General features: G+C 68.2%; 56 protein-coding genes and 1 tRNA gene (2 of these 57 cut by a window edge). 23 read left to right on the top strand and 34 right to left on the bottom strand.

What is annotated here, in order from left to right:
• The 4 genes from JSQ98_RS12645 to JSQ98_RS12630 form a co-directional block, all read right to left on the bottom strand.
• A protein-coding gene (locus JSQ98_RS12645) for a SipW-dependent-type signal peptide-containing protein (RefSeq protein WP_211649998.1) crosses the window boundary here: on the bottom strand, positions 1–642 show its 5' portion. The gene continues 33 nt to the left of window position 1, outside the view; the window shows 642 of its 675 coding nt (coding positions 1–642); its start codon is at positions 640–642; its stop codon lies off the left edge, out of view.
• Positions 643–649: 7 nt separating this feature from the next.
• Complete coding sequence (locus tag JSQ98_RS12640; RefSeq protein WP_211649996.1) at positions 650–1,231, bottom strand: SipW-dependent-type signal peptide-containing protein; 582 nt, start codon at positions 1,229–1,231, stop codon at positions 650–652.
• A gap of 159 nt (positions 1,232–1,390) precedes the next feature.
• Positions 1,391–2,110: a class I SAM-dependent methyltransferase gene (locus JSQ98_RS12635; protein WP_346728794.1), complete on the bottom strand. Its 720-nt coding sequence runs from the start codon at positions 2,108–2,110 to the stop codon at positions 1,391–1,393.
• A gap of 1 nt (position 2,111) precedes the next feature.
• Positions 2,112–3,107, bottom strand: coding sequence for an NAD(P)/FAD-dependent oxidoreductase (locus tag JSQ98_RS12630; RefSeq protein WP_211649994.1), 996 nt, complete (start codon positions 3,105–3,107; stop codon positions 2,112–2,114).
• Positions 3,108–3,171: 64 nt separating this feature from the next.
• Here JSQ98_RS12630 and JSQ98_RS12625 point away from each other — a divergent pair, with 64 nt between their 5' ends.
• Positions 3,172–3,720: a helix-turn-helix domain-containing protein gene (locus tag JSQ98_RS12625; RefSeq protein WP_090146478.1), complete on the top strand. Its 549-nt coding sequence runs from the start codon at positions 3,172–3,174 to the stop codon at positions 3,718–3,720.
• Between the two features lie 57 nt (positions 3,721–3,777).
• Here the strand turns inward: JSQ98_RS12625 and pdxT are convergent, their stop codons facing one another.
• The 7 genes from pdxT to JSQ98_RS12590 all read right to left on the bottom strand — a co-directional run bounded on the left by pdxT (position 3,778) and on the right by JSQ98_RS12590 (position 12,002).
• On the bottom strand, positions 3,778–4,485 hold the full coding sequence (gene pdxT, locus JSQ98_RS12620; RefSeq protein ID WP_346728793.1) for a pyridoxal 5'-phosphate synthase glutaminase subunit PdxT: 708 nt from the start codon (positions 4,483–4,485) through the stop codon (positions 3,778–3,780).
• Positions 4,482–5,399, bottom strand: coding sequence for a pyridoxal 5'-phosphate synthase lyase subunit PdxS (pdxS, locus tag JSQ98_RS12615; protein WP_211649992.1), 918 nt, complete (start codon positions 5,397–5,399; stop codon positions 4,482–4,484). The genes pdxT and pdxS overlap by 4 nt, the downstream gene beginning before the upstream one ends.
• A 122-nt stretch (positions 5,400–5,521) precedes the next feature.
• Positions 5,522–6,838, bottom strand: a complete 1,317-nt coding sequence (locus tag JSQ98_RS15440) for an alkylhydroperoxidase domain protein (RefSeq protein WP_211649991.1) — start codon at positions 6,836–6,838, stop codon at positions 5,522–5,524.
• Between the two features lie 22 nt (positions 6,839–6,860).
• A complete protein-coding gene (locus JSQ98_RS12605; RefSeq protein ID WP_211649990.1) occupies positions 6,861–8,543 on the bottom strand; it encodes a dipeptide ABC transporter ATP-binding protein in 1,683 nt (560 codons plus the stop codon).
• Positions 8,540–9,403 carry an ABC transporter permease gene (locus JSQ98_RS12600; protein WP_211649989.1) on the bottom strand — a complete coding sequence of 288 codons (864 nt, stop codon included), beginning with the start codon at positions 9,401–9,403 and terminating at the stop codon, positions 8,540–8,542. Before JSQ98_RS12600 ends, JSQ98_RS12605 begins: the two co-directional genes overlap by 4 nt.
• Complete coding sequence (locus tag JSQ98_RS12595; protein WP_090146468.1) at positions 9,400–10,362, bottom strand: ABC transporter permease subunit; 963 nt, start codon at positions 10,360–10,362, stop codon at positions 9,400–9,402. Before JSQ98_RS12595 ends, JSQ98_RS12600 begins: the two co-directional genes overlap by 4 nt.
• Positions 10,359–12,002, bottom strand: a complete 1,644-nt coding sequence (locus JSQ98_RS12590) for a TIGR04028 family ABC transporter substrate-binding protein (protein WP_090146466.1) — start codon at positions 12,000–12,002, stop codon at positions 10,359–10,361. The genes JSQ98_RS12595 and JSQ98_RS12590 overlap by 4 nt, the downstream gene beginning before the upstream one ends.
• 187 nt (positions 12,003–12,189) lie before the next feature.
• On the opposite strand from JSQ98_RS12590, the gene JSQ98_RS12585 reads away from it, so the two are divergent.
• Genes JSQ98_RS12585 through JSQ98_RS12575 form a run of 3 tightly spaced genes read left to right on the top strand, consistent with a single transcriptional unit; the run spans position 12,190 to position 16,206 of the window.
• Positions 12,190–14,373 carry an FAD/NAD(P)-binding protein gene (locus JSQ98_RS12585; RefSeq protein ID WP_211649988.1) on the top strand — a complete coding sequence of 728 codons (2,184 nt, stop codon included), beginning with the start codon at positions 12,190–12,192 and terminating at the stop codon, positions 14,371–14,373.
• Positions 14,366–15,073, top strand: a complete 708-nt coding sequence (locus JSQ98_RS12580) for an SDR family oxidoreductase (RefSeq protein WP_346728792.1) — start codon at positions 14,366–14,368, stop codon at positions 15,071–15,073. The genes JSQ98_RS12585 and JSQ98_RS12580 overlap by 8 nt, the downstream gene beginning before the upstream one ends.
• The gene (locus tag JSQ98_RS12575) at positions 15,070–16,206 is read left to right on the top strand and encodes an FAD-dependent oxidoreductase (RefSeq protein ID WP_346728791.1); all 1,137 of its coding nucleotides are present in this window, start codon (positions 15,070–15,072) and stop codon (positions 16,204–16,206) included. Before JSQ98_RS12580 ends, JSQ98_RS12575 begins: the two co-directional genes overlap by 4 nt.
• Before the next feature lie 39 nt (positions 16,207–16,245).
• Here JSQ98_RS12575 and JSQ98_RS12570 read toward each other — a convergent pair whose 3' ends face one another.
• The 10 genes from JSQ98_RS12570 to JSQ98_RS12525 all read right to left on the bottom strand — a co-directional run bounded on the left by JSQ98_RS12570 (position 16,246) and on the right by JSQ98_RS12525 (position 28,432).
• Positions 16,246–17,676, bottom strand: a complete 1,431-nt coding sequence (locus tag JSQ98_RS12570) for a purine-cytosine permease family protein (protein ID WP_211649987.1) — start codon at positions 17,674–17,676, stop codon at positions 16,246–16,248.
• 142 nt (positions 17,677–17,818) lie between these two features.
• Positions 17,819–19,255 carry an aspartate aminotransferase family protein gene (locus JSQ98_RS12565; RefSeq protein ID WP_211649985.1) on the bottom strand — a complete coding sequence of 479 codons (1,437 nt, stop codon included), beginning with the start codon at positions 19,253–19,255 and terminating at the stop codon, positions 17,819–17,821.
• A 107-nt stretch (positions 19,256–19,362) separates the two neighbouring features.
• Complete coding sequence (locus tag JSQ98_RS12560; RefSeq protein ID WP_211649984.1) at positions 19,363–20,754, bottom strand: amidase family protein; 1,392 nt, start codon at positions 20,752–20,754, stop codon at positions 19,363–19,365.
• 59 nt (positions 20,755–20,813) lie between these two features.
• Complete coding sequence (locus JSQ98_RS12555; protein WP_211649983.1) at positions 20,814–22,232, bottom strand: purine-cytosine permease family protein; 1,419 nt, start codon at positions 22,230–22,232, stop codon at positions 20,814–20,816.
• A 33-nt stretch (positions 22,233–22,265) separates the two neighbouring features.
• The gene (locus JSQ98_RS12550; protein WP_200330285.1) at positions 22,266–23,036 is read right to left on the bottom strand and encodes an SDR family NAD(P)-dependent oxidoreductase; all 771 of its coding nucleotides are present in this window, start codon (positions 23,034–23,036) and stop codon (positions 22,266–22,268) included.
• 135 nt (positions 23,037–23,171) lie between these two features.
• On the bottom strand, positions 23,172–24,662 hold the full coding sequence (locus tag JSQ98_RS12545) for an aldehyde dehydrogenase family protein (protein ID WP_211649982.1): 1,491 nt from the start codon (positions 24,660–24,662) through the stop codon (positions 23,172–23,174).
• Positions 24,659–26,101: an MFS transporter gene (locus tag JSQ98_RS12540; protein ID WP_249290831.1), complete on the bottom strand. Its 1,443-nt coding sequence runs from the start codon at positions 26,099–26,101 to the stop codon at positions 24,659–24,661. Before JSQ98_RS12540 ends, JSQ98_RS12545 begins: the two co-directional genes overlap by 4 nt.
• Positions 26,102–26,183: 82 nt before the next feature.
• Positions 26,184–27,335 (bottom strand): M20 family metallopeptidase, encoded by a 1,152-nt coding sequence (locus JSQ98_RS12535; protein WP_211649981.1) that lies wholly within the window; start codon positions 27,333–27,335, stop codon positions 26,184–26,186.
• Positions 27,328–28,005 carry a DUF1028 domain-containing protein gene (locus tag JSQ98_RS12530; protein ID WP_211649980.1) on the bottom strand — a complete coding sequence of 226 codons (678 nt, stop codon included), beginning with the start codon at positions 28,003–28,005 and terminating at the stop codon, positions 27,328–27,330. The genes JSQ98_RS12535 and JSQ98_RS12530 overlap by 8 nt, the downstream gene beginning before the upstream one ends.
• 4 nt (positions 28,006–28,009) lie before the next feature.
• The gene (locus tag JSQ98_RS12525; protein ID WP_090146444.1) at positions 28,010–28,432 is read right to left on the bottom strand and encodes a Rid family hydrolase; all 423 of its coding nucleotides are present in this window, start codon (positions 28,430–28,432) and stop codon (positions 28,010–28,012) included.
• A 160-nt stretch (positions 28,433–28,592) separates the two neighbouring features.
• Between JSQ98_RS12525 and JSQ98_RS12520 the strand changes: the two genes are divergently transcribed.
• Complete coding sequence (locus JSQ98_RS12520; RefSeq protein ID WP_200330298.1) at positions 28,593–29,504, top strand: LysR family transcriptional regulator; 912 nt, start codon at positions 28,593–28,595, stop codon at positions 29,502–29,504.
• A gap of 218 nt (positions 29,505–29,722) precedes the next feature.
• Positions 29,723–31,048 carry a flavin-containing monooxygenase gene (locus tag JSQ98_RS12515; protein ID WP_211649978.1) on the top strand — a complete coding sequence of 442 codons (1,326 nt, stop codon included), beginning with the start codon at positions 29,723–29,725 and terminating at the stop codon, positions 31,046–31,048.
• Between the two features lie 94 nt (positions 31,049–31,142).
• Here JSQ98_RS12515 and JSQ98_RS12510 read toward each other — a convergent pair whose 3' ends face one another.
• The 4 genes from JSQ98_RS12510 to JSQ98_RS12495 form a co-directional block, all read right to left on the bottom strand.
• Positions 31,143–31,445 carry a Dabb family protein gene (locus JSQ98_RS12510; RefSeq protein ID WP_090146438.1) on the bottom strand — a complete coding sequence of 101 codons (303 nt, stop codon included), beginning with the start codon at positions 31,443–31,445 and terminating at the stop codon, positions 31,143–31,145.
• 42 nt (positions 31,446–31,487) lie between these two features.
• Positions 31,488–31,781 (bottom strand): glutaredoxin family protein, encoded by a 294-nt coding sequence (locus JSQ98_RS12505; RefSeq protein WP_211649976.1) that lies wholly within the window; start codon positions 31,779–31,781, stop codon positions 31,488–31,490.
• Positions 31,782–31,894: 113 nt separating this feature from the next.
• A complete protein-coding gene (locus tag JSQ98_RS12500; protein ID WP_005504750.1) occupies positions 31,895–31,993 on the bottom strand; it encodes a 30S ribosomal protein bS22 in 99 nt (32 codons plus the stop codon).
• Between the two features lie 115 nt (positions 31,994–32,108).
• Positions 32,109–32,573, bottom strand: a complete 465-nt coding sequence (locus tag JSQ98_RS12495; protein ID WP_090146433.1) for an ArsR/SmtB family transcription factor — start codon at positions 32,571–32,573, stop codon at positions 32,109–32,111.
• Positions 32,574–32,797: 224 nt separating this feature from the next.
• On the opposite strand from JSQ98_RS12495, the gene JSQ98_RS12490 reads away from it, so the two are divergent.
• The 6 genes from JSQ98_RS12490 (at position 32,798) to JSQ98_RS12465 (ending at position 37,572) form a co-directional block, all read left to right on the top strand.
• Positions 32,798–34,171 carry a TrkH family potassium uptake protein gene (locus JSQ98_RS12490; protein ID WP_090147381.1) on the top strand — a complete coding sequence of 458 codons (1,374 nt, stop codon included), beginning with the start codon at positions 32,798–32,800 and terminating at the stop codon, positions 34,169–34,171.
• Positions 34,164–34,829 carry a potassium channel family protein gene (locus JSQ98_RS12485; RefSeq protein ID WP_176698264.1) on the top strand — a complete coding sequence of 222 codons (666 nt, stop codon included), beginning with the start codon at positions 34,164–34,166 and terminating at the stop codon, positions 34,827–34,829. The genes JSQ98_RS12490 and JSQ98_RS12485 overlap by 8 nt, the downstream gene beginning before the upstream one ends.
• Before the next feature lie 226 nt (positions 34,830–35,055).
• Complete coding sequence (locus JSQ98_RS12480) at positions 35,056–35,310, top strand: SAV_915 family protein (RefSeq protein ID WP_211649974.1); 255 nt, start codon at positions 35,056–35,058, stop codon at positions 35,308–35,310.
• Positions 35,307–35,600, top strand: a complete 294-nt coding sequence (locus JSQ98_RS12475; RefSeq protein WP_211649973.1) for a hypothetical protein — start codon at positions 35,307–35,309, stop codon at positions 35,598–35,600. The genes JSQ98_RS12480 and JSQ98_RS12475 overlap by 4 nt, the downstream gene beginning before the upstream one ends.
• A gap of 62 nt (positions 35,601–35,662) precedes the next feature.
• The gene (locus JSQ98_RS12470; protein ID WP_211649972.1) at positions 35,663–36,760 is read left to right on the top strand and encodes a hypothetical protein; all 1,098 of its coding nucleotides are present in this window, start codon (positions 35,663–35,665) and stop codon (positions 36,758–36,760) included.
• Positions 36,757–37,572 (top strand): hypothetical protein, encoded by an 816-nt coding sequence (locus JSQ98_RS12465; protein WP_211649971.1) that lies wholly within the window; start codon positions 36,757–36,759, stop codon positions 37,570–37,572. Before JSQ98_RS12470 ends, JSQ98_RS12465 begins: the two co-directional genes overlap by 4 nt.
• Positions 37,573–37,604: 32 nt before the next feature.
• Here the strand turns inward: JSQ98_RS12465 and proC are convergent, their stop codons facing one another.
• Complete coding sequence (proC, locus tag JSQ98_RS12460) at positions 37,605–38,468, bottom strand: pyrroline-5-carboxylate reductase (RefSeq protein WP_211649970.1); 864 nt, start codon at positions 38,466–38,468, stop codon at positions 37,605–37,607.
• A 136-nt stretch (positions 38,469–38,604) separates the two neighbouring features.
• On the opposite strand from proC, the gene JSQ98_RS12455 reads away from it, so the two are divergent.
• The 5 genes from JSQ98_RS12455 to JSQ98_RS12435 all read left to right on the top strand — a co-directional run bounded on the left by JSQ98_RS12455 (position 38,605) and on the right by JSQ98_RS12435 (position 43,754).
• Entirely contained in the window at positions 38,605–39,567 is a 963-nt protein-coding gene (locus JSQ98_RS12455; RefSeq protein WP_200330306.1) for a cation diffusion facilitator family transporter, read from the top strand.
• Positions 39,568–39,746: 179 nt separating this feature from the next.
• Entirely contained in the window at positions 39,747–40,883 is a 1,137-nt protein-coding gene (locus tag JSQ98_RS12450) for an ABC transporter substrate-binding protein (RefSeq protein ID WP_211649969.1), read from the top strand.
• Between the two features lie 95 nt (positions 40,884–40,978).
• Entirely contained in the window at positions 40,979–41,824 is an 846-nt protein-coding gene (locus JSQ98_RS12445) for an ABC transporter permease (RefSeq protein ID WP_211649968.1), read from the top strand.
• Positions 41,821–42,663: an ABC transporter permease gene (locus tag JSQ98_RS12440; RefSeq protein WP_249290830.1), complete on the top strand. Its 843-nt coding sequence runs from the start codon at positions 41,821–41,823 to the stop codon at positions 42,661–42,663. Before JSQ98_RS12445 ends, JSQ98_RS12440 begins: the two co-directional genes overlap by 4 nt.
• Positions 42,660–43,754 (top strand): ABC transporter ATP-binding protein, encoded by a 1,095-nt coding sequence (locus JSQ98_RS12435; RefSeq protein WP_211649967.1) that lies wholly within the window; start codon positions 42,660–42,662, stop codon positions 43,752–43,754. Before JSQ98_RS12440 ends, JSQ98_RS12435 begins: the two co-directional genes overlap by 4 nt.
• A gap of 255 nt (positions 43,755–44,009) precedes the next feature.
• Here JSQ98_RS12435 and JSQ98_RS12430 read toward each other — a convergent pair whose 3' ends face one another.
• A complete protein-coding gene (locus tag JSQ98_RS12430) occupies positions 44,010–44,444 on the bottom strand; it encodes a nucleoside deaminase (protein WP_211650541.1) in 435 nt (144 codons plus the stop codon).
• Positions 44,445–44,500: 56 nt separating this feature from the next.
• On the opposite strand from JSQ98_RS12430, the gene upp reads away from it, so the two are divergent.
• From upp to JSQ98_RS12415, 3 genes are all read left to right on the top strand, one after another.
• Positions 44,501–45,139 carry a uracil phosphoribosyltransferase gene (gene upp / locus JSQ98_RS12425; RefSeq protein ID WP_090146417.1) on the top strand — a complete coding sequence of 213 codons (639 nt, stop codon included), beginning with the start codon at positions 44,501–44,503 and terminating at the stop codon, positions 45,137–45,139.
• A 370-nt stretch (positions 45,140–45,509) separates the two neighbouring features.
• A complete protein-coding gene (locus JSQ98_RS12420; protein ID WP_090146412.1) occupies positions 45,510–46,205 on the top strand; it encodes a winged helix-turn-helix domain-containing protein in 696 nt (231 codons plus the stop codon).
• A gap of 150 nt (positions 46,206–46,355) precedes the next feature.
• Positions 46,356–47,054: a DUF4870 domain-containing protein gene (locus JSQ98_RS12415; RefSeq protein WP_211649965.1), complete on the top strand. Its 699-nt coding sequence runs from the start codon at positions 46,356–46,358 to the stop codon at positions 47,052–47,054.
• A gap of 116 nt (positions 47,055–47,170) precedes the next feature.
• On the opposite strand, the gene JSQ98_RS12410 is transcribed toward JSQ98_RS12415, so the two are convergent.
• The gene (locus tag JSQ98_RS12410; protein WP_211649963.1) at positions 47,171–47,521 is read right to left on the bottom strand and encodes a TIGR02611 family protein; all 351 of its coding nucleotides are present in this window, start codon (positions 47,519–47,521) and stop codon (positions 47,171–47,173) included.
• Between the two features lie 69 nt (positions 47,522–47,590).
• Here JSQ98_RS12410 and JSQ98_RS12405 point away from each other — a divergent pair, with 69 nt between their 5' ends.
• Positions 47,591–48,835 carry an aminotransferase class I/II-fold pyridoxal phosphate-dependent enzyme gene (locus JSQ98_RS12405; protein ID WP_211649961.1) on the top strand — a complete coding sequence of 415 codons (1,245 nt, stop codon included), beginning with the start codon at positions 47,591–47,593 and terminating at the stop codon, positions 48,833–48,835.
• On the opposite strand, the gene JSQ98_RS12400 is transcribed toward JSQ98_RS12405, so the two are convergent.
• From JSQ98_RS12400 to JSQ98_RS12385, 4 genes are all read right to left on the bottom strand, one after another.
• Positions 48,747–49,745, bottom strand: a complete 999-nt coding sequence (locus JSQ98_RS12400) for a glycosyltransferase family 2 protein (RefSeq protein WP_249290829.1) — start codon at positions 49,743–49,745, stop codon at positions 48,747–48,749. The two genes, JSQ98_RS12405 and JSQ98_RS12400, sit on opposite strands and share 89 nt — an antisense overlap.
• A 7-nt stretch (positions 49,746–49,752) precedes the next feature.
• A complete protein-coding gene (locus JSQ98_RS12395) occupies positions 49,753–49,953 on the bottom strand; it encodes a CDGSH iron-sulfur domain-containing protein (protein ID WP_090146401.1) in 201 nt (66 codons plus the stop codon).
• Positions 49,950–50,993 carry an iron-containing redox enzyme family protein gene (locus JSQ98_RS12390; protein WP_211649959.1) on the bottom strand — a complete coding sequence of 348 codons (1,044 nt, stop codon included), beginning with the start codon at positions 50,991–50,993 and terminating at the stop codon, positions 49,950–49,952. The genes JSQ98_RS12395 and JSQ98_RS12390 overlap by 4 nt, the downstream gene beginning before the upstream one ends.
• A gap of 120 nt (positions 50,994–51,113) precedes the next feature.
• Positions 51,114–52,196 carry a YihY/virulence factor BrkB family protein gene (locus JSQ98_RS12385; RefSeq protein WP_211649958.1) on the bottom strand — a complete coding sequence of 361 codons (1,083 nt, stop codon included), beginning with the start codon at positions 52,194–52,196 and terminating at the stop codon, positions 51,114–51,116.
• 192 nt (positions 52,197–52,388) lie between these two features.
• Between JSQ98_RS12385 and JSQ98_RS12380 the strand changes: the two genes are divergently transcribed.
• Positions 52,389–54,095: a long-chain-fatty-acid--CoA ligase gene (locus JSQ98_RS12380; protein WP_211649957.1), complete on the top strand. Its 1,707-nt coding sequence runs from the start codon at positions 52,389–52,391 to the stop codon at positions 54,093–54,095.
• A gap of 69 nt (positions 54,096–54,164) precedes the next feature.
• Here the strand turns inward: JSQ98_RS12380 and JSQ98_RS12375 are convergent.
• Positions 54,165–54,252, bottom strand: a tRNA-Ser gene (locus JSQ98_RS12375).
• A 280-nt stretch (positions 54,253–54,532) separates the two neighbouring features.
• Between JSQ98_RS12375 and JSQ98_RS12370 the strand changes: the two genes are divergently transcribed.
• Entirely contained in the window at positions 54,533–55,129 is a 597-nt protein-coding gene (locus tag JSQ98_RS12370; protein WP_336662708.1) for a CHAP domain-containing protein, read from the top strand.
• Between the two features lie 55 nt (positions 55,130–55,184).
• Here the strand turns inward: JSQ98_RS12370 and JSQ98_RS12365 are convergent, their stop codons facing one another.
• Positions 55,185–55,447, bottom strand: partial view of a glycosyltransferase gene (locus JSQ98_RS12365; protein WP_211649956.1) — the 3' portion only. The gene runs 958 nt beyond the window's last position; 263 of the gene's 1,221 nt are visible here — the last part of the coding sequence; its start codon lies off the right edge, out of view; it ends in the stop codon at positions 55,185–55,187.

The raw sequence follows: 55,447 nt of genomic DNA, 5'->3' as shown, positions 1-55,447 counted from the left end.
CGCCGTCGTGTTCATCCCCTGCGCCGCGTTCGACGTTCCGGCGGGCAGCGTGACGGCGAAGCAGTATGCGACGGGAGTTGCGCCGCCCGCGGCCAGCGCGGTCGAGCCGCTCCCCGCCACGGTCAGCGCGCTCCCGTTCGGCACGACCACGTTCGTCGAACCGCCGAAGGACGTCGAGTCGCAGGTCTGCGCCGCCGGGATCACGCGGACCCCGTACGTGAGGAATCCAGCGAGGCTCGTCGCCGTGCTGGTCGTCGTGGTCGGCGCGCTGAGCGTCGCGTTCCCGGTGACGTTCGTCGCGTCGGTCGTGCGCACCAGGAACTTCGCGTACGTGGTGGTCCCCGGCGACATCGCGGTGGGGGTCACGGCGAAACTCAGCGCCGCGGGCGCGGTGCTCGGGTTCTCGGTGTACGTCGCCCCGTTGTTCACCGACCCCACGATGCCGAACGTGCTCGCCGTGAAGGTCGCCCGAGCCGTTTCGGTGTCGGTCCAGGCGGCGAGCGTCAACGAGCCGCCCACGCCGAGCACGAGCGCACCGGCGAGCAGCGCTCGCGCCTTCGTGAACCAGTTTCCCGTCGCCTTGCCGTGCCCGCCGCGCCCGCCGTGTCCACCGTGGCCGCTCGGTCGGCTCCTCCCCGTCATGGTCGTCCTAGAGCGCGTCGCCCGAGACCGCCGCGAAGTTCCAGGTGATCTCGCCGTTCACGCCCTGCGGAAGATCATCGCCCGCGGTCACCCGGAAGCACACGTTCTGCACGTCGTCCAGGCTGCCGAGCGCGAACGTCGCCGCGTTCTCATCCGTCCCGGCCGCGTAGGCGGCTTCGGAGCACCCGAGCGTGTCTGTGAAGACGTAGTCGGCGGTGACCCCCACGAGCGCGGGATCGACCGCCTGGCCGATCGTCACCTCGGCGTCGTACGTGGAGTCTCGCTCGAGTTGCACCGCGAACGGCGCGTAGACCACGTCGTCGGGCGCCAGGTTCTCGGCGCCCACCGTGAATGCGAGGTCCGCAGCCTCGGCCTCCGACGAATGATCGCTGAACGCCGTGCCGTCGGTCGAGCCCTCGATGCCGAAGTTGCCGCTGCCGAAGATGCCCGTGGCCCACTCGTTGTCGGTCCAGGCCGCGAGCGTGATCGCGGCGCCGACGCCGAGCACGAGCCCGCCTGCGAGGATTGCTCGCGCCTTCGTCCATCCGCGTCTCGTTTCGGCTGCGGTTTCTCCGCGCTCTGCAGTCATGGTGTAACCCCCCTTGTCGGCGCTCCATCAGGCTTCCTATGACGGAACTATGGTGACAGGGTACGTGAAAACTGACCGGTAGGACAGGTATCGATGTGGGGGGAAAAGACGGATAATGCGGGATCCGGCGGGGAGCGTCATCGCCGCTCCCCGCATCGCTCAGCGCCTCCGCGCCACCACCACGGAGTCGCTGAGCAGGTGCGCCGTTCCGTCGGGGCCGCGCCCGGAGCGTTCGCGCACTTCTGCGACCTCGACGGTCCACGCGTCCGGGCGTAGCCCGAGGTCCGCGAGCTCCGTCGCGGGCGTCGGAAAGTCCTCGTCGTGATGCGATGACCACTGGGGCGCGGCGGCGTGGGCGATGAGCACGAGCCGCCCTCCGGGGGCCACGCGGCCAGCGGCCGTCCGCAGAATGCGGTCGCGGGGCAGCGCGACTGGTGATTGGAAGAAGCTCGCTGTGACGAGATCGAACGGTGATGCGCTGCCGTCGACGCCGACCGGATCGTCGCACCACTCGCCGAGGTCTGCGGCGATGAAATGCGCCCGCGCGAGACCCCGCTCCGCAGCCGCGGCCCGAGCCCGGGCGACGGCGGTCGACGAGAGATCGATGCCAGTCGCATCCCATCCGCGCTCCGCGAGCCAGAGCACATCACCGCCTTCTCCGCTTCCGAGGTCGAGGGCGCGCCCCGGCGCCCAGTCATGTGCGAGATCTGCGAGCGTGCGATTCACCGCACCCGACCAGATCCGGTCGGCCGAGCCGTACCGCTGCTCCCAGAAGGCCACGGGATCCGACGGCACCGCGCTCGCATCGGTGTGCCCGTGCGCTTCGTCCCCCGAGCGCTGCTCGCCAGGGGCGTGCGGACCGTGCTGATGCGCGCCCACCTCAGTTCACCCCAGCTGCGGCGAGCGCGTAATCCTCATCGACGAGCGCGGCATTCGCCGCTGCACCCGCCATGTTGCCCGCACCCATTACAAGGGGCACCGAGGCCGCGGGGCTCACGACGTTCCCCGCAGCCCAGATGCGCGGGTGGCTCGTGCGCTGCATCGGATCGACCGAGATCGAGAGGCCCATCGGGGTCTCGCTGCGGTCGAGCGCGACGCCGGAGAGGAACTGATCCTGCGGCACCATGGCGAACCCCGTGAAGACCGCATCGATCTCGAACTCCCGCCCGTCGGCGGTGCGCACCCCGCTGACATCCGCACCTGATCCGACGACCTCGACAACCCGGGCCGAGACCAAGCGCACGCCCCGGGCCCGCATTCCGCGTTCGGTACCGGCATCGAGCACGCTGTCGCCGCGCGCGTCGACGAGTCCGGCCGTGAACACGGTGACGTCATCGCTCCATTGCCGCAGCAGCTTCGCCTGGTGCATGCCGAGCGGCGAGGTGGTGATCACCGCGATTCGCCTGCCCCGAACCTCCCAGCCGTGGCAGTACGGGCAGTGCAGGACGCTCGTGCCCCACCGCTCCGCGAGTCCGGGGATCTCGGGCAGCACGTCGGTCACACCCGTCGCGACGATCAGAGCCCTCGTCTGCAGCACCTCTCCCGATTCGAGTTCGACGGACATCGAACTGCCCGGGCTGCCGGCCTCCAGGGAAGCGGACGACGTCCCTCCCTTCGTATCCCGCACCCCGCGCACGTCCGCCTCTCGGAACTCGACCCCGTAGGTCTCGGCCTCGGCGCGTCCGCGTGCGACGAGTTCGAGTGGCGGAGTGCCGTCGAGGCCCAGCACGTTGTGCATGTGAGAGGCGAAGCGGTTGCGCGGTGCGCCCCCGTCGAGCACGAGGGTGCGCCGAAGCGAACGTCCGAGCGCCTGCGCCGCACTCAGTCCTGCCGCTCCGCCGCCGATCACAATGGCATCCCATTCAGTATTCGTCATGGTCCCAGCCTCGGGGGAATGTGCAATAATTGCAATCTGATTTGCGACAATGGCAAGGAGCATCATGGATGAGCTGCAGCGCCTCGGGCCGAGACTGCGCGCCGCGCGGCAGGATCGCGGGTGGACTCTGGAGGACCTCGCGGCTCGGGCCGGGATGTCCACGAGCACGCTCTCGCGGCTGGAATCCGGCAAACGGCAAGCGAGCCTCGAACTCCTGCTCCCCGTCACCCGACAGCTCGGCATCCGCGTCGATGACCTCCTCGACGCTCCGGATCGAGACCCTCGCGTGCACCGCACCACGATTCGTCGCGACGGGATGACGATCGCTCCGCTCACGCGGGAGGCCTCGGAGGTGCGCGCGTTCAAGATCACCTACCACCCCGGAGCTCCCGAGTGCGAGTTGCAGGTGCACGAGGGACACGAGTGGCTCTACGTGCTGTCGGGCAGATTGCGCCTCTCACTCGCCGAGCGCGAGCACGTGCTCGGTCGAGGCGAGGCGGCCGAGTTCGACACGACGGTGCCGCACCTCATGCAGGCCGAGGGGACGACGCCGTGCGAGGTGATCAGCATCTTCAACACGGTCGGCGAACGGCTGCACCTGCACAGCACGTAGGCCGGCGCGACCCTCCGCTTCCGCCCCCCCCTTCCCCGCGCCCGCACGCCATGCCGATCAGCGGACCTGCGCGAGGAGCGCCCTGTGGAAGGCCGCGTCGCCCGTGAGCTCCGGATGGAAGGCGATGCCCGTCACCGTACCGAGCCTGCGCCGAGCTTCGCGAGCGCCGATTCTGCCATCCGTGTCGTGCTCGGGCCCCGCGTCCGAGTCACCCCCGGGCGCCGCCGTCGTGGCGCCGAGCACGCGCCCGTCGACTCGGCAAATCGCGCGAGCGCCGAGTCCGACTGAAAGCACCTCCGGAGCGCGGATGAGCGCCGCACGCACGCGGCCGTCCTGCCGCCCGATCACCTCAGCCGCGTCGACCGCGATGTCGACCTCGTGCGACACCAGCTGCGGGCCGAGCGCATTGCGTCGCACGGCGACGTCGAGCACGTCGAGAGATCTCTGAGAGGGTGCCGCATCCCGCACCTCTCGGGCGAGCAGCACGAGCCCGGCGCACGTTCCGAGCGTGGGGAGCCCCTCCGTGATGATCGATCGCAGGCCCTCAGCCATATCGAAGAGGCGGAGCAGCCGATCCTGTGCGCTGGATTCTCCGCCGGGCAGCACGAGCGCATCGATGCGCGGTCCGTCAGTACCCGCGAAGTCGCTCTCGCGTCGCAGCAGCACGACGCGCGCGCCGAGCTGCTCGAGCACGTCGCCGTGCTCCGACACGCCCCCCTGCAGCGCGAGCACCCCGACGACGGGTGCCGAGCGGGGCTCCGTCACCACCCTCGCTCAGCCAAGCGGTGCGGGGCGGGCAGGTCGGCGACGTTGATGCCCACCATGGCCTCACCCAGTCCGCGGGAGGCCTCTGCGATCGCCCCGGGGTCATCGAAACGCGCCGTCGCTCGCACGATGGCGGCGGCACGCTTCGCGGGGTCGCCCGACTTGAAGATGCCGGATCCCACGAAGACCCCGTCGGCGCCGAGCTGCATCATCATCGCCGCATCCGCGGGCGTGGCGACCCCGCCCGCGGTGAAGAGCACCACCGGCAGGCGGCCACTGGCCGCGACCTCTCGGACGAGATCGTACGGCGCAGCCAGGTCTTTCGCCGCGACGTACAGCTCATCCGGGCCGAGCGCGGAGAGGCGGGCGATCTCCCCGCGAATGGTGCGGATGTGCTTGGTCGCCTCCGAGACGTCGCCGGTGCCGGCCTCGCCCTTCGAGCGGATCATCGCCGCACCCTCTGAGATACGGCGAAGCGCTTCGCCCAGGTTCGTCGCCCCGCACACGAACGGAACCGTGAACCGCTGCTTGTCGATGTGGTTCACGTAGTCGGCCGGAGACAGCACCTCCGATTCATCGATGTAATCCACCTCGAGCGCTTCGAGCACCTGCGCTTCGACGAAGTGCCCGATGCGGGTCTTCGCCATCACGGGAATCGAAACGGTCGCTCTGATGCCGTCGATGAGATCCGGGTCGCTCATGCGCGCCACCCCGCCCTGTGCGCGGATGTCCGCCGGAACGCGCTCGAGCGCCATCACGGCGACGGCACCGGCGTCTTCCGCGATCCTCGCCTGTTCGGGGGTGACGACATCCATGATCACCCCGCCCTTGAGCATGTCGGCGAGGCCTCGCTTGACGAGGGGCGAGCCGGTGGTCGGAGCTGCGGTGGACGCTGATGCCTGGGATTCGGTCATACGCACCAGCTTGCCCGGCCGCATTGGTCCGCCTCAAGGTCCACAAGTGCCAATTTGCAGGAGACCAATCCCTCGGCACCGCCGCGGCTCCTCGATAGATCGGGGAGCCGCGGCAGTGTGCCTCAGGCCGTCGTGGGTTCACCGATCGAGAGCATCAGGCGGTTCGCCCAGTTGAAGAAGGCGCCGGCCTGAATCGCGTCGAGCAGTTCGAGCTCGGCGAGCCCCACGTCGCGCAGGGCGGAGATCTGGGGCTGCCCGAAGCGCGGCGGCGTCGCCGTCAGAGCGACGGTCGCGTCGACGATGGCGTCGATCCTCGTCGAGATCCGCGCCCCCACCCCTTCGTCGAGCAACCGCTGCACCTCGGCGCGATCGGCGCCCTGCTCCGTCGCGAACCGCGAATGCACCGAGGCGCAGAACACGCACCCGTTGAAGCGCGAAGCGGCGGCCGCTGCGAGTTCCCGCTCGGCGCGAGGCAGCCCGGCGTCGGTGTTGAAGAAGATGTCGAGGTCGGTGAGCGTGCGCTCCCGCAGCGCTTCGGGATCACGCGCGAGCAATCGGAAGTACGGCATGTGCACGCGGTCGCGCTGCACGAGCGCGTCGTAGTGCGCCTCGGTGAACTCGGCGACCGGCAGGGGCTCGAGCCACGGCTTCCACCCCAGCACGTCTTGCGTGAAGCGTGCTGGCTCGTCGACACGAGGCGCGGCTGGCAGTGCCTCTGCAGCCGCAACCGGCGCCTGCTCGGTCGACGCCCCTGCACGTTCGCGCGCCACCGCGGCGACGTCGGCGGCGAGCGCCGGGAGGTCTTCGGCGCGCGTCGCCGCGGCGCCGCCGACGCTCTCGCGCAGTTCGCGCAAGCCGTGGGCGACGCGCAGTTGGAACGCGAGGAACGAGATGAGCTGGGAGAGCGTGACGATACCGGTGCTGCTCCAGCCGGCGTCGAGCAGCCGACCGAGGCGCTCGCGATCGGCGTCGCGGGGGTGGAGCACCAGCATGTGCGCGTGCTCGAGCGCCGCTGAGAGCCGATCGCCCAGCGCATAGGCGGCTTCGACCGAGGCGACGCTGTACTCGGGCCCGGCTTCGCTCTCGGGGGCGTTCTCCGCGCGGAACGCCCCGTACGGGCCCTGCCCAGCAGCGCGCCCGGCTTCTGCGACGATCAGGGGCTCGAGCCCGGCGCCACCCCCCGTCTCGCGCAGCAGCGCACCGTAGAACGCGACGGCCTCCGGCTCCTCGTGCAGCCGCGCGACGAACAGCGCGACTGCGGCCCGCTCGGCCAGCGACACCTCAGAGGCGTCGAGCGGCACGAAGAGCGCCTCGAAGCTGCCCTGCGCGTGCTGCTTCGATTCCGGGCGGCGATCGCGCGCCCGATCGAGGGCGTCGCCCGGGGAGATGCCGGTCAGTGCGGCGATGACGTCGGTGTGGACGAATGCGGGAAGGGTCATTGCGGTGGTGCTCCTTCTAGTGTCAGATCTCCCAGTGCCCCGACGACAGCGATGCGCCGGGGATCGCCTCGATGAGGCGCTGGGTATAGGGGTCTTGCGCGTTGCTGAACACGTCTTCGGTGCGGCCGTGCTCCACCTGGCGGCCGCGCTGCAGCACGGTCACCGTGTCGGAGATCTGGCGAACGACGGCGAGATCGTGCGAGATGAAGACATAGGTGAGGCTCAACTCGTGCTGCAGGCGCGCGAGCAGTCGAAGAATCTGCGCTTGCACCGTGACGTCGAGCGCCGACACGGCTTCGTCGAGCACCACCAGCTCGGGCTCGACGATCAGTGCGCGGGCGATGGCGACCCGCTGCCGCTGCCCGCCCGACAGCTCGCGGGGGCGACGCTGAGCGAACTCGGCAGGCAGCGAGACGATCTCGAGCGCGTGGGCGACCCGCTCGACGCGATCCGCGCGACTCCCAGTGCCGATGCGGAAGTTCTTGAGCGGCTCGGCGAGCGTCTGCCCAACGGAGAGACGAGGATCGAGCGAGCCGTACGGGTTCTGGTAGACCATCTGCGTGGTCCGCCGGAACTCGCGCAGGCCGGAGCGCCGGAGCTCGGTGACCTCTGCACCGTCGACGCGCACGCTGCCCGCCGTCGGAACGGAGAAGCCGGCGATCGCGCGACCGGTGGTGGTCTTGCCCGAACCCGACTCGCCGACGAGGGCGTGGGTGGTGCCCCGCGCGACTGTGAACGACACCCCGTCGACCGCGACGAAGGCGTCTGAGCCGCGCCCGAACACCTGATGCAGGTCGCGCACTTCGACGAGCGGGGCTGCCGGCGCAGGTGATGCGGGAGCCGCAGCTGCACCGCCCGGAACGGATGCGACAGCGATCGTCTCCCGTTCGACGAGCTTGCCGAACGAGGGCGCATCGGCCATGAGCTGCTTCGTGTAATCAGACGACGGCTTCGCCAGTACCTGCGCTGCCGGGCCGGCCTCTTGTACCTCGCCTCCGCGCATCACGACCACGCTGTCGGCGCGATCCGCCGCCACCGCGAGGTCGTGCGTGATGAACAGCACGCCCGTTCCCATCTCCTCGCGCAAGCGGTCGATCAGATCGAGCACGGTGCGCTGCACGGTGACGTCGAGCGCGGAGGTGGGCTCGTCGGCGATGATCAGCTCGGGATCATTGGCGAGCGCCGCCGCGATGAGGACGCGCTGACGCATGCCGCCGGAGAACTCGTGCGGGTACTGCTTGGCCCGCTTGATCGGCTGATCGATGCCGACCTGCTCGAGCAGTGCGTGGACGCGATCGTGCACCTCGTCGCGACTCGGTCGGCCGTGGATGCGCAGCGATTCGCTGATGCTCTTTCCGACCGGTTGCACCGGGTTGAGGGAGTTGCCCGGATCCTGCGGAATGAGCCCGATGCATCGGCCGCGCAGGTCGCGCCAGCGCCGCTCGGGAAGGCCGACGAGTTCGGTCGACCCGAGGCGTCGCTCGTTCAGCGTGACGCTGCCGGCGGTCACCCGCCCGTTGGCGGGGAGCAGGCCGATGACCGATTGGGCGACCGTGGTCTTGCCGGATCCCGACTCGCCCACCACGGCGGTGACCTCGCCGGCGCGCACATCGAAACCGATGCCGCGCACGGCGTCGATGTGTCCCTGCCGGGTGCGGTACTGCACGGCGAGATCGCGGATGCTGAGCAGCGGTTCGACGCTCATGCGTTGCCTCCATCGCTGATAGCCCGGCTCAGTCGGTTGCTCGCGAGCACCACGAACACCACGACGATTCCGGGAAGCACGGTCAGCCACCACGAGGTGGCCAGGTAGTTGCGCCCCTCCGCGATGAGCAGACCCCACTCCGGCGTCGGCGGCGGCGCTCCGTATCCCAGGAATCCGAGCGTCGAGATCTGCAGGATCGCCGAACCGAGCTGCAGCGCGGCGAGCGCGATCACGGCGGTGAGCGAGTTCGGCAGAATGTGCCGCCAGAGCACCCCGAAGAACGTACCGCCGGAGCCGTAGGCGGCTTCGACGAACTCGCTCGCGCGTACGCTCACGACCTGGGATCTCGACAGTCGGGCGAACACTGCGATCGACGTGGCTCCCACTGCGATCGCAGCGTTCGCGGTGCCGAAGCCGAGCAGGATCACGATGCTGAGCGAGAGCAGCAGGGTCGGGATCGCGAGCAGCACGTCGACCACGCGCATGAGGGTCTCATCCACCCAGCCGCCGACGGCGCCCGCGGTGATGCCGATGAGCGAGCCTGCGACGAGCCCGACGAGTACGGCGATCAACGCGGCGCTGATCGACTGCGAAGCGCCGTAGATCACGCGCGCGTAGAGGTCGCGCCCCGTCGCGTCGGTGCCGAACCAGTGCTCTGAGCTCGGCGCCTGCAGTGCCGGCCCGACGCTCGCGGTCGGGTTGACGGAGGTGAACAGCCCGGGGGCCACGGCCCACGCGAGTGCGATGAGCAGCACGAGCGCCGGCACGAGGATGCCCGGGCGCCGAAGGGTGCGCCACGACCAGGCCCGCGCCCCGCTCGGCGGCACCGCGCGTGCGGCTGAGACGTCGATCGCGGTCATGCGGTCGCTCCTATCGACTTGCGCGCGGTGCGCTGCCTGAGCCGCGCATCGAGCACGGGGTAGAGCAGATCGACCACGAGGTTGATCGTGACGAAGACGACGGTCGCGATGACGACGACCGCGAGCAGCACGGGGGTGTCTCGGTTGGCGACCGCCTGCGCCGTGAGCGCGCCGATGCCGACGCGTCCGAAGACGGCCTCGGTGACGATCGCTCCGCCCACGAGTTCCCCGAAGAGCAGACCGGCCATCGTCATCGCGGGCAGCAGGGCGTTCGGGGCGACGTTGCGCCACAGCAGCCAACTGGTGCTGGCTCCCCTGGCGCGCACCACCGCGACGAACGGCTGCTCGCTCACCTCGTCGATGCTGCGCAGCAGCACCTGCGCGAGGGGCGCCGCGATCGGGATGGCGAGCGTGATGGCGGGCAGAATGAGCGCCTGCAGCTCGGTCGCTCCGATCGTCGGCACGAGACCGAGCTGGAACGAGAAGACTTGGATGAGCACGATGCCGATCCAGAAGACCGGCAGCGACACGAAGAGCGGCGGCAGGTTGCGGAACGCGCGGCGCAACCAGCTGCCGGCTCCGTAGCTCGCAGTGAACGCGATGACGACCGCCAGGAAGACGGCGAGGATCAGCGCGACCACCGCGAGCGTGAGCGTCGACGGCAGCGCCTCGGCGAGGAGAGTGGAGACCGCCGCCCCGCTCTGCACGGAATACCCGAGGTCCCCCTGCAGGAACGCCCCGACCGAGTCGAAGAACCGCACGAGGAATGGGCGATCCACCCCGTAGCTCGCCCGAATGTCGGCGAGCTGCTCGGCTGAGAGCCCGAGGTCGGGGTTGCCGAAGCGTGCCATCACCGCGTCGCCCGGCAGCGCCGCGAGCAGCACGTAGGCGGCGGTGTACGCGAGCGCGAGGACCAGGATCGCCTGGCCGACGCGTCGCAGCAGCGCCGCCCGACTCACTTGCCGAGCTGCACGTCGTAGAAGGAGGGCCTGCCGATCGACTCGGTGGCGAAGCCCTGCACGGAGGCCTGGAGCCCGAAGACCTGGGGCTCCTCGAAGAGCGGCAGCACGTAGGCCTGCTCGGCGATGCGCTGCTGCGCCTTCGCGGATGCGGCGGCGCGCTCCTCAGCCGTCGGTACGGAGGCGATCTCGGCGAGCGCGGCGTCCAATTCGGGGTCGTGGATGGTCCCGGACTCCGTATCGAGGTTCAGGTTCGCGTTGCGGTTCGTCGAGTAGATCTGCGACTTCAGCACGTCGTAATCCGCGCGGCCGACCATGGAGTGGTAGACCTGGATCGTGTCGGCGTCGAGTCGCGCCTCGTCTTGCGCGGCCTGATCGCCCGGGAAGAGCTCGACCTCGATCCCGAGCTCTGCGAGCTGCTCCTGAATGAGGGTGACGACCTCCTTCGAGCGAGGCTGCGGCAGCGCTTCGTTGAAGGTGATCGAGAGGCGCTCGCCGTCCTTCTCACGAATGCCGTCCGACCCCGGCGCCCAGCCGGCCTCATCGAGCAGCTGCTCCGCCTTCGCCGGGTCGTACTCGTAGAACTCGGAAGTATCCGTGTACCCGAGAGCGGTCTCCGCGAGGATGCCGGTGGCGAGCGGGTAGTTCTCGGTGAAGAGGGTGCTCACGATCGCCTCGCGGTCGATGCCCGCGATGATCGCCTGTCGCACCTTGATGTCGGTGAGCGGGGCGTGGGCGAAGCGGAAGCTGAGGCTGTTGTTCACTCCATTCGTGGCGGCGTGCACGAGCGCCAGGTTGTCGCCGGCGAACTGCGCCTCGTCGGGTGCTGGAATCGATCGAGCGATCTGCGCCTGACCCGAGGTGACCGTGCCGACGCGCACACTCGACTCGCCGGCGACGATGATGTTCACGGCATCGAGGTGGGCGCGACCTTCGTGCTCGCGCGACTCCGGCGCCCAGTCGTAGTCCTCGCGCACCGCCAGGTCGGTCTGCTTGCCGATCTGCTCGTCCGAGATCACGAACGGTCCGCTGCCGATGATCTCGGTGGCATTGCCCGGCCCGAACTCCTCGTTCGTGCGGTCGAGGCTCGCGTTCGCGAGCAGGCCGGAGTTGATCGTCGACGTCGCCTGCGCGAAGCCAGGAGACGGGGCGGTGAAGAAGAACTTCACCGTGTACTCGTCGATCGCCTCACCGTGGTCGTAGTTGTTGATGGCCTCGGAGATCGACAGCGCGCGGTCGGTGTCGCCCTTGCCGTAGAGATCGAAGTTCTTGACGACGTTCTCCGCGTCGAGCGGTGTGCCGTCGGAGTAGGTCACTCCCTCGCGGAGCTTGAACGTGTACTCCGTCGCATCCGCGTTCACCTCGGGCAGTTCGCTCGCGATCCACGGCTCGAGCTCGAGCGTCTCGGGGTTCTGGTAGAGCAGGCGATCCGTCACCTGGTTGACCACGCCGCCGTTCGGGTAGAAGCCCGCGGCCGGCGGGTAGAGCGTGTTCCAGGTCTGCGGTTCGAGGTAGGTGAGCGTGCCGCCCTCCTGCGCCGCGCCGTCGCCGGAGCCGCCGCCAGCGTTCGCCGAGCACCCGGTGAGCGCCATCGCGGCTACTGCCATCGTGGCGATCCAGGCGATGCGGTGCTTCTTCATGGTGCTCCTTCTGCGAACTCGTGAATCTGTGGTGCTGTCTCTGCGTCATGATGCAGGCAACCCGGCTAATGTTATAGCTCTCATAAGCTAGCGGAAATCCTCGGTGTCACAGAACTTCATGAACTCCTCGCGTCATAAACGGTCATCCGATCAGACATCCGGGCCCCCGGCCGCGTATAACGGAACCATGACCCCTCTGCCGACGATCGCCATCATCGGAGTCGGGCCGCGCGGCACGTCGCTCGTCGAGCGCATCGGAGCCCACCTGCACGCAGCCGCCTCCGAGCCCGACACCGCGGGCACTGGCGGCGCCGCACCCGCGCGCGACCTCGAACTGCACCTCATCGAGGAGACGGCATTCGGCGCCGGGCGCATCTGGCGCACCGACCAGACCCGCGAGCTCTGCATGAACACCCTCGCCGACGCCGTGACGCTCTTCACCGAGCCCGGCGGCTCCATCACGGGTCCGGTCCGCGTCGGCCCCACACTCTACGAATGGGGGCTGCTGGCGCTCGCAACGCAGCCGACGAACGAGTCGGCGACGCGCACGACGGTTTCGGATGCGCTCGCCGCGGCGATCGACCGCATTCCGGCGGCGCACGCTGCGGTGGTCGACGCCCACCCGATCCGACCCGGATTCGCCGATGCGTACCGCCGCGAGCTCGAGGCGTTCCGCCCGGAGTCGCACCCGAGCCGAGCACTCTACGGCGAGTACCTGGAGTGGTGCCTCGAGCGAGCGATCGCAGAGCTGCCCGATGGCGTGCGCGTGATTCGCCACCGCGAGCGCGCCGTGAGCGTGGCCCAGGGCGATGCAGGGCGGCAGCGCATCGGCCTGCGCGACGGCGGTGCGGTCGAAGCGGACGCCGTCGTGCTCGCGACCGGGTGGCTGCCGACCACCGAGACAGCGGAAGAACGCGAGTTCACAGCAGTACTCGCCGAGCGACCCGAACTGTCGTGGGTGCGGCCGGCGAGTCCCGTCGAGCAGGACCTGAGCGGAGTGAGTTCGGGAGAGCACGTGATCGTGCGCGGAATGGGCATGGGGTTCTTCGACACCATGGCGCTGCTCACGCTCGGGCGCGGCGGCGAGTTCGTCGCCGACGCGCGGGCGCGCGGCGGGCTGCGCTACGAGCCCTCGGGGCGCGAGCCCGTGCTGCATGTGACCTCGGGGCGCGGAGTCCCGTTCCGCGCGAAGACGCTCTACGGTTCGCTCCCCCCGCGACCAGAGCAGCGCTTTCTCGCCGGCGTCGACTGGGCGACGGCACCTCGACCCATCGACTTCGACCGCGAGTTCTGGCCGCGCATCGTCGCCGATGCGCACTTCGATCACTACCGCACACTGCGACGCGTGCGGCCGGACGCGACGTCGGGCACTGCCGATGACGTCGAGTCGGTGATCGCCGCCGCGATCCAGCCGCATCTCGCCGCTGATGCAGATGCGAACCCCGCCTCGGATCGCGACGCCGCTGATGCAGATGCGCTCGAAGCGGTCGCCCAGGACGTGGCCGACGCGGTGGCGCCGTTCATCGCGGATGCCGCCGACCGACTCGATCTGCTCGGCGAGATGCGCCCGGTGCGACACGTCTTCGACAGCGCGGAAGCCTTCGACGCCTGGGTGACGCGACGCGTGTCCCATGATCTCGATGAGGCCGCGCTGGGTCGCGACAGCGCCTGGAAGGCGGGGCTCTGGTCGGTGAGCTCTGCGCGGGGGGTCGCCAACCGCGTGGGTTCGCTCGGAGGCTTCGACGCCGAATCGAGAGCCTCGGGATTCGCGATGCTCATGGCCGTCGGCGGCATGGCAGGATCCGGACCGCCCGCGTTCCGCAACCGCCAGCTGCTGGCGCTCGCCGAGGCCGGGTTCGTGCGCTTCATCGGCCCGAGGGCCCGTGTCGCCATCTCCGACGCGGGGTTCACGGCCGCGTCGCCGTGCGTGACCGATTCACAGGTGACCGCTGCGACACTCATCGATTCCTGGATGCACTTCCATCGCCTCGCCGACAGCTCCGACCCGCTCGCGCTCGGCCTGGTCGCAGCCGGGCGAGCGCGGCCGTTCCGCATCAGCGCGCGATCCGGGGAACCCCGTGAGACCGGCGCCTTCGACATCGATCCGGCGACCGGGCTGCTCGTGCACGCCGACGGCTCGCTCGACGACGCGGTGCACGTCGCCGGCATTCCGGTCGATGCGGCGCTCCACGACACGGTGATCAGCCCGATGCCGGGAACCGATCCTCCGATGCTGCGCGAGACCGATCGCGTGGCGCGCAGTCTCATCGTCGTCGCCCGGCGGGCCCGATCCGGGCTCTCGCCGAGCCGCGGCGCGGCCGCAGACTCCCCCGCGCATCCCCGACCACTCGAAGGAGCCCACCGTGTCTGACCACCGTTTGAACGACCGCCCCATCGCTCTCGTCACGGGTGCTTCCGGCGGCATGGGGCGCGAGATCGTTCGCGACCTCACCCGCACCCATCGCGTCATCGCCGTCGGGCGCAACGCCGGGCGTCTCGACGCGGTCGTCGCGGAGACCGGCGCCACCGCGTGGCAGCTCGACGTCACCGACCACGAAGCGTTCTCGCGCAGGATCGCCGACCTCGACCGACTCGACGTGCTCGTGCACGCTGCGGCGATCGGCGAGCATCTCTCAGTCGAGACAGCCGACGCATCGGCCTGGGAACGTCATTTGGCCAGCAATGTGACCGGGCCCGCGCTCATCACCCGCGCGGCGCTCCCCCTCCTGCGCGCCGCCGCTGCCACCGTCGTCTTCATCGGTTCGGGCGCGGGCACCCGTCCGGTCGCGGGCAGCGCCGTCTACACCGCGTCGAAGCACGCTCTGCGCGGCTTCGCCGACGTCCTGCGCATCGACGAAGAACCGCACCGGGTGCGCGTCGTCACGATCGCTCCCGGGCAGACGGACACTGACATGCTGCGCGCCGGCATCCCGGCGGATCAGTACCGGCCCGAGCGATACATCCGCCCGCAGTCCGTCGCGGAGACCGTGCGCTTCGTCGTCGACGCTCCCGCAGACGTCCAGCTCACCGACATCGCCGTACGCCCGCGACAAGAGATCGCACGACTGTGAGCGAGCCCACCGACCACCTCGTGATCGGCGGCGGCGCCATGGGCCTCGCCACGGCTCGGCAGCTCGCCTCCCGCGGAGCGAGCGTGCGTCTGCTCGAACGCTTCGAAGCGCACCACACTCGCGGCGCGTCGCACGGCTCGACGCGCAACCTCAACAACGCGTACGACGAGCCCGCGTACCTCGACCTCTTCGACGAGGCGACCACGCTGTGGCGCGCGCTCGAATCCGAGACCCGCACCGAGCTGCTCGGCCTCCACGGACTCGTGACGCACGGAGACGAGAGCGTGGTCGCGTCCGCACACGATGCGCTCGTCGCGCGCGGAGCTGCGGTGTCGCTGCTCTCGGCCGACGAGGCGGGCGCCCGCTGGCCGGGGATGCGCTTCGCAGGCGGCGCGCTGTTCAGCGCGGAAGCCGGCATCGTGCACGCCGCACGTGCGCTCGCAGCGCTCGAGATGAGCGCGATCCGCCACGGGGCGATCGTGGAGCGCGGCGAACAGGTGCTGCGCATCGAGCCGAGCGCGAACGACGCCCGGGTGCGCGTGACGAGCCGCGGCCGCGAGGGCGGCATCCGCGAGCTGGTCGCCGACCATGTGACCGTCGCCGCCGGCGCGTGGACGGCGCCGCTGCTCGACGGCCTGATCGAACTGCCGTCGCTCACCGTCACCGAGGAGCATCCGGCACATTTCGCGCCGCGATCGGCGTCGATCCCGTGGCCGTCGTTCAACCATCTGCTGCCGCCCGAGCTGCTGGCGAGCTTCGCCGCTCCCGTCTACGGGATGCCGAGCCCCGGCGAAGGCGTGAAGGTCGGTTTCCACAGGGTCGGCGAGACCGTCGACCCCGACGCCCGCACGTTCCGCGCGAGCGATGCCCAGCGCGCGACGCTGCGGCGGTACGTCACCGAATGGTTCCCGGGGCTCGACGCGGACTCGCCGACCGAGATCAGTTGCACGTACACCTCGACCGACTCGGGGAGATTCGTGCTCGACACGGTCGGCCCGATCACCGTGGGTGCGGGGTTCTCCGGCCACGGGTTCAAGTTCACACCCGCGATCGGTCGCGTGCTCGCCGACGCGGCGATGGGGCACTCGACTCCGCCCGAGTTCTTCCGGCTGGCAGCCCACGGGGCCCGGTAACCGCCGGTTTCCCGCCGAACCCCTGTGGGCGCGCCGCGCTCAGGCGGAGCCGGTGCGCGACTCCGAGGCCGACGCCGAGCCCTGCTCGAGCGTGCGGCGTTGCGCGCGGCGGCGTACGAGCAGCAGGTAGACCGCTGCCGTCACCGCGAAGCCGACGAGCCAGGCGATGTCGATGCCCTGCAGCGGTTCGGCGAGGGGCCCGGTGAACAGCGGGGTGATCATGAACGGGACCTGTGCGAGCAGTCCGATCCCGTAGCTCGAGAGCCCCACCGCATTCCACTTGCCGTAGCGGCCACCGGTCGGATCGAAGAGATCCGCGACCACGTAGTGCCCCTTCTGCACGATGAAGTAATCGGCGAGATTGATCGCCGACCACGGAATCAGCACGTACAGCAGCAGCGTCAGGAAGCTCTCGAACATCGTCATGAAGTCCCCCTGACCCAGAATCGCGATGAGGGTGGCGAGTACGCCGCAGACAATCGTGGTCCAGACCCGAGTGCCGGAGGTGATGACGGTCTTGAAGTTCGATTGCATCACCGTGAGCGCGTTCATCACTGCCGAGTACAGCTCGACGCCGTTGATGAGCGCTGAACTGACCGCGAAGATGATGAGCACGACCATGCCGACCGGGCCGAGGAAGTCGCCGAGGGCCGCGAGCGGGTTCTCCGGGTTCGCGGCTCCGAGCAGCACACCGAGCGTCATCACGAACACCGAGCTGACCACGAGCCCCAGGTACGTGCTCCAGAACGCGGTCTTCGGTCCGGTCGCCTTCGGCAGGTACCGCGAGTAGTCGGAGACGTACGGCGCATACGCGAGCTGCCAGACGATGCCGATCGCGAGCATGGCGAAGAAGCCCTCGTAGGTGAACGCGGCTTCCGCCGGCTGCGAGGTCACCTCTGGCTTCGTCCAGAACATGATCATCGACACGGTGACCGCGACCGCGATCACGATCGACAACCACACCATCGTCTTGCGCAGCAGGTCGTAGCCGAAGACGCAGAGCGCGATCCCGATCGCAGCGAAAGCGAGGATCGCGACCGTCCCGTTGAAGTCGGGGAAGACCGCCGCGAGCGCATCTTTCGCGACGATCAGGATGCTCGCGAAGAACCCCATGAACATCACGAATGCGATCAGCGCGAAGAGGCTCGCTCCGAGATATCCGAATTGCGCGCGAGCCTGCAGCATCTGCGGGATCCCGAGATGCGGCCCCTGCGAGGCGTGCAGGGCGGAGCCGAACGCGCCGATCACGTTCCCCGCGAGAATCGCGACGATGCTCCACCCGATCGGCAGCCCGTACGCGCCACTCGCGACGGCACCGGTGACCACGGTGAGAGGCATCATGTTCAGCCCGACCCAGATCGCGAAGAGCGACCAGTTCGTGCCCGTCCGCTCGTTCTCGGGAATGGGCATGATGTGCTGTTGTTCGAATCGCACGAATGTCTGCGTGACCACGGGTGGTTCCTGCGTCATGGTTCTCTCCTTTGAGGCTTCGCCGCGCGGGAACCGTCCCGAGCAGCACAGGATCGCCCCCGCTGTCCGCGTGAGGCGTGAAGGGCGGCTCGGATCGAGCATCCACGATGATGCTCGGCCGAGCCGCCCGCGAACGCAGCCGCTAGAGGCCTGCTCCGTCGGAGGCGATGGTGAAGGCCTGGTCGAGCAGCGACGCGAGCTCGTCGATATCGTCGCGCGTCATCACCAGGGGCGGCGACACTTGCACGAGCGGGTTGCCCTCCGCGTCGATCGCGACGCGGCAGATGAGGCCGACCTCTGCGAGCGCCGGATTCAGGTGCCCGCTGACGAAGTCCCCCGCAGAGAGGGGATCAGCGGCCCAGCGCTTGGCCGCGTGATCGGTGACCAGCTCGAAGCTGCGGTGGAAGCCGTCGCCGCGCAGGTCGCCGACGATCTTGACGTGCTTCGCAGCGACCTCGCCGAGCTTCTCGCCCAGGTACGGGCTCAGGGCTGCAACGTTCTCGACGACGCCTTCGCGCTCCATGATCTCGAGGTTCTTCAACGCCGCTGCACACGCGACGGGGTGCCCGCCGTAGGTCAGCGCGTGGTTGAACATGCCGACGGGCCCGTCCAGCACGGTCTCGATGATCCGATCGCTCGCGATGACGCCGCCGAGGGGAACGTACGCCGACGCGATTCCCTTGGCGAACGTGATCATGTCGGGCTGGAACCCGTAGTGCGCGGAACCGAACCATGACCCGAGACGGCCGTATCCGGTGATGACCTCGTCGGCGATGAGCAGGATGCCGTATGTGTCGCACAGCGCGCGCACACCGGCGAAATACTCGGGTGTCGGAGGCGTCAGGCTGCCCCCGGCGTTCTGCAGCGGTTCCATGATGAGCGCAGCGATCGTATCCGCGCCCTCCTGCACGATCAGCGACTCCAGCTCGCCGAGCAGGAAGTCGGTGGTCTGCGCCGCGGTCTCGCCTGCAGGCCGACGGTAGCGCTTCGTGTTGTGCGTGTGCCGCACTCCGTTCATGAGCGGCTCGAACATCTTGCGCACGTCGGTCATGCCGTTGAGCGACATCGCGCCGAAGCTGGTGCCGTGGTACGCGACGCGACGCGCGATGAACTTGTACCGCGCGTGGTCACCGCGAGTGATGTGGTACTGGCGCGCGAGCTTGATCGCGGCCTCGTTCGATTCGCCGCCGCCCGACGCGAAGAACACGCGGTTCAGGTCGCCGGGCGCGAGTTCGGCGATCTTCTGCGCCAGTAGTGCTGCGGGTGGATGCGTGACGCTCCACGTCGTCTGGAAGGGGAGCGTGGCGAGCTGCTCGCGCACCGCTTCGCCGACCTCTGCGCCATGCGTGTATCCGAGCTGCACGCAGAAGAGACCGGCGAGACCGTCGAAGAACCGGCGCCCGCTCTCGTCGAAGACGGAGCAGTGCTCCCCCCGCACGAACACCGGGAGATCATCGTCGCGATACTTGCTCGCCGGCGTGAAGTTCATCACGAGATGACGCTTGGCGATTTCGGCGATTCCGCTCGGCACCTCGGCCGCGGCCTCGCGGTCCGAGAGCGTCTCTGGCTGCAAAGTCATGTTCTGTGTCCTTTCAGTCGTCGGTGACTGGACGGAAGACCGTCATTGGTTCCCAATGGTTCCAGGCCTCGATCGATCGGTAAAATAGTCTTTTGATGTGATCTAGATCATTTCAATTGATCGGCATGTTCGTGCAACCGGCGGGCCACGCGTCCGGCCACCTCGATGAGCCGGCGATCGGCGAAGCGCGCCCCTTCGAGTGTGAGCCCCACAGGGCGACCTTCGGAGTAACGGGGCGCTGGCAGGGTGAGAGCCGGAGCGCCCGCCACCGAGCCCGGGTTCACATTCCACGTTGCGCGCACGAAGACTTCGGCATCGCTTGGCGCCCGCTCGCCCATGGCCCCCTCGGCCCGCGGACGAGGAGCCTCGAGCAACGAGGCGACCATCGGCACGGATGGGTAGAGCAGGGCGTCGAGCGCATACGCTGTGTGGAACTTCGCGTGCATGCGCTGCAGAGCGCTGCGCAGCCTCAGCGCCGCCGCGTACCCGTGCCGATCATTGCGGTGCCCGAGCGACTCGTCGAGCAGATCGCGAACCTCCGCGCGGGCAACTCGATCGCGAAGCTCGCCGAACGGGATCGGCTCCGGCAGTCGGCCGAGGTAGCGCGTCAGCTCGTGTGAGATTTCGTAGAGCTCGATAGTGGTTCCGCACGACCGCTCCGCTCGGTGCAGGCCCGGATCCACCACCGGTACCAGCTCGATGTCGGGTACTTGGGCGAGAATCAGCAACGCCTCCATCCATGCACGCGCAACCTCGGCGTCGCAGTGCGTCACCCACTCTGAGTCCTCATCGGGAATCCCGATGCGCATCCGAGAGCGCTTCGGTGGACGCCCGCTTCGGTGCCCCTGGTATCGGGGGGCGACCACGCGATCCACCTCGGCGATCCACTGCACGGATTCGGCGATCACGCCGACCGTATCGCGCGTGCTCGAGAGCGGCACAGTCCCCTGAGCGGACCAGCGGCCCGTCGATGGGCGGAAGCCGTAGACTCCGCACCACGCGGCTGGAATGGTGATCGATCCCCCAGTGTCGGTGCCGAGCGCGAAGGGGACGATCCCCGCGGCCACTGCTGCACCCGAGCCCCCCGATGAGCCACCGGCACTCCGACGCGAATCCCGCGGATTCACGGTCGCGGGGAACGCGGCTGCGCTCGACGTGACGCCGAGTGCGAGCTCGTGCATGCCCGTCTTGCCGATCAACACCGCACCGACAGCGCGAAGCGCAGCGACCACCGGGCTCTCTGCAGTGCCCGACGTGCCGAGCAACGCCGGAGTATTCGCGGTGGTCGGGAAGCCGCGCGCTTCGAGATTGTCTTTCGCTGCGAAGGGCACCCCGGCGAACGCGGCTCGGGGATGAGACGACCGCGGCGCCGACTCCGCCACGGCGATGAAGCTTCGAAACGGGTCATGCCGAGCCCGCTCGAGCGCGTGCAGCACGAGCACGCCGTCTTCGCCCGTCGACCGGGTGAGCCCGTCGCCGGAATCCGCAATCGTACTCATCAACGCTCCCTGGCTCGAGGCCGCCGGCCCCCCGGCGGCCTCGAGCGGATTCGATCGGCTCAGACCTCGACCGGAATGCGACGTTCCGCCTGGCGGCGTTCCACAGCGCGCTGCGCGAAGAAGTAGATCGGGCAGATCACGATGAGCCCGACGATCCACGAGATATCGACATCACCCAGCGCGGCTCCGATGGGACCGGTGTACAGCGCCGTCACCATGAATGGGATCTGGATGACTGCGCCGAGGATGTAGCAGCCGATCGCCACCCAGTTGAATCGGCCGTAGATGCCGCCGTCCTGCTTGAAGAAGTCGGCGACGCGGTAGTCGCCGTGCTTCAGCAAGTAGTAGTCCACCAGGTTGATCGCCGTCCACGGCACGAGCACATACAGCAGCAGGGCGAGGAAGTTCGAGTAGTACACGAGGAAGTTGTCGGCCCCGATGAGCGCGAGGCCGAGCGCGATCGCGAAGATGATGACCGCCGTCACTGCACGGGTCTTGGCACGCGGCGTCCACGAGGGCTTGAACGACTGGACGACGGTGAGCGTCGACAGCACGCCGCAATACAGATTCATGGAGTTCGTCGCCGCGACGCCCAAGGAGAAGATGCCGACGATCACGACGGTCACCGGCTGGAGCAACTGTCCCATTCCTTCGACCACGTTGTCCGGGTTCATTCCGGCGGCGAGCAGCTTCGCACCCACGAGTGCGCCGAGGATCATCGGCAGCGTCGCGCCGAGCACGCAGCCCCAGTAGGAGGCCCAGAACGCCGCCTTCGGGCCCGTATCGCGGGGGAGGTACCGCGAGTAGTCGGAGACATAGGGCGCGTAGGCGATCTGCCAGAGCGCCGCGACCGAGACGGTTCCCATGAAGCCGCCCCAGCTGAAGCCGCCCACGACGCCGAAGTCGCTCCCCGTCGCGGACATCGCGAGCAGCACGAATGCGACCACGAGCGCGATACCGGAGACGATGCTCAAGATCTTCGTATAGGCGTGGATCAGGCGGTATCCGTAGATCGTCGCGATGACGCTCACGATGCCGATGATGATGATGCCGGCGTTCACAGGCAGCCCGGGAATGATCGTGGAGAGCGCCTGGCCTCCGAGTACGAGGTTCGCCGCGAAGAAACCGACGTACATGAGCACGGTCACGATCACGACGAGAAGTGCACCGTACGACCCGAACTGGCCACGCGTCTGCACCATCTGAGGAACGCCGAGTTGAGGCCCCTGCGCTGAATGGAGCGCCATGAAGACGGCGCCGAGGAGGTTGCCGATCGCGACGGCGATCACCGCGCTCCAGAAGTCGAGCCCGAACACCGTCGTGCTGAGGGCGCCGGTGACGATCGTGAGCACCATGATGTTCGAGCCGAACCAGATGGTGAAGAGGTCACGTGGTTTGCCGTGACGCTCGTCGAGGGGAATGGGTTGGATCGTTTTGTCTTCGATCGTGGGAACGTGAGGATGCGACGTTGCACTCATGGTTGCTGGCTTTCTCCAGTGGCTGCTTCCGACCTACTTGGTCAGGAAGCCGCCGTCGATGGGAAGTGAGACCCCGGTGATGAATGCAGCGTCATCGGAGAGGAGGAACGTGATTCCCGAAGCGATCTCCTCGGGCTGAGCGAGCCGTCCGAAGGGGATGGGCGCGGCGAGTTCTGCCTTCGCAGTTTCGAGCGCGGCGCCCTCGACGCCGAGAAGACCCGCGATGAGCGGCGTATCGCAGTCGGACGGGAGCACCGCGTTGACGCGCACGCGATCCTGCGCGTGCTGCACCGCCATCTGGCGCGTGAGGTTGATCACCGCGCCCTTCGAAGCGGCGTACCCGCACTCATCTGGGTTTGCAACCATGCCGAAGACGGACGCGATGTTCACGATCGAGCCGCCACCCGCTGCGATGATGCGGGGAATGGCGTACTTGCCGGTGAGGAAGATGCTCTTGACGTTGATCGCCATGGTCTTATCCCATGCGTCCTCAGTGCAGTCGACGACGCCGCCTTCGCCGAGCGCCACCCCGGCGCAGTTCACCACGAAGTGCACGGCATCGTACGCGTCCACGAGGCGTTCGACTCCTGCCTCGACCTGGGCCGCCGACGTGACATCGGCGACCACGGCGATCGCTTCGCCACCACCGGCCACGATTTCCTCGACGACTGATTGAGCCGCCGCTTCGCGCAGGTCAACGACGCCGACCTTCGCGCCCTCCCGCGCCAGGCGGAGCGACACCTGCCGCCCGATTCCCGAGCCTCCGCCCGTGACGAATGCAACCTTTTCTGCCAGACCGTTCATGTTCGTTTCCTCTTCTGCTGCGTTGAATGCCGCGTCGACATCGGCTCTCACTTCGGTGTGAAGTGGCTTCTGACGCGTTCACTGGTGTGTTCCGGTGCGATCGTGTCGTGAATCACCTGGCGCGGTCCACGGTGCTCACCCCCACTGCAGCCACGTCGTCTTGTAGTCGGTGTAGTTCTCGAGCGCGTGCACCGACAGGTCTCGCCCGAAACCGGACTGCTTGAATCCGCCGAAGGGGGTGGTGAAGCCGAGGGCGTCGACGGTGTTGACGGAGACGGTGCCTGCTACCAGGCGCTGCGACACCCGGTGCGCCCGCGAGAGACTTCCCGTCCAGAGCGAGGCCGCGAGGCCGAACGGGGTCTCGTTCGCGCGCGCGATCGCCTCGTCTTCCGAGTCGAACGGTGTCACGACAGCGACGGGTCCGAAGATCTCTCGCGTGTGCACCTCATGGTCGGCCGGCACGTCGGTCACGATCGTCGGCTCGATGAAGGCGCGCGAGCCGTTGATCTCGGGCCGGGTGCCGCCTGCGGCGATCCTGCCGTCAGTGCGGGCCCGCTCGATCGTCGCCCACACCTCGTCGGCGTGCCTCTCTGAAACGAGCGAACCGATTCCCGACGCAGGATCCAGCGGGTCACCGGGCGCGTACGCCAGAGCCGCTTCTGCGTAGAGCGCGAGAAATTCTTCGTAGACCTCCCGCTCGACGAAGATGCGGGAGTTCGCCGAGCAGACCTCGCCCTGGTTGTAGAAGCTGCCAAAGGCAGCCTTCTCGGCTGCAGCGCGCAGGTCGTCGCAGTCGGCGAAGATCAGATTCGAGCTCTTGCCCCCCGCTTCGAGCGCGAGCCGCTTCATGTTCGACTGCCCGGCGTACTGCTGCAGCTGTTTGGCGACTTCGGTCGAGCCGGTGAATGCGAGCATATCGACGTCCTCGTGCCGACCGAGCGCACGTCCCACGGTGGATCCGCGCCCCGTGACGACGTTCAGCACTCCGGCGGGGATGCCGGCTTCGATCGCGAGCTCGGCGAGCAGCAGCGTCGAGTGCGAGGCCTCCACCGGAGGCTTGACCACGACCGAGTTCCCTGCGGCGAGCGCTGGCGCGAGCTTCCACGTCGCGATCTCGAGCGGATAGTTCCACGCCACGATCACCGCCACGACGCCGAGCGCTTCGCGCGTCACCAGCGCGGTCGACCCCGGCGGCGTGACCGGGATCAGATCCTCCTGCTTCTCGATGGCCTCGCCGTAGAAGCGGTAGAGGGCCGCGGATCCGGGTGCGTCGATCGACGCGGACTCGCGCACCGGCTTGCCCATGTCGAGAGAGTCGTAGAGCGCGAATTCATCTGCCCGCGCTTCGATCAGCCGCGCGAGTTCGAGGAGGCGTTCGCGGCGGAAGCCGGCGCCGGCCCGCGACCACGCTCCCGACTCGTAGGCGGCCCTGGCGGAGGCGACCGCGGCGTCGACCTCGACGTCGCTGCACGCGTGAATCTCCGAGAGAGCGGCGCCGGTGGCTGGGTTCGTCTTGGTGATGGTCTCACCGGTGCTCGCGGCGACTCTCACGCCGTCGATCACCGGTCGGCCATCGAATTCGAGCGCGGCCGCGGCTGCCTGCCACTCTGCGAGGGTTCTGGTCATGACTGGTCTCCTTCGATGCGGGTGCCGGGGGTGCCGGAATTGCCGGGGATGCTGGAAGTGCTGGGGGTGCTGGAAGTACCGGCGGTGCGAATATCGGGGATCGTCACGGTCGCCGTCTCGAGATCCTGCGCTTTGAGCAGCGGGATGCCGCGGGTCTCGGGCAGGCTGAGCACCGTCACGACGCCGACGAGGCCGACTCCGACGAGGAAGTAGCCGGGGACGAGCTGATCGCCCGTCGTGTCGATGAGCCAGGTCAGCAGGTACGGCGCGGTGCCGGCGAACAGTGCCGCCGTGAGGGCGTAGGCGATCGAGAGGCCCGTCTGACGCGTGCGGGTCGGGAAGAGTTCGACGACCGTGACGGCGTGGGTGCCGAGCACGATGGCGAGGATCAGGGCGAGCCCGAGCGTCGAGACGAACGTCGCCCACGGCGCTGGGTCGTTCATCAGCATGAACAGCGGAACGGAGAGCACCGTGAGCGCGACCGCGGCCGTGAGCAGCACCGGCTTGCGTCCGACGCGATCCGATGCGATCCCCGCGAGCGGCACGACGATGAGTCCGAGCGCTGAGGCGAGCGTCGAGAGAAGCGCCGCGTTGCCGGCATCGATGCCGACGGTGACCTCCTGGTACGTGAGCAGATAGACGAGCACGACGTAGAACGTGACGTTCATGAAGGTCTCCATGCCGCAGGTCTGGATGAACTCCTTGAAGTTGCGCTGGAACACCTCCTTGACTGGGGCGTGCGAGACGGTCTCGAGCTCCTGCAGCTGCTGGAACTCGGGGGTGTCCTCGATCTTCCGGCGGATGTAGAGGCCGATGAAGCCGAGCGGCACCGTGATGAGGAACGGGATGCGCCAGGCCCAATCGGCGATCTGCTGCTGATCGAAGGCCAGGTTCAGCAGGAACACTGCGAATGAGGCGAGCAGGAACCCGAGGAGGCTGCCGAACTCGAGCCAGCTGACGCCGAAGCCTCTGCGCTTCGCCGGCGAGAACTCGCCGAGGAAGGCCGCAGCGCTGCCGAACTCGCCGCCGGCAGCCAGCCCCTGCACGATGCGCGTCGCGATGAGCAGGATCGGAGCCAGGATGCCGATCGTGGAGTACCCGGGCAGCAGCCCGAGCACGAGCGTCGAGAGCGCCATCGCGAGGATCACGATCGAGAGGGTCTGCTTGCGACCGAGTCGATCGCCGAGCCGCCCGAAGATGATGGCGCCGATCGGGCGCACGAGGAAGGAGACCGCGAAGACGGCGAAAGTCGCGAGCAGGCCGGCGGTCGCACTCTCCTCGGGGAAGAAGACGGAGGCGATGGTGCCCGCGAGGTAGGCGTAGACGGCCCAGTCGAACCAGTGCACCAGCACGCCGATGGCACCGGCGGCGACGCTCTTGCGCAGGCTCTTCTGGTCGACGAGGTCGCTGAGCTCTCGAATGGGTTCGGAGGTCGACATTGACGGTTCCTTTGCTCCTGAATGTGGTGATTCGCGGTTCGCGGGCGTTCAGCGCCCGCGGGGGTGCCGGTCGGGCTGCGGCCTACGCGGAATGCCCGCGCGTACGGGCGACGTCGAGGGCCGTCCACGCCAGCGCGGTGGCGCCGTCGCGGAGGGTCTGCTCAGCGATCGGCCCGACGCACGCGTCGGCGAAGGCCGGCTGGTGGTTGGACGCCTCCCCGCCGACTCCGATGTAGGGGTGGATGGCGTCGACGACGGCTGAGACATTGCCCATGTCCGTGGAGGCGCGATTCATCGTGGCCGCCTCGGGCGGGACGTCGAAGTCGCGGCCGAGTGCGACGGCATTGGCTCGGTAGACGGCAAGCGCCTCCGCATCGGTGCGCATCTCGGCGTATCGCTTGCTCTCTGAGGTGACGGTCAGCTTCGCGCCGGAGGCGAGCGCGCCCGCCTCGAAGCACCGCAGCACCCGCGATTCGAGTGCGAGCAGCTGTTCCATCGTCTCGGCGCGCACGTACCAGCGCCCCTCCGTGCGTTCGGGAATCGCGTTCGGCGCTTCGCCTCCGCGCGTCTGCACCCCGTGCACGCGCACGCCGGAGGGGAGTTGCTGACGCAGGAGTGCGATCGCGGTCTGGGCGATGATGAACGCGTCGTTCGCGTTCACCCCGCGCTCGGGATACGCGGCGGCGTGCGCCGCGACGCCGTCGAACTGCACGTGCCAGTGCGCGACGGCGAACGGACGCGCCTCGGCGACATCGACGGGTGCCGGGTGCGCCATGAGCGCGAAGTCGAGTTCGGTGAACGCTCCGCGCTCCAGCAGCTCGATCTTGCCGCCCCCACCCTCCTCGGCCGGCGTGCCGATCACCTCGACGGCGATCCCGAGCTCATCGGCGACCGCGGCCAGCGCGATCGCGCCACCTGCCGACATCGCGGCGATCAGATTGTGCCCGCAGGCGTGCCCGAGCCCCGGAAGCGCATCGTACTCGGCGAGGAAACCGACGGTGAACCCGGCGGACTCCGGATCGCCGAGCGTCGCTCGGAACGCGGTCTCCAGGCCGAGATACGGCTGCTCGACCGCGAATCCGTGAGACGCGAGCACCGCGGCGACCGCTGCCGACGAGCGGTGCTCCTGCCATCCGAGTTCGGGGTCGCCGTGCAGACGGTTCGAGAGTGCGATGAGATCGTCGTCGATGCGCTCCCGCTGCGCGACGATCCGCTGCTTCAGTGCGTCACTCATCGCCGGGCACCCCATACGACGGTGCGGCTGCCGGGTCCAACCCGCGGTTCACGTACGCGTCGCGCTGCGGCAACCACTCGTCGAGTGCGCGCCCGAGCTCGGCGATCGGGTCGTCGGACCAGTCCACCCGGAGATCCGTGACCCGCCAACCTGCATTCGCGACGACGGAGAGCCCGGCGGAGTGCACGGGACCGGCCTCGCCGCCTGCGGCGATCGCCGCCTGGAGCGCTGCGAGCAGCCGCTCTTCGATCGAGCCGTGCGATGTGAGCGCCGTCTCGACCAGCGCATCGAGCACGTCGAGGCTCGCCAGCATGTTGCCGCCCGCGACGGCGTTCTCGCGCTCCGTCGCCCCGAAGATTCCGAGCGCCCGCTCCCCCGAGTGGACGGCGGTTCTGCCATCGGCGTCGAGCACGAGCAGCTGGCGGTATGCGATCGAGGTCTGGTCGGTGGAGGAGACGACCGCTGAGAGCGCCTCAGCGGCCGTCGCCCCCGCGCGGAGCTGCTCGATGATCCCGTGCCCGAGCCGCGGGTCGGTGACGTTCTGCGAGTGCGCACCGCCGATGCCGTCGGCGAGGTTCACGCACCGGGCCGCCACGGCGGGGGACGACGACGAGATGGCCGATCCGAACTCTCCCGACTCGGGATCGCGCAGCAGCAGTGAGAAGGTCATGCGCTCACCGCTCGCTGAGCACGGCGGTCGCGTCGATCTCGACGAGCCACTCCGGGCGCGCGAGCGCTTGCACGACGATGCCCGTCGAGACGGGGTAGACGCCTGTCAGCCACCTGCCGACGGTGCGGTACACGTCTTCGCGGTATCGCGGATCGATGATGTAGATGGTGACCTTCACGATGTCTTCGAGGCGGCTCCCCGCTTCGTCGAGCAGCATCTTGATGTTCGACATCGCCTGCTCGGTCTGCGCGACGACATCGCCGATGCCGACCGATTCCCGGGTGTCGAGATCCTGACCGATCTGCCCGCGCAGGTAGACCACCCCGCCCGCGACGACGGCCTGGCAGAGATCGTTGTCGAGATTCTGCTCGGGGTACGTCTCTTTGGTGTTGAACTTGCGCAGGCGCACGTGCGTCGTTTCCGTCACAGGATCCTCCTCGTCGAGTGGCGCTCTCACGCCCGGCTTTCCCCCATTCTTCGAGCGATTCCGGTATCTGTAAAATAGCTAAAAGTTACTCACCATATCTATTCATTAGATCGACTGTGGCGGCGAGAACGCTCCGGTCGTCCGCGCAAGGAGGCCCGACATGGTGCAGCGGTTCCCGATCACCCTCACGCAACTCGTCTATTTCGCCGAGTGCGCCAAGACCCTCAACATGACGGCGGCCAGTGCCGAGCTGCATGTCGCGCAATCGGCGGTCTCGACAGCGATCACGCAGCTCGAGCGCTCCCTCGGCGCCTCGCTGTTCATCCGTCAGCACTCGAAGGGGCTCATCCTCACGACGGCCGGCGAGACGCTGCTGCGCGACGCGCACCACCTGTTCGGCACCCTCAACGACACGATCGATTCGATCCGCTCCGACCAGCGCGAGGTGCACGGCTCCATCACCATCGCCTGCTTCAAGACGCTCGCGCCGTTCGTGCTTCCGCGCCTGCTCAGCTCGGTGCGCGAGACGCACCCGGGGCTCGACGTCACCGTCCTGGAGGGCGATCATTCGGAGTGCCTGGCGGCGCTCCGCGACGGGAGGGCCGAGCTCGCCGTCACCTACGACCTCCCGAGCGGGGACGGCATCGAGAACACCCTCGTCGCGGAGTTCCGGCCGCACGTGATCCTCGCACGCTCCCATCCGCTCGCGCAGCGGGAACGGATCGCACTCGCGGAACTCGCCGACGAGCCGTTCGTGCTGCTCGATCTGCCGAGCAGCAGCGACTACTTCGTGCGGATTCTCACCGATGCTGGCATCTCCCCGAACCTCAGATACCGGAGCACGAGCTACGAGACCGTTCGCTCGATGGTGGCCATGGGCCTCGGCTTCTCCATTCTCAACCAGCGCCCGCGCACCGCGCAGACGTATGCCGGGGCCGAGATCGCCGCCGTCGAGATATCGGACGACGCCGCGGGGCTCACGATGGAGGTGTCGTCGCTCGCGCAGGTGCGGCGATCGAGCCGCGCGCGCGCCGTCGAGGAGGCGATCGGCGCCCTGTTCTCGCCCAACTGAGCCTCCCTCGTCCCGCGACCGGGGCATCCCCAAATCCGATGCTCTCCCTGAGATCGATCTACTGCAGTGATCGAGTGCACCGCGAACGTGTATTGGCCAGATACTCGTCTCGTGAGGTTGTCTGAGAAGCACCCGGGCAGGGATCTCGCCCGGAGCGTCTCGGGGCGTTGCGCCCGAAACGCGTCAGCAGCGAAGCGATGCGAGTGGAGAAGTAACGTATGACGAGCCAGCAAATCGAGGCCACCGAAGTCCTCGTCGTCGGCGCCGGCCAGGCCGGAGTAGCCATGAGTGAACACCTGTCCCAGCGGGGCATCGCGCACATCGTGCTCGAGCGGCGTCGCATCGCCGAACGCTGGCGCTCAGAGCGCTGGGACTCGCTCGTCGCCAACGGCCCCGCCTGGCACGACCGTTTCCCGGGCCTGGAATTCACCGGCGTCGATCCCGACGCGTTCGCCCCGAAGGAGCGCGTGGCCGCGTACTTCGAGGAGTACGCGGAGCGCTTCGAGCTGCCGATCCGCACCGGCGTGAACGTGACGAGCGTCCGCAAAGCCTCAGGGGCGCCCGGCTTCATCGCCGAGACATCGGCCGGTCCGATCCGGGCGCGCTACGTCGTCGCGGCGACCGGCGCATTCCAGAATCCGTCCATCCCGCCGCTCGTGCCAAGCGATGCGGGCGTGCATCAGATCCATTCGAGCGGATACCGCAACCCGGAGCAGCTGCCGGACGGCGGTGTGCTCGTCGTCGGCGCCGGTTCCTCCGGAGTGCAGATCGCCGACGAACTGCGGCGATCCGGCCGCGACGTCGTACTCGCCGTTGGCCCCCACGACCGTCCGCCTCAGCGCTACCGCGGCCGCAACTTCGTCTGGTGGCTGGGCGTGCTCGGCAAGTGGGAGGCCTCGGCACCGCCGCAGGGCGCCGAGCACGTGACGATCGCGGTGAGCGGAGCGAACGGAGGCCGCACGATCGACTTCCGCGAGCTCTCCGATTCGGGGATCACGCTCGTCGGCCGCGCGAACGCCTTCTCAGACGGCGTGCTGCGCTTCGGCACCGATCTCGCCGCGAACATCGCGCGCGGCGACGACAACTACCTGTCGCTGCTCGACGAGGCGGACGCGTACATCGAGCGCAACGGACTCGACCTGCCGGAGGAGCCTGAGGCGCGCGCGTTCGGGCCCACTCCGGAGTGCGTCGCGAATCCCATTCTCGAACTCGACCTCGCCGCTGCGGGGATCACCTCGATTGTGTGGGCGACCGGCTTCACCGTCGACTACTCCTGGCTCGAGGTCGATGCGTTCGACGAGCGCGGTCGACCGGTGCAGCAGCGCGGGGTGTCCGTCGAGCCCGGCGTCTACTTCCTCGGCATACCGTGGCAGTCGCGCCGCGGGTCGAGCTTCATCTGGGGCGTCTGGCACGACGCGAAGTACCTGGCCGACCAGATCGAGATTCAGCGCGGCTACGTCGCGTACGAGGGAGACTCGTACCCGGCCGACGCCGACTCCCTGCCCGCGCACCCGGCCCCTCCCGAGATCTCGTACGCAGGATAGAGCCTCGGCACTCCGACCGGTTCTCGGCGCTCCGACACGGCGTCGGCTCGAGGACCGGGTGTCGGCGGAACGCACGCGGACGTGCCGGCGACGCTCAGATCGTGAAGTCGCTGGCGGCCCTGGCGGTGGCGATGCCCTTCACCAGGTCGATCACCGGCAGGTGCTCGGGGTGCGACGCGTACTCGGCGAGCCCCGCCTCATCGTCGAAGTCGGCGATGAGCGTCACGTCGTAGTTCGCTCCGTCGAACAGCTCATTGCGATGCACGGAGAGCGCGCGCACCGAGGGCACGAGATCTCGGAGCGGCTCGATGGCGGCGATGGCCCGAGCCGCGTGCGCGTCGCGCTCCTCCCGGGTCTCTCCGGCGAACTTCCAGCTGACGATGTGGCGCAGTGCCATGGGGACTCCTCGGGTTGCGAACGTACGGTCGGGGATACGGGGCTATCGGCGACGCAGCGCACGCAGCGGATTGCGGGCGGCCTTCGTCACGGCGGCGGCGAGGCGATCCGGATCGACGCGCCAGATCGCGTGACGTCGCCCGTCGATCTGCACCACCGGGATGTGCTCGGCGTGCAGCTCGGCGAGGGCCGCGTCACGAGTGATGTCGTGCTCGTCGAGCGTCGTCGCGACGCCGGCTGCATCGAGCCGCTCGCGCACCTCCTCGACGACCAATCGAGCGTCGTCGCACAGGTGACAGCCCGGCTTGCCGATGAGGGTCAGGCGTACGGCAGACATGATGCGTCGAGTCTACGCGCACCCAGAACGGTCTGACATTCCGGGCACGAGAAAGGCGCCGACCCGGGATGGGCGGCGCCTTTCATCGATCGGCCGTCTTCTGACGGCGTCGACTACTTCTTGTTGCGACGCTGGTGACGCGTCTTGCGAAGCAGCTTGCGGTGCTTCTTCTTTGACATGCGCTTACGACGCTTCTTGATTACTGAACCCACATTAACCTCACAACGTCTCTCGGGCCGCTGGGAGTCGGGGCCCATAAAACATAGATCTTACCTGGCGTCGGCCGCAGATGCGAACCGAGCGGTGCGAGCGGCCGCCTCGAGCCGCTCAGCCGCGCAGTTTGAATCGCGCGACGAGTTCTTTCACCCGGTGCTCTGCACGCGCCGCAGCCCGGCCGATCCGCTCTGCTGCCGCGGTCGCTTCTTCGGGCAGCACCTCGTCGAACTCATCGTGCTCACCGGGCCCGTGCACGCGCTCACCGCTCTCCGACAGGTACTCCACCGTCACTTCCGTCTCGAACCCTGCCGAGAGGAAGGGGATCACGAAGTCCTCCACCATCTCGAGCGGCTCGGGGTCGAGCGAGTAGAACCGGTGCTGCCCTTCTTCGCGCACGACCACGAGTTCGGCCTCGCGCAGCACTTTGAGATGCTTCGACACGGTGGGCTGACTGATCTCGAGCCTGCCCACGATTTCAGACACACTCATCTCGGCCTGCTGCACATGCTTCTCGAGCAGCGCCTGCAGAATGTCGCGCCGGGTCGCGTCGGCGATGACTCCGAAGATATCTGGCATAGGCACCAGAGTAGTGGGAGGAGCCCGGATCTGTCCCGGCCGGCGAGCGCCATGCACACGTGTCGCGCTCATGAGGACTCCGGGATGTGTACCATGACAGCATCGAGTCGAGGCCGCGTCATGCTTCGACTCTCACCATCGCCCCGAAAGCAGGAGTCGTGAGGACACGCGCTGCGAGCGCCCGGTTCACCGGAGCGCTCTCGCTGAAGTCGTGGATCGGAAGCCTGATCCATTCATCGCCTGCACGTGTGGCGCTTCTGGTGTTCACCGGGTTGATCCTGGTCTGGACGGCGCTCCTCTCGCTTCCGATCGCGAGCAGCACGCGCGAGGTGACCCCGCTCGCCGACGCCCTCTTCACCGCGGTATCGGCCATCTGCGTCACCGGGCTCTCCACCGTGGATATGGCGACGCACTGGTCGCTCTTCGGCGAGCTGCTCATCCTCGGCGGCCTGCAGATCGGCGGCATCGGCGTCCTCACGCTGGCGAGCATCCTCGGCCTCACCGTCACTCGTCGGTTGGGGCTGCGCTCGCGCCTGCTGGCCGCCGGAGACACGAACCCGATGCGCATGGGGCGGGACGTGTCCGAGAGCCAGGCCGTCGGCCTCGGCGAGATCGGCGGCCTCCTGGCCGCGGTCGCGACGAGTCTCGTCGTGATCGAGCTCGCGCTCACCGCGTTCATCACCCCGCGCCTCATCGCAGAGGGGTACACCTTCTGGCACGCGTTGTGGAACGGGTTCTACCTCGCCGCATCCGCTTTCACGAACACGGGGTTCGTGCCGCTTCCAGGCGGTCTCGAACCGTTCGCGACCGATACCTATCTCCTCAGCGTGCTCGCCGTCGGCGTCTTTCTCGGCAGCATCGGCTTCCCCGTCATCTTCGCCCTCTACCGCTATGTGGTGGGCGGGGGCTGGCGGGCGCACAAGCGGCTCGGGCTGCATGCGAAGCTCACGCTGACGACGACGCTCCTCTTCGTCGTCTTCGGGTGGATCGCGATCGCGGGGCTCGAATTCAACAACACCCGCACCCTGGGCTCGCAGGGGCTCGGCGACACGCTCTTCAGCTCGGTCTACATGTCGGTGATGACGCGCTCGGGCGGGCTCGGAGTCATGGACCCGTCCGACATGAACGGATCGACGCTGCTGGTGATGGACATGCTGATGTTCGTCGGAGGCGGATCTGCCTCCACGGCCGGCGGCATCAAGGTCACGACGATCGCCGTACTGTTCCTCGCGGCCTATGCCGAAGCGCGCGGGTACAAGGACATGCAGGCCTTCGATCGGCGCATCCCCAACGAAGTGCTGCGCGTGGCAGTCTCCGTGCTCATCTGGGGCGCGACCATCGTGCTCGCGGCCTCCGTCGCGATCATGCACCTCACTCGAGAACCGCTCGACATCGTGCTGTTCGAGGTGATCTCGGCGTTCGGCACCTGCGGCCTCTCGACGGGCCTCTCCAGTGAGATCGATGACCCGGGCAAGTACATTCTTGCGGCTACCATGTGGGCAGGCCGCGTGGGAACCGTTACGCTGGCGGCGGCTGTCGCAGCGACGAGCCGCTCACGCATGTTCCGCCTCCCTGAAGAAAGGCCGATCGTTGGTTGATATTCGCAGTGATGCCCCGGTGATCGTCATCGGTCTCGGGCGCTTCGGCGCTGCCACCGCCGGGCAGCTCGATCGTCAGGATCGCGAAGTGCTGGTCGTCGACACCGACCCCGGCCTGGTGCAGAAGTGGGCCGACCGCGTCACGCACGCGGTGCAGGCCGACGCCCGCTCCATGGAGGCGCTCAGGCAGATCGGCGCGGACGAGTTCCAGATCGCGGTCGTCGCCACGGGCGCTTCGATCGAGTCGAGCGTGCTGATCGCGGCGAACCTCGTCGATCTCGGCGTCCCGCAGATCTGGGCGAAGGCGATCTCGCTGTCGCACGGCAAGATCCTGGAGCGCATCGGCGTGCACCACGTCATCTACCCGGAGCGCGAGGCCGGCGAGCGGGTCGCGCACTTGTTGAGTGGCAGCATGCTCGACTTCATCCAGTTCGACGACAACTACGTCATCGCGAAGATGTACCCGCCGCGGTCCATCCGCAATCGCTCCCTCAGCGACAGCGGCGTGCGCACGCGCTATCGCGTCACCGTCGTCGGCGTGAAGACGCCGGGGCAGCCCTTCACCCACGCGACGCAGGACACGATCGTCTCGCGTCACGACCTGATCATCGTGAGCGGCACCGCCGCAGACGTGGAGCGGTTCGCCGCGATCGGGTAGGGCTGCGGGCGCCGCTCGCACCGCTGCGCCAGGCGTGTTGGCACTCAAGCGGCTAACGGGGTACGTTCTCCCCCGGGGGTGGTTTTCAGTTCACGAATCGCCGGAGTGAGAAATGTTTGACATCCCCCAGAACGATACCCGTGGGTTGCGCGGCGCTTGGGCAAGAGCTTCCAGCGCCAAAGCTCCTGGCATCGCGCGTCGAGATCCGCAACGAGTGATTCCGCCGATGCTGTACCTGCCCGTTCGCGAGCTTCCCGACGGTGCGCGGGTGGCTGAGCGGTTGCGAACCACCGACAATCGCGTCGCTCTCCTCGCGTTCACCGCACTGGACAGGCTCGCCGATTCCTGCGGTCTGTCGCAGGCCTGGTCCGTTGTCGAGTTGATCTCTCTCGATCAGCTGCAGGCTGAGCAGCCCTTCGACCTCGTCGCGTTCGATCGTGAGATCCCCCAGGCACTGCTCGTGGGCGGACGACTGGCATGACTGAGATCTCCATCGACAGAGATGTGATGGTCTCGCTCTTCACGAAGCTGGAGAGCAGGGGCGATCAACTGCGTTCGGCGATTTCCGCGGCACCCCCCGCTGCTGACGCGGGCGAGGCTTCCGCAGAACTCGGCGTGATCGTCGTGGCGATCAACGAACTCGCGGAGAAGGTGCAGATCGCGGTGAAAGCGCTCACCGAGGTCGGTCTTGACGTAGCCGATGACCTCCTGGCCGGTGATGAGCACGCGGCTGACGTCTTCACGCGAATGGAAGGCCTGTCGTTCTCATGATGCCCGCCATCGATCTGCACATACCTGGGGACACGCGATCCATCTACAGCGTCGTGGATTGGATGACCGCAGCAGCAGCGGGCATCGACGAGCTGATGGATGGACTTGCCCGATTGGAGAGCGACATCCAGTACTCGTGGCATGGGGACAGCGTCATCGGTTTTCAGGGCGCCGCTGCGAAGATGCGCCTCGCCTCCGAGCCGGTCTCCCAGTACGCGCGCGAAGCCGCGGAGGTGTTCTCGGCCTTCGCCGAGCGGATCTCCCGAGGCAGGAACACATTCGCGGACTACGCGGATTCCGCCGCAGCTGCCGGAATGACCGTCGTCGGGAAGCGTTTCATCAGAGCCCCGGAGTCGCCGGTGGAGTTCGCTCCGACTGGAGAATGCCTCACCCCGGACCCGAGGTCCCAGCGGGAGTACGCCAAATTGATCGAGATGTTCCTCGAGATCAACAGGCTCGTCGCGATGTGGGCCGCTGATACGACGGATTGGATCCACACCAACATCATTCCGCTCATCGGGAAGCTGCAGACCGTCGGCGGGCTCGATGTGGTGCTCAAGCACTTCGATCTCAACGGTTTCGAGATTCTCGAGGCGCTCTTGGAGGACGCGGAAAAGCGGGTCGGCGAGCGCCTCGACGACTTCTACGAGCGCCAGCGAGCATTCGAAGAAGCGTATGAGGAGCACCAGAAGGACAAACGGTCGAACGACCCGCGCCGGCAAGCACGCGTTGACGAGTTCGACAAGCCTGGGAATCGAACGGCGCTCGAGGAGGTGGAGAAGCACATCGACCGACTCGAACCGGGCAAGGTGCTGCTGCGCGTCGGGGGCTCCGCGACGGGTGTCATCGGCGCCGCAGTGGAGCTCGCAAACGGCGCTTCGCCCTCCGAGGTCGGCGTCGGGGTGGCGGGTGGTGCCGTCGGCGGGTGGGTCGTTGGGTTGGGTGGTGCAGCGTTGGGTGCCGCGTTTCCACCGGCAGCGCCGTTTCTCGCCATGGGCGGCTCGGTCGGGGGCTCCGCAGCAGGGAGTGCCGTGTCGAAGGCTACGTGGGAAGCCTGGGTTCCGCTCCGTACGAGAGAGGCCATCGATGCCGGCCTGCACGACGAATATCGGCTCGCGGAGCGGTTCGATCCGAACTTCCGCCCGCCTATGGTCCGATGAACAGGCGTCATCCTCGGGGCGCTTCGCGCGTTCTGCTGTTTCCCTCTATCGGCACTGATGCTCAGGTCATTGCCGGCGGTGGAGCGACAGGTGCGAAACAGTTCTTCGCGGCAATCTCCTTCGTCATGATCGGGCTCTACTTCGCGGCGTGCCTCCTTGGCGACCCCAAGAGCTGGCAGTTCACCGTGGCACCGTACTTCATCGCGAATTCAGCAATCGTGCTCGTCTTGCTCTGGGCCACACATCGGGTGGCCGCCCGGCCGCAACGGATCCGCTACTTCACGCGCGCCGCCGGTCTGTGGATCGGCTATTCGCAGCGGTTGAAGCAGTCCATCGGGGCCGTCCTACTCCTCAACGGGTTGGGCCTGAGCATCGCCAACGCCGCATATGCGTTGAACTTTTTCATCGTCGATGGCGGCAGTGTGGGCGACTTCCCGAGACTCGCATGGGTGGCACTGACACTGATTCCCGTCAGCCTGTATGGTCTGGCGCAACTTGCCCGATATGTGCGGCTGCCGCCTGGGATTCTGCTCGACGAGCGGGGTCTCACATTCGCGGGTCCGGGCGCCCTGCGAAACCCGCGTTGGGATGAGATCCGGGACGTCCAAGTGAAAAACACGAGCAAGGTGCACCTCGTCATCCTGGAGCAAACCGGCTACCGGAGCATCATCTCAGCACAGGCGATGGGCTCTGACCCCGTGACGGTCGCGGCGATCCTGCGGTTCTACCTGCAGCGCCCGCAGCACCGAATCGCCCTCGTCGAGCCCCAGGAAGCACTCCGCTGCTTCCTCACCCACCACCAGGATCGCTGATGCGGCCGCGCCTCGTTACTCGTGATCGCCCCTCACTCCCCCCGTTCGATCTCCTCCGAGCGGCGCACGTTCGCCGCGAGCGCGCGATCGAAGAGCTCGGCCCAGCCTCCTCGCTGCAGTTCGATGATCGCCTGCTCCGTCGTGCCCTTGGGGCTCGTGACGTTGCGACGCAGCGTCTCGGGGCTCTCGTCGCTGTGCGCCCAGAGCTGAGCCGCGCCCACGATGGTCTGCTTGACGAGCGTGCGGGCCTGATCCTCATCGAACCCTGCTCGCTCGGCCGCCGCCGTCATCTCCTCGGCATAGAGGAACAGGTACGCGGGCCCCGAGCCGGACACCGCAGCGACCGCGTTGATCTGGTCCTCGCGCACGATCAGCGCCTCGCCCACGGTCGCGAACATCCGCTGCACGAGCGCGATGTGCTCCTCAGTGGCCAACGCGCCGCCCGCGATGCCCGTCGCCCCGAGTCCGATCGTCGACGGCGTGTTCGGCATCGCCCGCACCACCGGAACGCCCGCCGGCAGCTCGGCCTCGATCGCCGAGTTCGGCACGCCGGCGGCCACGCTCACGACGACGGCGCCCGGCTCGAGGTCGCCGGCGATCTCGCGCACGACATCGCGCATCATCCACGGCTTGACGCCCAGCACGACGATCTCCGCGCCGCGCACGGCCCGCCGGTTCGCATCCGAATCGCGCTCCGACGAGAGCGCCGTCACGTCGCTCGCCCCGGCGAACGCCGCAGCGCTCGCCTCCGACTTGGTGGTCACCGTGATCGGGCGCTCGATGTCGACGTCGGGTGCGCGCAGGCCCTCGAGAATCGCGCCTCCCATCGAACCGACACCGATCATCGCGGTGCGAGGCAGGCGGGCAGTGGTACGGGGAGCTGTCGATTCGTCCATGCCCCCAGTGTATGGAGCACCTCCGACAGAATGAGACGCTGACCTTGTCCGTTTCCATACCGCCCCGACGCGGGGTCCGGCATAGACTTGGGCCAGCAATTCGGACACTCGAGGTCCATCATGGGAGGCATCTGGAATGAGCGCGTCAGGCGGCAGCAAGGCGATCATCGCGGCGTTACTCGCCAACTTGGGAATCGCGGTGACGAAGTTCATCGCGTGGGCGTTCTCGGGCTCCTCCTCGATGCTCGCAGAGGGCGTGCACTCGCTCGCCGACTCGGGAAACCAGGTACTGCTGCTCGTCGGAGGCAAGCGAGCGCAGCAGAAGGCCGATAAGGAGCACCCGTTCGGCTACGGTCGCGTCAGATACGTCTACGCCTTCGTCGTCGCGATCGTGCTCTTCTCGATCGGCGGCGTCTTCTCCGTCTACGAGGGCGTGTCGAAGATTCAGCACCCCCACGCGCTCGAGGTGTGGTGGCTCCCGCTCGCCGTGCTCCTCATCGCCATCGTGCTCGAGAGCTTCTCGCTGCGCACCGCGGTGCGGGAGAGCCGGCCGCACAAGGGGACTTCGAGCTGGTTCCAGTTCATCCGCCGATCCAAGGCGCCGGAGCTGCCCGTCGTGCTGCTCGAAGACCTCGCCGCACTGCTCGGTCTGGTGTTCGCGTTCATCGGCGTCGGCCTCACGGTACTCACCGGCAACGGGCTCTTCGACGGCATCGCAACCGTCGCGATCGGCGTGCTGCTCGTGGCCGTCGCCATCGTGCTCGGCATCGAGGTCAAGAGCCTGCTGGTCGGCGAGGGCGCGAACGACGACGACGTCGCCAAGATCGAGGCGGCGCTCCTCAAGTCGCAGGACATCATTCGCATCATCCACATGAAGACCCTCTATCTCGGCCCCGACGAGTTCATGGTCGGCGCGAAGGTCGACATCGCCCCGACGAAGACCATGAACGAAGTCTCGGTCATCATCAACCTCGCCGAGCGACGCGTGCGCGAGGCCGTCCCCGCCGCACGCGTCATCTACATCGAACCCGACGTCTACCTCGACCCCGATGCCGCCACACTGTCGACGAGCTCGATCGTCATGCTGTCGAGCGACTGATCGCCCGATCCGCGCTCGTGCTGCATCGGGTGCACGCACCGTTCACCCAGCAGCCATCGCGTAGCTCCGTCCCGGCCACCGCGCACTTCTAGCGTGGGGTCTCGGATCGGCCTCCCCTCACGGGCGAGTCCGCACGCGCCTCCCGGCGATCCGAACCCCATCTGTTGGAAGGAACACCCGTGACCTCTCGCGCTATTGTGCGCTCCGCCGCCGTGATCACCGCCCTCCTCATCGGCGGCTCGCTCGCCGCCTGCTCCACGGCGAGCAACGCCGAAGGCGGATCGAGCTCATCGACCGACGCAGCCACCGCCACCAGCGCCGAAGACTTCGGCGGCATGGATGCACTCGTGGCCGCGGCGCAGGAGGAGGGCGAGCTCAACGTCATCGCGCTGCCAGAGACCTGGGCCAACTACGGCAAGATCATCACCGGCTTCGAAGACAAGTACGGCATCACCGTCAACTCGGCGTCGCCCGATGCATCGAGCGCCGAGGAGATCCAGGCCGCGGAGAACCTGCAGGGGCAGGACACGGCGCCCGACGTCTTCGACCTCGGCACCGCGGTGGCGCTCGACAACCTCGACAAGTTCGCGCCCTATCAGGTGGAGACCTGGGACGACATTCCCGCAGGCAACAAGGAGTCGACCGGCCTCTGGGTGAACAACTACTCGGGGATCATGTCGATCGGCTACGACGCCGACGCGCTCGCCGAGCCGAAGGCGCTCGACGATCTGCTGGATGCGGGTTACCAGGGATCCGTCGTGCTCAACGGCGACCCGACGCAGGCCGGTGCGGCGTTCGCCGCCGTCGGCTCGATCTCCGCGCTGAACGGCGGAGGCGTCGACGACTTCGGCCCCGGCATCGACTTCGTCTCCGAGCTGCGGGACGCGGGCAACCTGCTGACCGTCGACCCGACGCCGGCGACCATCGCCTCGGGCGAGACGCCGCTGGTCTTCGACTGGTCGTTCAACAACATCGCGGCCGCCGCTGACAAGCCCAGCTGGAAGACCACCGTGCTCGAAGGGCCAGCGTACGTCTCCTTCTACAACGAGGCCATCAACAAGGACGCCCCCAACCCCGCTGCCGCCCGGCTGTGGCAGGAGTGGATCTTCTCCGACGAGGTGCAGAGCCTGTACCTCGAGGCGAATGCGGTTCCGGTGCGGGCCGACGCGCTGCAGCAGGCCGGTTCCGTCGACGAGTCGCTCCTCGAGGCCGCCACGTTCGGCACGAGCAGCGACGACTGGATCACCCCGACCGAAGACGACACGGCCGCCGCCAACACGCTCCTCGGGGAGCGCTGGGCCGACGCCATCAAGTAGTCCCGGATCCGTGCGGTGGGGGCGCGATCAGCCCCCACCGCACGCGTGCGTCTGCACCATCGTCATCTCAGTTCGGCCGACCGCCCGGAGCCCACGTGAAACGCCTCATCTCGCTGATCGGGCTCGCCCCCTTCACCGTCTACATCCTGCTGTTCCTCGCCGTACCCACGATGCTCGCCGTGGGCAGCGGCTTCACCGATGATCGGGGATTCACCCTCGCAAACCTTCAGGTGCTCACCGCGCCGGCGACACTCAGCGCTTTCGGCGCGAGCGTCGGCGTCAGCTGCATCACCGCCGTGGTCGGCGCCCTGATCGGAGCGATCCTCTGCTGGGCGCTCGCCGGGCTCCCGGAGAACGGACCGCTCCGACGCGTCATCGATGCTGCGAGCTCCGTGCTGGCTCAGTTCGGCGGCGTCATGCTCGCCTTCGCCTTCGTGGCGACGATCGGCATCCAGGGGCTCGTCACAGTCACCCTCCGCGATCGCCTCGGCGTCGACATCTACGCCGAAGGGGTCTGGCTGTACGAACTGCCCGGGCTGATCCTCCCCTACCTCTACTTCCAGGTGCCGCTGATGGTCATCACCTTCCTGCCAGCCGTCGCCGCCCTGCAGCCCGGGTGGGCTGAAGCGGTCGCGACGCTCGGCGGCAACAGCTTCAGCTACTGGTGGCGGATCGGCCTGCCCGTACTCGCCCCCGCGTTCCTCGGCTCGCTGCTCCTGCTCTTCGCGAACGCGTTCTCGTCGTATGCCACGGCGGCCGCACTCATCAGCCAGGGCGCGCAGATCGTCCCGTTGCAGATCCGCGCGGCACTGATCGGTGAGACCGGCGGATCGAACTCCGCGACTGCCGGCGTACTCGCGCTCGGCATGATCGTCGTGATGACCGTCGTGATGCTCGCCTACGGCAGACTCATGGCCCGTGCGGGGCGGTGGCAGCGATGAGCACGCGCATGCCCGGTCGCCCGTCACGAGGCGTCGCCTACGCCGTCGTCGGCGTCATCGGACTCGTCTTCCTCATTCCGCTCTTCGCAATGCTCGAGTTCACGCTGCGGCAGACCACCGGCGGGTACGGCCCCGGCCACTGGCTCGCGCTCTTCGACCCCAATAACGCCCGCGCGTACCGGCCGCTGTTCCAGGGCCTCGGCAACTCCTTCCTCCTCGCCGCCCTCACTCTCGTGATCGTGCTCGGCGTGTTCTTCCCGACCGTCGTGCTCGTGCACCTGCGGTTTCCCCGACTCGAACGAGCGCTCGACCTCCTCACCGTGCTGCCCATCGCGATCCCCGCCATCGTGCTCGTCGTCGGGTTCGCGCCGATCTACCGCGCACTCGGCTCCGTCGTCGGCTCCGGAGCGTGGACCCTCTCGCTCGCCTACGGCGTGCTCGTCCTGCCCTTCGCCTACCGAGCGATCAACTCGGACCTGCAGGGCATGGACGCCCGCACCCGCGCCGAGGCCGCCCGGTCGCTGGGTGCCGGATGGGGCACCGTTCTCGTGCGGATCGTCACGCCCGGAGTGCGGCGCGGGCTGCTCGGGGCATCGCTCCTCACCATCGCGATCGTGCTCGGCGAGTTCACCGTGTCTTCACTGCTCAACCGCGTCACGCTCCAAACGGCGCTGCTGCAGATCTCGAAGTCGGACCCGTTCGAAGCCGTCGCGGTATCGTTGCTCTCGCTGGTCGGCGCCTTCCTCGTTCTTCTCCTCGTCAGCAGCACCGGGGGCGCTCCGCGCCGTCGCACGCGACGCGGTTCCCGCTCGAACACTTCCCAGGAGTCCTCCTCATGAACGGCACGATGACCCAGACCCGATCGGGCGCCGCCGTGCGCCTCGAACAGGTGACCAAGGCGTACGGGGCGACCACCGTGCTGCACGGCATCGACCTGGCGCTCGAACCCGGCGAACTCGTCTGCCTGCTCGGCCCGTCGGGCTGCGGGAAGACGACGGCGCTGCGCTGCATCGCGGGCCTCGAAGACGTGACGTCCGGGCACGTGCGCATCGGCGACGACGACGTGACCGGCGTGCCAGTGAACCGACGCGACATCGGCATGGTCTTCCAGCAGTACTCGCTCTTCCCCCACCTGACTGTGGCGCGCAACGTCGAGTTCGGGCTCGGCATGCGCAAAGTGCCGAAGGCCGAGCGCGTCGCACGCATCGGCGAGATGCTCGAGATCGTCGGGCTGACCCACCTCGCGGAGCGCTTCCCGCACGAGCTCTCCGGCGGGCAGCAGCAGCGCGTCGCCCTGGCGCGCGCGCTCGTCACTCGCCCACGGGCACTCCTGCTCGATGAGCCGCTCTCGGCGCTCGACGCCAAGGTGCGGGTGCGGCTCCGCGAGCAGATCCGCATGATCCAGACGGACCTCGGCATCACGACCGTATTCGTCACGCACGATCAGGAGGAGGCGCTCGCCATCTCCGACCGGGTCGCGGTGATGGAGGGCGGCAGGATCGCGCAGCTCGGCACCCCCGAAGACCTCTACCGCCGGCCGGCGTCGCCCTTCGTCGCCGACTTCGTCGGGCTCTCCAACCAGCTCGAGGCGACGCAGGAACGGGAGCTCGTCAACATCCGCGGCGCCCGGCTCCCGACGATCGCTCCGGCGGGAACCGGTACGACCGGCGTGGCCGGCGCCCGAGTGGTGGCGTATGTGCGCCCCGAGCACGTGCGGCTCGCGGCAGAGACTCCGGGATCCTTCGCCACGCCGCTGAGCGGGGTCGTCCTGTCGAGCGGGTTCCTCGGGCCCATTCGCCGTACCGTCGTGCAGCTCGACGACGGCACCGAACTGGCGTCGCAGCACGCGGCCGACGAGTCGTTCCGCGCAGGAGACCGCGTCGTCGTGTCATTCGCCGCCGAACCGGTCACGGTCGCGCCCCGCGTCTGACGGGGCCCGGGGCGGCTCGGCGCCTCCGCCTCCTACTGAGCCTCCGCCTCCGCCACCGCCACGCGGGTCACTTTGGGAGAGTGTTGCGCCGCGCGACCGCGCCGACACCCTCCCAAAGTGACCCCGCTGGCCGTGAGGTGCGGGGCGCCCCGGCGGGGCACCCCGCCCACTGCCGCCGGAGCGGGGTCACTGTTGGTGCGTGTCGGGCGCGCGACACGCACCAACAGTGACCCCGCTCGCAGAAGGTGCGCGCCGCTAGCGGCGGTGCTCGAAGAAGGCGCGGAGCAGCGCGGCGCACTCGTCGGCGCGCACCCCTCCCACCACCTCCGGCACCGCGTGCGGCAGTCGCCCGTCGCGCAGCAGATCGTAGACACTGCCGACAGCACCGGCCTTCTCGTCCCACGTTCCGATCACGACGCGCTCGATGCGCGCAGCGAGGATCGTGCCGGCGCACATGACGCAGGGCTCCAGCGTCACGACGAGCGTGCAGCCGTCGAGCATGCGACTTCCACGCGCAGCTGCCGCCTCGCGAATGGCGAGCACCTCGGCATGGCCCGTCGGATCCGGCACCGACTCGCGGGCGTTCCCGCCCGCACCGATGACGACCCCGTCGGCATCGAGCACGAGCGCTCCGACAGGAATCTCGCCCGCCTCGAATGCCTCGCGCGCCTGGTGGAGCGCGAGTCCCATCGACTCGAACTCGGCGCGCGATGGGGGGATGGGGGTCACGCCAATAGAATAGGTCCATGCGAGTCTTCGTTGCGGATCATCCCCTCATCACCCACAAGCTCACCGTGTTGCGTGACACGAAGACCTCCCAGCCGACGTTCCGGCTCCTCATCGAGGAGCTGATGACGCTCCTCGCCTATGAGGCCACGCGCGAGGTGCGCGTCGAACCGCACGCGATCGAGACGCCGGTCGCGCCCACGACGGGCGTGAAGCTCAGCGAGCCGTTGCCGCTCATCGTCCCGATTCTGCGCGCCGGGCTCGGAATGCTCGAGGGCATGGTGAAGCTCGTCCCCACAGCCGAAGTCGGATTCCTCGGCATGGCACGCGACGAAGAGACGCTGCAGCCCACGACGTACGCCGAGCGGCTGCCCGATTCGCTCGCCGGGCGTCAGTGCTTCGTGCTCGACCCGATGCTCGCGACAGGAGGATCACTGGCGGCAGCGATCAAGTTCCTGTTCGACCGCGGCGCCGACGATGTGACGGCGATCTGCGTGCTCGGCACCCCTGAGGGCGTCGAGGCGATCAAGCAGGCAGCGGGCGACCGCGAGGTGACGCTGGTGCTCGGAGCGCTCGACGACGGCTTGGACGAGCACGCGTACATCGTCCCCGGCCTGGGCGACGCCGGCGACCGCCTGTACGGCACCGCCGACCACTGACCCGGCCGCGCGACCGCTCAGTTCTGCTGCATCCGCAGCTTCCGCTTGACACTCGGAGCAATGCTTTGCTTAACTTGCGGTTATGCATGAGACCATTCGTCCCCAGTCCGCCTTCGAGGTGAACTTTGGGAACCCCGGCATGATGATGGCCGGGCAGAGTGTCATGCGTTGTCGAATGTGCATGTGAACGTGTTCTAGCAGTACGTCCACCCCGCGACATCTTCCCGTCGCCGCGATCTCGGGTCGCCGCTTCCACTGAGACTCCTCGGAAGCGCCGCCCGCTTCGCCCGCACCACTGGCCGGTCACCGGCCTCCGTGTTCCGCGCACCGCTGCGCCGAACCGCATTCGACAGCCTCGAAGGACATCATCATGAACGCCACCACCCAGACCCTCCGCGCCGCTCGCCCCGACCTCGCCGCAGATCTCTCGCCGCAGCAGACCTCAGAGCGCCGCGTTCCCGAAGGCACCGAGGTGCGCGGTTTCGCACTCTACGTCGGCCTCGCCGACGACAAGATCGCCGACGGCGACCCGAAGCTCGGCGCCATCGTCACCCGCATCAAGCAGCTCGTCGCCGAACTCGCTCCGGCGGCCGAAACCTACGCAGCCGTCGCCCTCGCCCCGGAGCAGACCGGCGGTCGTGACGTCGACGTCGTGCGCCTCGCGCTCGGCGACCCCGCAGCTGTCGCCCGTCAGAAGCAGCACGAAGCGGAAGAGCAGGATCACGCTGCGAGCGGCGTGATCCTCGATCTGTCGCGGAAGCGCGTCCTGCTCGACAACGTCACTGCCGCGCTCACGTTCCGGGAGTTCGAACTGCTGCAGTACCTCGTGCTGCGCGAGGGGCGCACGATCAGCCGCGAGGAGCTCATCTCCGCGCTGTGGAGCGAGGGCACCGACGAAGAGGTGCCCAGCGAGCGCACCATCGACGTGCACATCCGCCGTCTCCGGGTGAAGCTGGCGCAGTACCAGGACATCGTGCGCACGGTGCGCGGCACCGGATACCGCTTCGACCGTCACGCTGACGTCGCGATCCTCCACACGGCGGCACCGAGCCCCGACGCTTTCTGAGCCGCACCGCGCGGATTCACCGCACGGCGCAGGGCCGTGACCGCTGCTGCCGTGCGGCGCCGCCCCGTCGCGCGCTGCAACGCGCTACCGCGTCGTGAGCCACCTGCGGTAGCCTCGGAAACGCATCCTACGTCTTGAAGGAGACCGAACATGACTACGTTGCCCCCAGAGGATCAGCCCGGCCGAGAGTCTGCCGCACCCGTTTCAGGCGATCCCGCACCGACCACGCCACCGGCTCCTCCCGCGCCTCCGGCGACGCCCCAATCGCCCCCGAGTGCTCCCGAGACGCCTTCGACGGCGCCGCAGTTCCAGTCGCCGCAGTACCAGGCGCCGGCCACGCCTCCGGTCCCGCCGCAGGCGCCGCAGTACCAGGCGCCGCAGTACCAGGCACCGAACGCGCAGCAGCCGCAGCAGCCCCAGCAGCCGCCGCAGTACGGCGCGCCGGGCCAGACGCCTCCGCCTCCGGGCGGCTACCAGCAGCCGCCCGCCGGCTACGCTCAGCCGGTCGCCGATCCGGCCAGCAACGTCGTGCTCAACTACTGGCTGTCGGTCTTCTTCTCGTGGATTCCCGCGCTGATCTTCTTCCTCGTCGACAAGGACAAGGGCGATCAGCGTCTCTACGCTTACCAGCGCGACAACCTGAACTTCTCGCTGCTGCGCGTCGGCGTCGGCCTCGCCACGTGGATCCTCGGTCTCATCCCATACCTGGGGCTGATCTTCGGCTTCCTGCTCGGCATCGGCTCGGTCGTGCTGTTCGTGTTCCACATCATCGCCGCTGTGAAGGCGAGCGAGGGCTTCCGCCGCGGCGAGCAGCCCGGATTCATCTTCAACGTTCCGCTCATCAAGTAGCGCAGCGTTCCTCCGTCGACGGCGCCCCGGTCAGCTTCTGCGAAGCCGGGGCGCCGTTGTCATATCCGCGCTGAGCTGCAGCCGTGATCGCGCGCCGCTCCCGGGCGGTCAGCGGCTCAGGTGCCGAGAGCAGCACGGCGCGAGCGCCGTGCTCGCCAGCGCTCGGCGAAGCGAGCGAGGGCCATGCGCGCCCATACGAGCAGCCGGCGCGCCCAGTGGAACTCGGTGCCGAGTATGGCGAGTCCGAAGAAGACGATGAGCCAGCCCGGCCCGGGCAGCGGCACCAGGATCAGCCCGATGCCGACGATGAGCGCACCCACCGCGGTCAGGGCGACGCGGTAGAGCGTGTCGAGCCACCGACGCCGTTTGATGACGGCGCGAACGCGCGACGAGCCACGCGCGATGCGATCCCAGCGACGACGCGAGCGCCCGTCGGGCGCGGCTCGGTGTGCGTCGGGTGCGGGCATGGGGCGAGCCTAGGTCGTGACGCTGGCAGCCCGCCGCGAGTCAGGTGAGTGCTCGCTTAGACTGTCGGAATGACTGAGCGATGGCGGTCCGTGGCGGCAGCGGCGGGCCTGGCGGCCGACGACGGCTCGACCCGGCCGACCATCTTCGCGGAGATGACCGCACTGGCGCTGGCGACGGATTCCGCGAATCTCGGGCAGGGGTTTCCAGACGCCGACGGCCCCGAATGGATCCGTCGGATCGCGGCGGAGGCGATCCTGCAGGGAGAGAATCAGTACCCGCCTGGGCGCGGGATCCCAGCCCTGCGCGAATCGATCGCGCAGCACCGTCTCCGCCACACCGGCATCGCCGTCGACCCGTCGACCGAGGTGCTGGTGACGGCTGGCGCGACGGAAGCCCTGGCCGCGGCGCTGCTCGCATTCACCGGTCCCGGTGATGAGGTCGTGACGCTCGAGCCCTTCTACGACGCCTACGCCGCACTCATCGCCATGTCGGGTGCGACGCATGTGACGGTGCCGCTCCGGCACATGGACGGCGCGTTCCGAGTAGACCGCGCCGCCCTCGCCGACGCCGTGGGAGACCGCACTCGCGTGATCGTGATCAACACTCCGCACAATCCCACCGGCACCGTGCTGAGCGCCGACGAGCTCGGCCTCATCGCCGACGTCGCGCAACGCGTCGACGCTCTCGTGCTGACCGATGAGGTCTACGAGCACCTCACGTTCGACGGAGCCCGGCATCATGCGCTCGCGGCGCTTCCCGGCATGGCCGACCGAACCATCACGATCTCGTCCTCCGGCAAGACGTTCTCGCTCACCGGTTGGAAGATCGGATGGGCCGTCGGCCCCGCGCCGCTCATCGAGGCGATCACCGCGGTGAAGCAGTTTCTCACCTACTCGGGCGGAGCTCCGTTCCAGCCCGCGATCGCACGAGCCCTTGCCGCAGGCGACGACGACATCCTCGAGCTGCGCGACTCCTTGGCGGATCGCCGTGACCTGCTCGTCTCGGGCCTGCGCGCGGCCGGCTTCGATCTCGTGGTCCCAGGCGGCACGTACTTCGTGTGCGCCGACGCGACACCGTTCCTGAGCGATGCCGCACCCGATGGTGCGGCGTTCGCGCGCATGCTGCCCGGTGCGATCGGCGTGGCGTGCGTGCCGATCTCCGCGTTCTGCCGCGCAGGGTCGGAGACGGCTTCTGCGCTCTCGTCGTGGGTGCGCTTCACCTTCGTCAAGGACGAGCGGACCCTGCGTACCGCGATCGATCGCCTGTCTCGGCTCGGCGGCGCAGCTGAGCCTGCGAGTGAGCAGCACGGCTGAGCCGCGCGTCTCCGTAACGCACGCCTCCGCGCAGGCGCAGTGCGAGGGCGATCCAGATCGTGACGCCCCGTTCGATCATCCACAGCGGCGCCCACCAGGGCGCGCTCCGCGGGAAGACCCTGCGACCGTTGCTGCGCCGCCGACCGCGCTCTGCGACGAGCAGCAGCGCACCGAGCAGGGCGATGGCGCGTGCGCGCTTGCGCAGGCACCAGAGCACGACCGGGAGGATCGCTGCTTCGGCGAGGAGACGCGCGGGCTGAGCCCAGCTGTCGTACGCCTGGCGCACGCGCTGAGACCGGAAGTGGCGCGCCGAGGGCGGGCGCCGCGCGACGTAGATCCCGGGTCGGTGCGCGACCCGTCCCCCGTGCGCGCGGACGGTGCGTTCGAGTTCCAAGTTCTCGAACAGCACTTCGGGATCGTACCCGCCCATGGCGGTGAACGTGGACCGTCGCAGCCCGTACGTGCCCGGGTAGTCTTCACCCAGCGCGCGATTGAGCAGGCTGCGGCCCGTATCCCACCTCGCGTGCCAAGGGGCCGGGGTGAAGTAGTTCTGCGGTTTGACGAGATCGGCGGCGCCCAGGGCGCGGATCACGGCGGCCAGCGCGGGGCGGTCGTACCGCACATCGTCGTCCGCGAGGATGACGCGCTCGTGGCGCGCGGCTGCGACTCCCGCGAGCACCCCGTGCACCTTGCCGTTGCCCGCGCCGGAGCCGGTCACCGGAAGGTGCCGCACGATACCCCGCCAGGCGTCAGCATGCGCCGAGAACCGCTCCTCGTCCGACCCGTCGACGACGGTGACGTCGATCCATGTGGCGAGTTGTCGCAGGTACGGCGTCATCTCGGCGAGCTCGTCATCCGCGCGCCAGCGCAGCGGGATGACGTACTCAGCCGCTTCTCGGTCGCCCATCATGCCGCCATTAGTCGTCCGTGCGGAATCCGGAGAGCCGGTGGGTCCCATCGCAGAACGGTTTGATCGTCGAGAGGCCGCACCTGCAGAGCGCGATGGTTCGTCGCTTCTGCGGAATCGGCGCTCCGTCCGACGTCCGCAGGTTGATCGCCCCGCGCACGATCAGCGGACCGTCGGGGTAGGGAGTGATCGACGGTTCCTCGGGAGTCATGCGGCCGTCGCCTCTCGGAGCGACGAACGCCCCTCAGTCCACGCGGCGAGCATGTGCTCTCCCATCCAACCGTCGACGGTGAGACACGCCACCGCTCCGAACATGATGTCCGGCAGGAGCTCGGGTCGATCCTCGGCGAGCGCGCCGGCCATGTCGCGCCCGGCGATCTGCTCGTGCACCGCGTCGGCTTCGACGTGCTCGTCGAAGTAGTCAGTCACTTCCTCGCCGTATCCGAGGCGCCGGAATCCGTCGCCGTACAGCCGATTCGGGATGGCGGAGGTCATTTCGAACGCGGCGAGGTGCCCGACGATCGCCCCGACCAGCCTGCGGTTGAGCCCGAACATAGACATCATGTTGTGCGAGGCGAAGGTGATGGCGGGAACGACGTCGACGTATCGCCCGTAGGCGTCGTCGAGCCCCGCCTCGCGCATCGTCTTCGCATAGATCGTGGCGTGGACTCGGTCCGGCCGGCCGCTCCCGTACTCGTCCGCCTGAATCTCGACGAGCGCCGCCTTCGCTCCCCCGCGCAGGCGCGGAATCGCCCAGGAATGCGGATCGGCTTCGCGGAGCGTGTAGATCGACTTCTGCATCAGGAACTCTTCGGCCTGCTCCTGCGTCGCCCGTTTGGCGAAGTACCGCGACAGGCTGGGCCCGGCGTCTGCCGACGTCAGATCGAAGAGAGCCTTCGCGACGGCTCGCGCCTGCGGGGTCGGAATCTCGGGAAGCGAGATGCGTGCGCGCAGCTCCGATTCGAATGCCGCCTCCAGCACCGCTCGCGCCTCGATGAGCGCGGTGTCCCACTCGCAGTCGGCGGAGATGCCGTCGATGGACCCGTAGTGGCAGGCGTAGAGCAGGAAGAGCGCGAGCTGAATGTCATCATCGTGCGTGATGTCCGCACTCTCCTCGACCGCGCGCCGCGCCGCCTCCGGAGCACCTGCGGTCGCCTCCGCCCCGGCGAGGCTGCGGAGCAGCGATTCGCTCAGCGGCCCCCGCGCGTGAAATGCGAGCAGTGCGGATGATGTGTCGACGGTGGCGGACATGGCTCTCCTATCTCAAGTCTTCTCAGCTTGGCCGAGCGAGAGGTGCACGAACAGGGCTTGGCGCCGTGCCAGTGCGTGCGCTATGCGCTGCCGCGACCGGCCCTCCGCCCGCGGTGCCCGTCAGCTCTCGTTGCGCTCGCGGATCTCCCGCCCTTCGTAGATGTCCTTCTGCTCCTTCTTCGCGGCCTTGTCGCTCTTGCGGGTATCCCGCGGAGGGAGTTGGATGCGTTCTTCCGCGGGCATGCCGGCCTGCAGTTCACGGCCGCGCTCCAGTTCGGCGTCGAATTCGGCTCCGAAGAGAATGGCGTTGTTCGCGATCCAGAGCCACAGGAGGAAGATGATGACGCCCGCGAGCGAACCGTAGGTCTTGTCGTAGTTGGAGAAGTTCGCGACGTAGAAGCCGAACGCGGCAGTCGCGATCGCGAGGAGGATGAGCGCGAGGAAGGCTCCCATGCTCATCCAGCGGAACTTGGGCTGCTTGGCGTTCGGAGTGGCGTAGTAGAGGATCGCCAGGATCAGCGCGAACACCACGGCGAGCACGGGCCACTTCGCGATCGACCACACCATCGTCGCAGTCTCGCCGATGCCGAGCGCCGAGCCGACCGCGTCGGCGACCGGCCCCGAGACCACGAGCATGACCGCTGCGATCACGATGAGCACGAGCGAGATGATCGTGACGAGCAGCTGGGCCGGCTTGAGCTTCCAGAACGGTCGTCCCTCCTCGATTTCGTAGATCCGGTTCATCGCACGGCTGAAAGCCGTCACGTAGCCGGAAGCCGACCAGATGGCGACGACGAGGCCGCTCACCAGGGCGAAACCGGCAGCTGGCGAAGTGGCGAACTGCTCGATGGGCCCGCGCACCACATCTGCCGTCCCCCCGGGAGCGACTTCGCCGACGATGCCCAGAATCGCATCCGTCGCGGCAGGGCCCTGCCCGAAGACGCCCAGCAGCGAGAAGATCGCGATGAGCGCGGGGAAGAGCGCGAGTACGGCGTAGTACGTGAGGCTCGCCGCGATATCGGTGCACTGGTCCGCTCCGAATTCGCGGAGTGTTTTGCGCAGAACGTACACCCATGACCGCTTCTGCAGATCCGTCGGCCCATCGGGCTTCCGCGAATCCTCCGGGTCCGGTGCTGCCTTCCTGGCGTCGGTCTGCGGGCGCCGATGCGCGCTCGCGGTGCGTGAGGTGTGATCCGTGTTCATCAGGTGCTCTTCCCGTGTCGGCTCGAAGATGCGGACGTTCCTCTCCAGTGAATGACGGCCGGCGCGCGTCGTCATCGGGGTCGCGAACTGGCGTCGGCTGCCCTATAGTGGCGCGATCTGCTCCGCACCGCTCCTTCGAGTTCGACGCGGAATATTCTGCCGGGGCGACCGGCGAGACGGCAGGATAGAACCATGGTCGCCTCCCCGTACGCTTCTTCTCGCCCCTGGCTCACCTCGTATGCGGAGGGTGTGCCCGCAGAGATCGATGAACCGGCGCAATCGCTGCCCGAGATGCTCTCGGCGAGTGTGCGAGCGTTTCCCTCCCATGTCGCACTCGAGTTCTTCGGTGCTCCGACGACCTACCGGCAATTGGGGGAACAGGTCGAACGCGCGGCTGAGGGGCTGCGGCGCATCGGCGTGACCAAGGGGGATCGCGTAGCGCTCGTGCTCCCGAACTGTCCGCAGCATGTCGTCGCGTTCTACGCCGTGCTCCGGCTCGGCGCCATCGTCGTGGAGCACAATCCGCTGTACACGGCGCGCGAGCTGCGTCACCAGTTCGAGGATCACGGCGCCCGGTTCGCCATCGTCTGGGACAAGGTCGTGGACACCGTCGCCGGGTTCCCGTCGGATCTCAAGCTCGAACGCATCGTGAGCGTTGACCTGACCGCCGCCATGCCCCGCGCGCAGCGTCTCCTCCTGCGGCTGCCGATTCCGGCGGCGCGCGCATCGCGGGCGAAACTGACGGCCGCGCCGCGGGCGAAGGATCTCATCTCGTGGAAATCGCTGCTCGACCACCGACGGCTCTCCAAGCGCGTCTCGGGTCCTGCGCTGCGGGATACGGCGCTCCTGCAGTACACGAGCGGCACCACCGGGACCCCGAAGGGTGCGATTCTCACGCACGCGAACCTCATGGCCAACGCGATGCAGGGCCGGGCGTGGGTGCCGGGGCTCGTCGCAGGGTCCGAGACGTTCTACGGAGTGCTGCCGCTCTTCCACGCCTACGGGATGACGCTGTGCCTGACCTTCGCGATGAGCATCGGGGCCAAACTCGTCCTGTTCCCGACCTTCAGCGTCGACCTCGTGACGAAGGCGGCGCGCAAGAGCGCCCCCACGTTCCTGCCAGCGGTTCCTCCGATCTACGATCAGCTCGCGCGTGCGGCGTCTCGCGGAACCGTCGATCTCTCCAGCGTGCGCTTCGCCATCTCCGGCGCCATGAGCCTGCCAGTCGCGACGGTCGAGCGATGGGAAGACGCGACGGGCGGCCTGCTCGTCGAGGGCTACGGGATGACGGAGAGCTCGCCGGTCGCACTCGGCAATCCGATCGGCAAGACCCGGCGTCCTGGAACGGTCGGCGTGCCGTTTCCCAGCACCGAGATCCGCGTCGTCGACCCGGAGGATCCCCTGACCGACCTTCCCTTGGGCGAAGCCGGAGAACTGCTCATCCGCGGCCCCCAGGTCTTCCAGGGGTACTGGGGTCGCCCGATCGAGACTGCGGAGGCCCTGCTGCCCGACGGGTGGCTCAGAACGGGTGACATCGCCGAGGTTTCTGACGACGGGTTCGTGACGATCGTCGATCGACTCAAAGAGATCATCATCACGGGGGGATTCAACGTCTCGCCGAGCGAGGTGGAGAGCGCCATCGCGGCGCACCCGGACGTGGTCGCGGCTGCCGTCGTGGGGCTGCCGAGGCCCGATGGCGGCGAGGAGGTCGCCGCCGCCGTGGTGCTCCGAGACGGTGCGGAGCTGGAACCGGCGGCCCTGCGGGACTTCTGCCGCACGCGCCTCACCCCGTACAAGGTGCCGAGACGCTTCTTCCATGTCGAAGACCTCCCCCGCTCGCTCATCGGCAAGGTGCTGCGCCGAAGCGTGCGAGAGCAGCTGCTCGCCAGCTCAGAGTGAGCTCGGCGCGGCTCTCCCCCACCAGGCCGGCAGACGCGACAGGGCCCGCCGCAATGCGACGGGCCCTGATGGCGGAGGATGGGGGATTTGAACCCCCGAGGGCGTGAACCCAACACGCGTTCCAGGCGTGCGCCATAGGCCGCTAGGCGAATCCTCCTCACTGGCCGAAGCCAGCGCGCACCAGTCTAGCGGGTTCTTGTCAGCACGCCGAACCGGGGGCGCCGTCGACCGCGTCGGAGACCTCACAGACGCCTGTTCGTCGCCCGAAAGAAACCTGAAGATGTACGAGACCTGACTACTGAACTTGAAAGTAACGGAACGGTAACGCATACTAGGTGAGGCGCACGGGCCACCGCCCGGCGCTTTTTGTTGGAAAGTCCGGAGTTTATCGCGTGAATGTTTCTGCCAAGGCGTTCGTAGTCGGCCTGGTTTCCTCAGTGACCTTTGCCGTCGGCGCAGCACCAGCGGCGGCCGATGTGCCGCTCGAGGATTTCTCCTCACCGGCCGCAGCCGTACAGCCCGTCACCACCGTCGCCCAGCAGCTCGACACCACTGAAGACGCCCTCGCCGGCGCTTCCATCGAGTCGGTACTGCAGGTCGAAGAAGAGATCGCGACGGTTCCGCACGGTTACGACGTCGAAGCGGCGATCGAGCTCGCGAAGAGCGAGATCGGCACCAGCCGCCCCACCGGGTGGAACGCTCCGGGCGAGTGCATCATGTCTGCGCAGCGCTGGGTCAAGGCAGGCAACGGCGCCTGGAACGGAAGCGGCGATCCCGTGGCGAACTACACGGGCGCGACTCGCGTGTCGCTCGCCGATGCCGAAGCTGGCGACATCATCCAGTACGAGTACACCGCTTCCCCCACGTCGTGGGTGACCGGCGTCCACACGGTGCTCATCACCGAGGTCAACGACGACGGCACCTTCACGATCATCCAGTCGAACAGCCCCGGCGGCTCCGGCCTGGTCACCGAGGAGCAGGACTGGACCCCGGCGCCGCCGGAGGGCTTCACCGCCGCCGTCTGGCGCTTCTAGCCCCGTCGCGCGCACGCGCGGCTCCGGCAGCTTCACGCACTCCCCATCGCGCCCCTCAGGCGCTGCGAGCGGCGCTGAGCACCGACTCGTACACGGCGAGCATCTCGCCGCTGCGCGCCGACTGCAGAAAACGCGTCGCCGCTGACGCATCCACCCGTCGCACTCCCGGAGCAGCCGCCAATTCCGCGGCGGCCTCCCGCAGTGCACGCGCGAGGGCTGCGACGCTTCCGTCGGCCACCACCCACTTCTGGTCGACGTCGACGTCGTCGGCGATCTCCGCGTCGGAGAAGATGGTCGGCGTTCCGAGCGCTGCCGCTT

Origin of the sequence: Leucobacter manosquensis (genome assembly GCF_018304845.1) — a bacterium.
GTDB classification, from domain to species: domain Bacteria; phylum Actinomycetota; class Actinomycetes; order Actinomycetales; family Microbacteriaceae; genus Leucobacter; species Leucobacter alluvii.
Note: the sequence above shows the minus strand (reverse complement) of the source record. Positions and strands in the feature narration are given on the sequence as shown.

Excerpts from the sequence above, each read along its gene's own strand:
- proC (WP_211649970.1), bottom strand. The coding sequence starts at position 38,468 with ATGGACGAATCGACAGCTCCCCGTACCACTGCCCGCCTGCCTCGCACC.
- JSQ98_RS12640 (WP_211649996.1), bottom strand. The coding sequence starts at position 1,231 with ATGACTGCAGAGCGCGGAGAAACCGCAGCCGAAACGAGACGCGGATGG.
- JSQ98_RS12535 (WP_211649981.1), bottom strand. The coding sequence starts at position 27,335 with ATGAGTGACGCACTGAAGCAGCGGATCGTCGCGCAGCGGGAGCGCATC.
- JSQ98_RS12430 (WP_211650541.1), bottom strand. The coding sequence starts at position 44,444 with ATGGGACTCGCGCTCCACCAGGCGCGCGAGGCATTCGAGGCGGGCGAG.
- JSQ98_RS12480 (WP_211649974.1), top strand. The coding sequence starts at position 35,056 with ATGCTGTACCTGCCCGTTCGCGAGCTTCCCGACGGTGCGCGGGTGGCT.
- JSQ98_RS12560 (WP_211649984.1), bottom strand. The coding sequence starts at position 20,754 with ATGAGTACGATTGCGGATTCCGGCGACGGGCTCACCCGGTCGACGGGC.
- upp (WP_090146417.1), top strand. The coding sequence starts at position 44,501 with ATGCGAGTCTTCGTTGCGGATCATCCCCTCATCACCCACAAGCTCACC.
- JSQ98_RS12470 (WP_211649972.1), top strand. The coding sequence starts at position 35,663 with ATGACCGCAGCAGCAGCGGGCATCGACGAGCTGATGGATGGACTTGCC.
- JSQ98_RS12380 (WP_211649957.1), top strand. The coding sequence starts at position 52,389 with ATGGTCGCCTCCCCGTACGCTTCTTCTCGCCCCTGGCTCACCTCGTAT.
- JSQ98_RS12400 (WP_249290829.1), bottom strand. The coding sequence starts at position 49,745 with ATGATGGGCGACCGAGAAGCGGCTGAGTACGTCATCCCGCTGCGCTGG.
- JSQ98_RS12570 (WP_211649987.1), bottom strand. The coding sequence starts at position 17,676 with ATGACGCAGGAACCACCCGTGGTCACGCAGACATTCGTGCGATTCGAA.
- JSQ98_RS15440 (WP_211649991.1), bottom strand. The coding sequence starts at position 6,838 with ATGACCCTTCCCGCATTCGTCCACACCGACGTCATCGCCGCACTGACC.
- JSQ98_RS12405 (WP_211649961.1), top strand. The coding sequence starts at position 47,591 with ATGACTGAGCGATGGCGGTCCGTGGCGGCAGCGGCGGGCCTGGCGGCC.
- JSQ98_RS12600 (WP_211649989.1), bottom strand. The coding sequence starts at position 9,403 with ATGACCGCGATCGACGTCTCAGCCGCACGCGCGGTGCCGCCGAGCGGG.
- JSQ98_RS12625 (WP_090146478.1), top strand. The coding sequence starts at position 3,172 with ATGGATGAGCTGCAGCGCCTCGGGCCGAGACTGCGCGCCGCGCGGCAG.
- JSQ98_RS12495 (WP_090146433.1), bottom strand. The coding sequence starts at position 32,573 with ATGCCAGATATCTTCGGAGTCATCGCCGACGCGACCCGGCGCGACATT.
- JSQ98_RS12550 (WP_200330285.1), bottom strand. The coding sequence starts at position 23,036 with ATGAACGGTCTGGCAGAAAAGGTTGCATTCGTCACGGGCGGAGGCTCG.
- JSQ98_RS12385 (WP_211649958.1), bottom strand. The coding sequence starts at position 52,196 with ATGAACACGGATCACACCTCACGCACCGCGAGCGCGCATCGGCGCCCG.
- JSQ98_RS12510 (WP_090146438.1), bottom strand. The coding sequence starts at position 31,445 with ATGGCACTGCGCCACATCGTCAGCTGGAAGTTCGCCGGAGAGACCCGG.
- JSQ98_RS12420 (WP_090146412.1), top strand. The coding sequence starts at position 45,510 with ATGAACGCCACCACCCAGACCCTCCGCGCCGCTCGCCCCGACCTCGCC.
- pdxS (WP_211649992.1), bottom strand. The coding sequence starts at position 5,399 with ATGACCGAATCCCAGGCATCAGCGTCCACCGCAGCTCCGACCACCGGC.
- JSQ98_RS12540 (WP_249290831.1), bottom strand. The coding sequence starts at position 26,101 with ATGTCGACCTCCGAACCCATTCGAGAGCTCAGCGACCTCGTCGACCAG.
- JSQ98_RS12590 (WP_090146466.1), bottom strand. The coding sequence starts at position 12,002 with ATGAAGAAGCACCGCATCGCCTGGATCGCCACGATGGCAGTAGCCGCG.
- JSQ98_RS12545 (WP_211649982.1), bottom strand. The coding sequence starts at position 24,662 with ATGACCAGAACCCTCGCAGAGTGGCAGGCAGCCGCGGCCGCGCTCGAA.
- JSQ98_RS12505 (WP_211649976.1), bottom strand. The coding sequence starts at position 31,781 with ATGTCTGCCGTACGCCTGACCCTCATCGGCAAGCCGGGCTGTCACCTG.
- JSQ98_RS12605 (WP_211649990.1), bottom strand. The coding sequence starts at position 8,543 with ATGAGCGTCGAACCGCTGCTCAGCATCCGCGATCTCGCCGTGCAGTAC.
- JSQ98_RS12565 (WP_211649985.1), bottom strand. The coding sequence starts at position 19,255 with ATGACTTTGCAGCCAGAGACGCTCTCGGACCGCGAGGCCGCGGCCGAG.
- JSQ98_RS12455 (WP_200330306.1), top strand. The coding sequence starts at position 38,605 with ATGAGCGCGTCAGGCGGCAGCAAGGCGATCATCGCGGCGTTACTCGCC.
- JSQ98_RS12585 (WP_211649988.1), top strand. The coding sequence starts at position 12,190 with ATGACCCCTCTGCCGACGATCGCCATCATCGGAGTCGGGCCGCGCGGC.
- JSQ98_RS12520 (WP_200330298.1), top strand. The coding sequence starts at position 28,593 with ATGGTGCAGCGGTTCCCGATCACCCTCACGCAACTCGTCTATTTCGCC.
- JSQ98_RS12630 (WP_211649994.1), bottom strand. The coding sequence starts at position 3,107 with ATGACGAATACTGAATGGGATGCCATTGTGATCGGCGGCGGAGCGGCA.
- JSQ98_RS12415 (WP_211649965.1), top strand. The coding sequence starts at position 46,356 with ATGACTACGTTGCCCCCAGAGGATCAGCCCGGCCGAGAGTCTGCCGCA.
- JSQ98_RS12440 (WP_249290830.1), top strand. The coding sequence starts at position 41,821 with ATGAGCACGCGCATGCCCGGTCGCCCGTCACGAGGCGTCGCCTACGCC.
- JSQ98_RS12530 (WP_211649980.1), bottom strand. The coding sequence starts at position 28,005 with ATGACCTTCTCACTGCTGCTGCGCGATCCCGAGTCGGGAGAGTTCGGA.
- JSQ98_RS12515 (WP_211649978.1), top strand. The coding sequence starts at position 29,723 with ATGACGAGCCAGCAAATCGAGGCCACCGAAGTCCTCGTCGTCGGCGCC.
- JSQ98_RS12435 (WP_211649967.1), top strand. The coding sequence starts at position 42,660 with ATGAACGGCACGATGACCCAGACCCGATCGGGCGCCGCCGTGCGCCTC.
- JSQ98_RS12390 (WP_211649959.1), bottom strand. The coding sequence starts at position 50,993 with ATGTCCGCCACCGTCGACACATCATCCGCACTGCTCGCATTTCACGCG.
- JSQ98_RS12465 (WP_211649971.1), top strand. The coding sequence starts at position 36,757 with ATGAACAGGCGTCATCCTCGGGGCGCTTCGCGCGTTCTGCTGTTTCCC.
- JSQ98_RS12395 (WP_090146401.1), bottom strand. The coding sequence starts at position 49,953 with ATGACTCCCGAGGAACCGTCGATCACTCCCTACCCCGACGGTCCGCTG.
- JSQ98_RS12410 (WP_211649963.1), bottom strand. The coding sequence starts at position 47,521 with ATGCCCGCACCCGACGCACACCGAGCCGCGCCCGACGGGCGCTCGCGT.
- JSQ98_RS12475 (WP_211649973.1), top strand. The coding sequence starts at position 35,307 with ATGACTGAGATCTCCATCGACAGAGATGTGATGGTCTCGCTCTTCACG.
- JSQ98_RS12555 (WP_211649983.1), bottom strand. The coding sequence starts at position 22,232 with ATGAGTGCAACGTCGCATCCTCACGTTCCCACGATCGAAGACAAAACG.